The 57,671-nt window shown below is 36.0% G+C and carries 57 protein-coding genes (1 of these 57 running past the window's edge); 21 read left to right on the top strand and 36 right to left on the bottom strand.

Annotation, left to right across the window (positions count from 1 at the left end; translation table 11 throughout):
* The 5 genes from ACTND6_RS01400 to ACTND6_RS01380 form a co-directional block, all read right to left on the bottom strand.
* Positions 1-363 carry the start of a hypothetical protein gene (locus ACTND6_RS01400; RefSeq protein WP_441021246.1) on the bottom strand. The gene continues 1,227 nt to the left of window position 1, outside the view, so the window shows 363 of its 1,590 coding nt (coding positions 1-363); its start codon is at positions 361-363; the stop codon falls past the left edge of the window.
* Entirely contained in the window at positions 360-1,070 is a 711-nt protein-coding gene (locus ACTND6_RS01395; RefSeq protein ID WP_441021244.1) for an ABC transporter ATP-binding protein, read from the bottom strand. The genes ACTND6_RS01400 and ACTND6_RS01395 overlap by 4 nt, the downstream gene beginning before the upstream one ends.
* A gap of 11 nt (positions 1,071-1,081) precedes the next feature.
* The gene (locus tag ACTND6_RS01390; protein WP_441021243.1) at positions 1,082-1,291 is read right to left on the bottom strand and encodes a PTS ascorbate transporter subunit IIC; all 210 of its coding nucleotides are present in this window, start codon (positions 1,289-1,291) and stop codon (positions 1,082-1,084) included.
* Positions 1,291-2,295, bottom strand: coding sequence for an SPFH domain-containing protein (locus ACTND6_RS01385; protein WP_441021241.1), 1,005 nt, complete (start codon positions 2,293-2,295; stop codon positions 1,291-1,293). Before ACTND6_RS01385 ends, ACTND6_RS01390 begins: the two co-directional genes overlap by 1 nt.
* 84 nt (positions 2,296-2,379) lie before the next feature.
* On the bottom strand, positions 2,380-3,882 hold the full coding sequence (locus ACTND6_RS01380; protein WP_441021239.1) for a hypothetical protein: 1,503 nt from the start codon (positions 3,880-3,882) through the stop codon (positions 2,380-2,382).
* A 128-nt stretch (positions 3,883-4,010) separates the two neighbouring features.
* Between ACTND6_RS01380 and bilQ the strand changes: the two genes are divergently transcribed.
* Positions 4,011-4,427, top strand: coding sequence for a bilirubin utilization transcriptional regulator BilQ (gene bilQ / locus ACTND6_RS01375; protein WP_441021237.1), 417 nt, complete (start codon positions 4,011-4,013; stop codon positions 4,425-4,427).
* A gap of 2 nt (positions 4,428-4,429) precedes the next feature.
* Complete coding sequence (bilS, locus tag ACTND6_RS01370) at positions 4,430-4,918, top strand: flavodoxin family protein BilS (protein ID WP_441021235.1); 489 nt, start codon at positions 4,430-4,432, stop codon at positions 4,916-4,918.
* A 13-nt stretch (positions 4,919-4,931) separates the two neighbouring features.
* On the opposite strand, the gene ACTND6_RS01365 is transcribed toward bilS, so the two are convergent.
* Entirely contained in the window at positions 4,932-5,309 is a 378-nt protein-coding gene (locus ACTND6_RS01365; protein WP_441021277.1) for a divergent PAP2 family protein, read from the bottom strand.
* A gap of 105 nt (positions 5,310-5,414) precedes the next feature.
* Between ACTND6_RS01365 and ACTND6_RS01360 the strand changes: the two genes are divergently transcribed.
* The 3 genes from ACTND6_RS01360 to ACTND6_RS01350 all read left to right on the top strand — a co-directional run bounded on the left by ACTND6_RS01360 (position 5,415) and on the right by ACTND6_RS01350 (position 10,265).
* The gene (locus tag ACTND6_RS01360) at positions 5,415-6,803 is read left to right on the top strand and encodes a uracil-xanthine permease family protein (RefSeq protein ID WP_441021233.1); all 1,389 of its coding nucleotides are present in this window, start codon (positions 5,415-5,417) and stop codon (positions 6,801-6,803) included.
* A 423-nt stretch (positions 6,804-7,226) separates the two neighbouring features.
* The gene (gene lysS, locus ACTND6_RS01355; protein ID WP_441021275.1) at positions 7,227-8,705 is read left to right on the top strand and encodes a lysine--tRNA ligase; all 1,479 of its coding nucleotides are present in this window, start codon (positions 7,227-7,229) and stop codon (positions 8,703-8,705) included.
* Between the two features lie 96 nt (positions 8,706-8,801).
* Positions 8,802-10,265: an immunoglobulin-like domain-containing protein gene (locus ACTND6_RS01350; protein WP_441021231.1), complete on the top strand. Its 1,464-nt coding sequence runs from the start codon at positions 8,802-8,804 to the stop codon at positions 10,263-10,265.
* 23 nt (positions 10,266-10,288) lie between these two features.
* Here the strand turns inward: ACTND6_RS01350 and ACTND6_RS01345 are convergent, their stop codons facing one another.
* On the bottom strand, positions 10,289-10,936 hold the full coding sequence (locus tag ACTND6_RS01345; protein WP_441021229.1) for a vWA domain-containing protein: 648 nt from the start codon (positions 10,934-10,936) through the stop codon (positions 10,289-10,291).
* Between the two features lie 67 nt (positions 10,937-11,003).
* Positions 11,004-11,951, bottom strand: coding sequence for a macro domain-containing protein (locus ACTND6_RS01340; protein ID WP_441021227.1), 948 nt, complete (start codon positions 11,949-11,951; stop codon positions 11,004-11,006).
* A gap of 85 nt (positions 11,952-12,036) precedes the next feature.
* Between ACTND6_RS01340 and ACTND6_RS01335 the strand changes: the two genes are divergently transcribed.
* Positions 12,037-12,549, top strand: coding sequence for a hypothetical protein (locus ACTND6_RS01335; RefSeq protein WP_441021225.1), 513 nt, complete (start codon positions 12,037-12,039; stop codon positions 12,547-12,549).
* A gap of 93 nt (positions 12,550-12,642) precedes the next feature.
* Here the strand turns inward: ACTND6_RS01335 and pta are convergent, their stop codons facing one another.
* The 3 genes from pta to ACTND6_RS01320 form a co-directional block, all read right to left on the bottom strand.
* The gene (gene pta, locus ACTND6_RS01330; RefSeq protein ID WP_178176766.1) at positions 12,643-13,635 is read right to left on the bottom strand and encodes a phosphate acetyltransferase; all 993 of its coding nucleotides are present in this window, start codon (positions 13,633-13,635) and stop codon (positions 12,643-12,645) included.
* Positions 13,636-13,741: 106 nt separating this feature from the next.
* Positions 13,742-14,167 (bottom strand): flavodoxin, encoded by a 426-nt coding sequence (locus ACTND6_RS01325; protein ID WP_441021223.1) that lies wholly within the window; start codon positions 14,165-14,167, stop codon positions 13,742-13,744.
* A 15-nt stretch (positions 14,168-14,182) separates the two neighbouring features.
* The gene (locus tag ACTND6_RS01320; protein WP_441021221.1) at positions 14,183-14,728 is read right to left on the bottom strand and encodes a DUF3793 family protein; all 546 of its coding nucleotides are present in this window, start codon (positions 14,726-14,728) and stop codon (positions 14,183-14,185) included.
* A 119-nt stretch (positions 14,729-14,847) separates the two neighbouring features.
* Here ACTND6_RS01320 and ACTND6_RS01315 point away from each other — a divergent pair, with 119 nt between their 5' ends.
* The 5 genes from ACTND6_RS01315 to ACTND6_RS01295 all read left to right on the top strand — a co-directional run bounded on the left by ACTND6_RS01315 (position 14,848) and on the right by ACTND6_RS01295 (position 19,465).
* Positions 14,848-15,744 carry an MBL fold metallo-hydrolase gene (locus ACTND6_RS01315; protein ID WP_441021219.1) on the top strand — a complete coding sequence of 299 codons (897 nt, stop codon included), beginning with the start codon at positions 14,848-14,850 and terminating at the stop codon, positions 15,742-15,744.
* 8 nt (positions 15,745-15,752) lie between these two features.
* Positions 15,753-16,157 (top strand): hypothetical protein, encoded by a 405-nt coding sequence (locus ACTND6_RS01310; protein WP_441021217.1) that lies wholly within the window; start codon positions 15,753-15,755, stop codon positions 16,155-16,157.
* Between the two features lie 12 nt (positions 16,158-16,169).
* Positions 16,170-17,690 carry a cardiolipin synthase gene (gene cls, locus ACTND6_RS01305; RefSeq protein ID WP_441021215.1) on the top strand — a complete coding sequence of 507 codons (1,521 nt, stop codon included), beginning with the start codon at positions 16,170-16,172 and terminating at the stop codon, positions 17,688-17,690.
* A gap of 74 nt (positions 17,691-17,764) precedes the next feature.
* Complete coding sequence (locus ACTND6_RS01300) at positions 17,765-18,610, top strand: HAD family hydrolase (RefSeq protein WP_441021213.1); 846 nt, start codon at positions 17,765-17,767, stop codon at positions 18,608-18,610.
* Positions 18,611-18,619: 9 nt separating this feature from the next.
* Positions 18,620-19,465 (top strand): HAD family hydrolase, encoded by an 846-nt coding sequence (locus ACTND6_RS01295; RefSeq protein WP_441021211.1) that lies wholly within the window; start codon positions 18,620-18,622, stop codon positions 19,463-19,465.
* 26 nt (positions 19,466-19,491) lie between these two features.
* Here the strand turns inward: ACTND6_RS01295 and nrdG are convergent, their stop codons facing one another.
* Positions 19,492-20,013 carry an anaerobic ribonucleoside-triphosphate reductase activating protein gene (gene nrdG, locus ACTND6_RS01290; protein WP_178176774.1) on the bottom strand — a complete coding sequence of 174 codons (522 nt, stop codon included), beginning with the start codon at positions 20,011-20,013 and terminating at the stop codon, positions 19,492-19,494.
* A gap of 163 nt (positions 20,014-20,176) precedes the next feature.
* Between nrdG and ACTND6_RS01285 the strand changes: the two genes are divergently transcribed.
* From ACTND6_RS01285 to ACTND6_RS01275, 3 genes are all read left to right on the top strand, one after another.
* Positions 20,177-21,175: an ABC transporter substrate binding protein gene (locus ACTND6_RS01285; RefSeq protein WP_178176775.1), complete on the top strand. Its 999-nt coding sequence runs from the start codon at positions 20,177-20,179 to the stop codon at positions 21,173-21,175.
* Positions 21,176-21,240: 65 nt separating this feature from the next.
* On the top strand, positions 21,241-22,176 hold the full coding sequence (locus ACTND6_RS01280; RefSeq protein ID WP_441021208.1) for an ABC transporter permease: 936 nt from the start codon (positions 21,241-21,243) through the stop codon (positions 22,174-22,176).
* A gap of 1 nt (position 22,177) precedes the next feature.
* Positions 22,178-22,984, top strand: coding sequence for an ABC transporter ATP-binding protein (locus ACTND6_RS01275; protein WP_441021206.1), 807 nt, complete (start codon positions 22,178-22,180; stop codon positions 22,982-22,984).
* Positions 22,985-23,016: 32 nt separating this feature from the next.
* Here the strand turns inward: ACTND6_RS01275 and ACTND6_RS01270 are convergent, their stop codons facing one another.
* Positions 23,017-23,436, bottom strand: a complete 420-nt coding sequence (locus tag ACTND6_RS01270) for a PPC domain-containing DNA-binding protein (protein ID WP_441021204.1) — start codon at positions 23,434-23,436, stop codon at positions 23,017-23,019.
* Position 23,437: 1 nt separating this feature from the next.
* A complete protein-coding gene (locus ACTND6_RS01265) occupies positions 23,438-24,616 on the bottom strand; it encodes a MupG family TIM beta-alpha barrel fold protein (RefSeq protein ID WP_441021202.1) in 1,179 nt (392 codons plus the stop codon).
* Positions 24,617-24,711: 95 nt separating this feature from the next.
* On the opposite strand from ACTND6_RS01265, the gene ACTND6_RS01260 reads away from it, so the two are divergent.
* Both ACTND6_RS01260 and ACTND6_RS01255 read left to right on the top strand, forming a co-directional pair.
* Entirely contained in the window at positions 24,712-25,632 is a 921-nt protein-coding gene (locus ACTND6_RS01260) for a hypothetical protein (RefSeq protein WP_441021200.1), read from the top strand.
* Positions 25,629-26,306, top strand: a complete 678-nt coding sequence (locus tag ACTND6_RS01255) for an SDR family NAD(P)-dependent oxidoreductase (protein ID WP_441021199.1) — start codon at positions 25,629-25,631, stop codon at positions 26,304-26,306. Before ACTND6_RS01260 ends, ACTND6_RS01255 begins: the two co-directional genes overlap by 4 nt.
* A 113-nt stretch (positions 26,307-26,419) precedes the next feature.
* Here the strand turns inward: ACTND6_RS01255 and ACTND6_RS01250 are convergent, their stop codons facing one another.
* The 10 genes from ACTND6_RS01250 to ACTND6_RS01205 form a co-directional block, all read right to left on the bottom strand.
* Positions 26,420-26,611 carry a helix-turn-helix transcriptional regulator gene (locus tag ACTND6_RS01250; RefSeq protein ID WP_441021197.1) on the bottom strand — a complete coding sequence of 64 codons (192 nt, stop codon included), beginning with the start codon at positions 26,609-26,611 and terminating at the stop codon, positions 26,420-26,422.
* Position 26,612: 1 nt separating this feature from the next.
* Positions 26,613-27,110, bottom strand: coding sequence for a hypothetical protein (locus tag ACTND6_RS01245; RefSeq protein WP_441021195.1), 498 nt, complete (start codon positions 27,108-27,110; stop codon positions 26,613-26,615).
* A 143-nt stretch (positions 27,111-27,253) separates the two neighbouring features.
* Complete coding sequence (locus ACTND6_RS01240; RefSeq protein ID WP_441021193.1) at positions 27,254-28,624, bottom strand: PTS sugar transporter subunit IIC; 1,371 nt, start codon at positions 28,622-28,624, stop codon at positions 27,254-27,256.
* Positions 28,625-29,172: 548 nt separating this feature from the next.
* Positions 29,173-29,367 carry a hypothetical protein gene (locus tag ACTND6_RS01235; RefSeq protein ID WP_441021191.1) on the bottom strand — a complete coding sequence of 65 codons (195 nt, stop codon included), beginning with the start codon at positions 29,365-29,367 and terminating at the stop codon, positions 29,173-29,175.
* 208 nt (positions 29,368-29,575) lie between these two features.
* On the bottom strand, positions 29,576-29,758 hold the full coding sequence (locus ACTND6_RS01230) for a hypothetical protein (protein WP_441021189.1): 183 nt from the start codon (positions 29,756-29,758) through the stop codon (positions 29,576-29,578).
* A gap of 224 nt (positions 29,759-29,982) precedes the next feature.
* The gene (locus ACTND6_RS01225; RefSeq protein WP_441021187.1) at positions 29,983-31,677 is read right to left on the bottom strand and encodes an FAD-binding protein; all 1,695 of its coding nucleotides are present in this window, start codon (positions 31,675-31,677) and stop codon (positions 29,983-29,985) included.
* A gap of 1,304 nt (positions 31,678-32,981) precedes the next feature.
* Positions 32,982-33,779 (bottom strand): YhfC family intramembrane metalloprotease, encoded by a 798-nt coding sequence (locus tag ACTND6_RS01220; protein ID WP_441021185.1) that lies wholly within the window; start codon positions 33,777-33,779, stop codon positions 32,982-32,984.
* Between the two features lie 19 nt (positions 33,780-33,798).
* Positions 33,799-34,101, bottom strand: a complete 303-nt coding sequence (locus ACTND6_RS01215) for a hypothetical protein (protein WP_441021183.1) — start codon at positions 34,099-34,101, stop codon at positions 33,799-33,801.
* A 9-nt stretch (positions 34,102-34,110) separates the two neighbouring features.
* Positions 34,111-34,317 carry a helix-turn-helix transcriptional regulator gene (locus ACTND6_RS01210; RefSeq protein ID WP_441021181.1) on the bottom strand — a complete coding sequence of 69 codons (207 nt, stop codon included), beginning with the start codon at positions 34,315-34,317 and terminating at the stop codon, positions 34,111-34,113.
* Positions 34,314-34,643, bottom strand: coding sequence for a DUF6442 family protein (locus ACTND6_RS01205; RefSeq protein ID WP_441021179.1), 330 nt, complete (start codon positions 34,641-34,643; stop codon positions 34,314-34,316). Before ACTND6_RS01205 ends, ACTND6_RS01210 begins: the two co-directional genes overlap by 4 nt.
* 314 nt (positions 34,644-34,957) lie before the next feature.
* On the opposite strand from ACTND6_RS01205, the gene ACTND6_RS01200 reads away from it, so the two are divergent.
* Positions 34,958-35,917: a hypothetical protein gene (locus ACTND6_RS01200; protein ID WP_441021177.1), complete on the top strand. Its 960-nt coding sequence runs from the start codon at positions 34,958-34,960 to the stop codon at positions 35,915-35,917.
* A 290-nt stretch (positions 35,918-36,207) separates the two neighbouring features.
* Here the strand turns inward: ACTND6_RS01200 and nrdD are convergent, their stop codons facing one another.
* The 5 genes from nrdD to ACTND6_RS01175 all read right to left on the bottom strand — a co-directional run bounded on the left by nrdD (position 36,208) and on the right by ACTND6_RS01175 (position 42,817).
* Positions 36,208-38,406, bottom strand: coding sequence for an anaerobic ribonucleoside-triphosphate reductase (nrdD, locus tag ACTND6_RS01195; protein ID WP_441021175.1), 2,199 nt, complete (start codon positions 38,404-38,406; stop codon positions 36,208-36,210).
* 189 nt (positions 38,407-38,595) lie between these two features.
* Positions 38,596-38,769: a hypothetical protein gene (locus ACTND6_RS01190; protein ID WP_178176095.1), complete on the bottom strand. Its 174-nt coding sequence runs from the start codon at positions 38,767-38,769 to the stop codon at positions 38,596-38,598.
* Positions 38,770-38,819: 50 nt separating this feature from the next.
* Positions 38,820-39,674, bottom strand: a complete 855-nt coding sequence (locus ACTND6_RS01185) for a patatin-like phospholipase family protein (protein WP_441021173.1) — start codon at positions 39,672-39,674, stop codon at positions 38,820-38,822.
* A gap of 35 nt (positions 39,675-39,709) precedes the next feature.
* Complete coding sequence (locus ACTND6_RS01180; protein ID WP_441021172.1) at positions 39,710-40,390, bottom strand: transaldolase family protein; 681 nt, start codon at positions 40,388-40,390, stop codon at positions 39,710-39,712.
* A gap of 12 nt (positions 40,391-40,402) precedes the next feature.
* Positions 40,403-42,817, bottom strand: a complete 2,415-nt coding sequence (locus ACTND6_RS01175; RefSeq protein WP_441021171.1) for a glycyl radical protein — start codon at positions 42,815-42,817, stop codon at positions 40,403-40,405.
* Positions 42,818-42,985: 168 nt separating this feature from the next.
* Between ACTND6_RS01175 and ACTND6_RS01170 the strand changes: the two genes are divergently transcribed.
* From ACTND6_RS01170 to ACTND6_RS01160, 3 genes are read left to right on the top strand one after another with little or no spacing between them, the layout of a single operon-like run.
* Entirely contained in the window at positions 42,986-43,897 is a 912-nt protein-coding gene (locus ACTND6_RS01170) for a glycyl-radical enzyme activating protein (RefSeq protein ID WP_441021170.1), read from the top strand.
* A 9-nt stretch (positions 43,898-43,906) separates the two neighbouring features.
* Positions 43,907-44,668, top strand: coding sequence for a DeoR family transcriptional regulator (locus tag ACTND6_RS01165; protein ID WP_178176087.1), 762 nt, complete (start codon positions 43,907-43,909; stop codon positions 44,666-44,668).
* Positions 44,656-45,681, top strand: a complete 1,026-nt coding sequence (locus tag ACTND6_RS01160; RefSeq protein ID WP_441021168.1) for a Gfo/Idh/MocA family oxidoreductase — start codon at positions 44,656-44,658, stop codon at positions 45,679-45,681. Before ACTND6_RS01165 ends, ACTND6_RS01160 begins: the two co-directional genes overlap by 13 nt.
* 28 nt (positions 45,682-45,709) lie before the next feature.
* On the opposite strand, the gene ACTND6_RS01155 is transcribed toward ACTND6_RS01160, so the two are convergent.
* The 7 genes from ACTND6_RS01155 to ACTND6_RS01125 form a co-directional block, all read right to left on the bottom strand.
* Positions 45,710-47,125 carry a Gfo/Idh/MocA family oxidoreductase gene (locus ACTND6_RS01155; protein WP_441021166.1) on the bottom strand — a complete coding sequence of 472 codons (1,416 nt, stop codon included), beginning with the start codon at positions 47,123-47,125 and terminating at the stop codon, positions 45,710-45,712.
* A complete protein-coding gene (locus ACTND6_RS01150; RefSeq protein ID WP_441021164.1) occupies positions 47,122-47,823 on the bottom strand; it encodes a response regulator in 702 nt (233 codons plus the stop codon). Before ACTND6_RS01150 ends, ACTND6_RS01155 begins: the two co-directional genes overlap by 4 nt.
* Entirely contained in the window at positions 47,813-49,771 is a 1,959-nt protein-coding gene (locus ACTND6_RS01145; protein WP_441021162.1) for a DUF4118 domain-containing protein, read from the bottom strand. The genes ACTND6_RS01150 and ACTND6_RS01145 overlap by 11 nt, the downstream gene beginning before the upstream one ends.
* Positions 49,772-49,930: 159 nt before the next feature.
* A complete protein-coding gene (locus tag ACTND6_RS01140) occupies positions 49,931-50,587 on the bottom strand; it encodes a potassium channel family protein (RefSeq protein ID WP_441021160.1) in 657 nt (218 codons plus the stop codon).
* A gap of 11 nt (positions 50,588-50,598) precedes the next feature.
* Positions 50,599-51,939, bottom strand: a complete 1,341-nt coding sequence (locus ACTND6_RS01135; RefSeq protein WP_441021158.1) for a TrkH family potassium uptake protein — start codon at positions 51,937-51,939, stop codon at positions 50,599-50,601.
* Between the two features lie 137 nt (positions 51,940-52,076).
* Positions 52,077-53,441 carry a DUF349 domain-containing protein gene (locus ACTND6_RS01130; protein WP_320104363.1) on the bottom strand — a complete coding sequence of 455 codons (1,365 nt, stop codon included), beginning with the start codon at positions 53,439-53,441 and terminating at the stop codon, positions 52,077-52,079.
* A 196-nt stretch (positions 53,442-53,637) separates the two neighbouring features.
* Positions 53,638-56,991: an ABC transporter ATP-binding protein/permease gene (locus ACTND6_RS01125; protein WP_441021155.1), complete on the bottom strand. Its 3,354-nt coding sequence runs from the start codon at positions 56,989-56,991 to the stop codon at positions 53,638-53,640.
* Between the two features lie 194 nt (positions 56,992-57,185).
* Here ACTND6_RS01125 and ACTND6_RS01120 point away from each other — a divergent pair.
* A partial coding sequence (locus ACTND6_RS01120) for a transposase (protein WP_441045034.1) occupies positions 57,186-57,671 on the top strand: 486 nt, incomplete at its 3' end.

Genomic DNA, 57,671 nt, shown 5'->3' with positions numbered 1-57,671 from the left:
ACTGAAGATTCTAGAAATAATGATTGTAGATGCATCAACAGGCAATGAAAACAACAAATCATTATCTTTCGCTAAATACAGGATGGAATATGTAGAAAATACACTTCCAAATACACCCATAAAGATTGACAATAATCCCATCAACGCAAAGAACATCCATTCAATATGCAACTGTACAATAGATGGAAGAATGAGTGAACTCAATGCATAGAACATGCCTCCAAGAAATAAAAACATCAGCACAAAGAACAATACAAACATTCCAATCGTAGCACCCATAGAACGTTTTTCCTGCTTCTTTTCATTGTAGAAATATGCACGGAAGATCTCCATGAGCTGCTTTTTGATCAAAAGCCAGGTCATACAGATTCATTCTCCATTTCAAGAAATACAGTTTCTAAAGATGCATCTCCCTTTACTTCTTCCATCGTTCCTGTTTTTAACAGTTTTCCTTCTTTGATGATGGCAATATGATCACAAAGCTTTTCCGCAACTTCCAGTACATGTGTGGAAAAGAAAATAGCACCACCTTCTTCACATAACTCACGCATCATTTGTTTCAATAGGTGAGACGCTGTCGGATCCAGTCCAACAAATGGTTCATCCATGATCACCAGTTTTGGCTGATGTACCCATGCGGCAATCAATGCAACCTTTTGTTTCATGCCATGGGAAAAGGAAGCAATTGGCTGATCCAGATCTTTTTCAATGGAAAAGATCTTTGCATACTTTTCAATTCTTTCAAATCTCTCATTTCCAACTTCAAATACATCCTGAATAAAATTGATGTATTGTCTAGCTGTCATATATTCATATAGATCAGGGTTATCAGGAATATAGGCAATTTTCTTTTTACATGCTATTGGATCATCTTTGATAGAAATGCCATCAATATAGATTTCTCCATAATCAAATGCCTGAATTCCAGCAACAGATTTCAATGTCGTTGTTTTCCCTGCACCATTATGTCCGATAAAACCATAGATTTCTCCATCTTTAATTTCTAGAGAAAGATCATCTACCGCCTTTTTCAATCCATAATTCTTCGTTAAGTGTTCAATTTTCAACATACAAACCTCGATTATTCAAATTCTTCAATATCAACATCCAATGGTTCATCTAATTCTTCAGAAACATATTTTCCATTCTTTTTTCTCTGTTTCACACATTCTGTAAGAATATATTCAATCTGACCATTGATACTTCTAAAATCATCTTCTGCCCAGCGAGCAAGATCATGATACAGTTTGGAGGAAATGCGTAATGGTACCTGTTTTTTCTTATCCACCATTAATATAGACTTCCAGAATTCACAACTGGCTGTGCATCCTTATTGCCACATAAGACAACTAACAGATTGCTGACCATCTGTGCTTTTCTTTCCTCATCTAATTCCACTACGCCATTTTCCTGTAATCTTTCAAGAGCCATTTCAACCATACCGACAGCACCATCTACAATCATCTTTCTAGCATCAATGATTGCACTTGCCTGTTGTCTTTGCAGCATAACAGAAGCAATTTCTGGTGCATATGCAAGATATGTAATACGTGCTTCCATGATTTCAATCCCTGCGATATCAACTTTCTTCTGGATTTCTTCTTTAATACGATTGGCAACAATTTCACTGCTTCCTCTTAAAGAACCATCATCTGCCTGTCCATCCCCTGTTGTATCAACATTCTGTGCAACATCATATGGGTAGACTCTAACAACATTTCTAAGTGCCGAATCACACTGTAAAGAAAGATATTCTTTATAGTTATCTACATTGAATACAGCTTTATATGTATCGTTGACTTTCCAGATAACGGCAATACCAATTTCCACTGGATTTCCTAAACAGTCATTGATCTTCTGTACAGCATTATTTAAAGTCATCATTTTCAATGAAATCTTATTGCTTGCATATTCTGTTTCTTTTGTATTAGAAGTCTGTAAAAGAAATGGTGCATGTGATGTATTTCCAACATCTCCAGACTGCGAAAGTTTTGTTTTTGCAGCAGGATTGATTGCAGTACAGAATGGATTGACAAAGTAGAAACCATCTTCTTTCAATGTACCTACGTATTTACCAAATAAAGTCAATACCAAAGCCTCCTGTGGCTTTAATACTTTCAATCCCGCAAACAAGAAAGACGCAATGATAAATAATGCTACAGTAACAGTAATCAATAGAATATTCTCCTGATCACATCCGAAAATAAATCCAACGATACTGATTGTGAGTAAAACGATGATGCCAATTAAAGCAGCCATCCCATTCTTTCTTTTGTTTAATACAATTTCTTTCATAAAGAATTCTCCTTTGATATCAAAATGATATCATTTAGATACTAAAAGTCAATTAAGCAAAAAGAAAAGATATGTAAAATGTTATTACATATCTGCATGCTTATTTCTCTTACATATGATATAGGATACGAAAGAAATCACACCAACCGTAGCAATCGTTACAACTACATATTTCATACTGTTATCCTGTATAGCTTCATCATTTGTATCTTCTTCGATTTGAAGTGAAGCTGTATTTGTTGAAAAGGCTGTAGATACATGATATGTATGATCAAAATTTGTACGATCCATATAGTCTGTACATAATGCATTATCACTGTCTGTATCAAAGCTGGATCCAACCTTTCCTTCTACCGTAACAGTATATGGAGAGGTACCAGAAATGATTGGTTTTCCTTGTTGTGTGATTGTGACTAGATTTCCATCTGCATCGATAATTTCTCCACCACTTTCAATATTGAGGCAATTGACTTTACAGTCAGAAGAAACGATCCAGGAAGAGTCGGAAGAAATATTCATATTCAATGTACCTTGTTCTTCACAGGATGTACTTCCTGTATAACTGCTGCCATCTAACAGATACATATCTACTTTTGCATGACTTTCAACCGTAATATTTCCTACCATTGTTTCTTCACTGCCTGTCAGCTTTACATTCCCATTTGAAACATGTAAAAGATCTACATGGTCACAGTCAAAAGAAAGTAATGATTTATTTAAAACAATATTTGTATCCTGTCCATCCATATAAAACATGCTTCCTTCATCAATCATTGTAGATAGAATGGAGTTACAAACATCAATTCTTGCTTTTTCCTTTGTGGAAGAATCCTGCACACATTGGATTCTGATGCCATTTTTGATCAATTCATTCTGTAAAAGATGATTATTTGTAGAAGAGAGTTGAGAATTGTAGATGGATAGATGCTGTCCACCTTCTACTTCTGCAATTTTAGAATGACTTGCGTTACCACTGACATTATCTGCTTCTATCGTTCCATTTGCATGTAATAATGGTGCATCATTTCCATCTGTTGAAAGTATAGAATTTGTTAAAGAAATACTTCCATCATTTTGCTTTACATTGACTGCAGCACTTTGATTCCCTTGTGTTGTAATATCCATCTGGTTTGCAATGATTTGTCCACTAGAAACTGCTTCTAAACCATTTGAGGAATCATTACTTGTCATAATGGTACTGTCATTTGCATATACCATTGCTTTCTCATTTGCAACAATACCACTGCTTCCTTTTGATGTACTCTGTAGATCTGATTGATCAATCTTCGTAAAGGAAGAACCTGTTGTATATACAATTGAATTAGTACCATCTGTATTGATAGAATCTCCACTTTTTACAAGTGTATTTTGATCTAGTGTAACTGTTCCGCCATTCTGATTACAAATGACAGAATGATTGGGTTGCGTAGATTCTATCGTTTCATTCATCAATGACTCTTCACTTCCATCAATGATTTTATTTGTATGTGTTATTTGTTTATCGTCTGCATAGATTCTTGTCAATATTGAAATATTTGTTGATAACAAAACTGTTGAACATATCAGAAAAGCTGTTTTTCTATTCATCTTTTTTCCTCTTATTAATATCTTAGCAATTTTTCGTTTTGTTAATGTGAATCATAGATGAATGATATGTGAACTTTATACTTGACATAGTCAAGTAGTGAGAATATATTTTTTTGAAGGAGGAAGTCATGTACCAAAAAACATTATCTTTCTATATCGTAATGATGTATCGAAACTTTTCATTCTTCACATCAAAAAAGCTGCAAGAAGCCGGGTTGAATTTCGGACTGTTATTTTTCATAATCTATATTGGAAAACATCCTGGCTGCTCTCCTTCTCAATTAAGAGAATCACTTTCTCTAGATTGGGGACATAGTCAAAGAAGTATCAGTCAACTGGCTGATAAAGGATTTATCACAAAGGAAAAAGAAGGAAGACATTACGTATTGAATTTAACAGAACGAGGAAAGAACGCTTTTTCTATCGCATACCAGGTATTCTTTGACTGGGATGAAAGTGTATTACAGACATTTACAGAAGAAGAAAAAAATCAATTATTTTTATTGTTAGAAAAAGCAGCCAAAGAAATAACTAAGGAGAAATAAAAATGAACTACGCAATCGTATGTACAAGTAAAACAGGCAACACAAAACAATTGGCAGATGCCATTCAATCTTCTCTTCCAGAAGAAAAAGTCATCTATGCGGGAATTCCTCAAGCGGAAGCTTTACAGGCTGATCGTATCTATGTGGGATTCTGGACAGATAAAGGAACATGTTGTACAGAAATCAAAGACTTTCTAAAACTCGCAAAAGACAAAGAAATCTTCTTGTTTGGAACTTGTGGGTTTGGTGGAAGTGAAGCATATTTTCAGAAAGTATTAACTGCAGTCAAAAAGAATATTGATGCCAGTAATACAATCGTTGGGACATACATGTGCCAGGGAAAAATGCCACAATCTGTTAAAGATCGCTATCTGAAAATGAAAAAGAGTCCTGTGCCAATTCCAAATGTTGATCAAATGATTGCTAACTTTGATGCTGCTTTGACACATCCAGATGAAGAAAATCTAGAAAAGCTCAAAAAAATGCTCTAAAATGGAGCATTTTTTATATCCAGGCAATGATGATTTCAATCATACATCCCGCAATCACTTCACACATACGATGTCCTAAGGATTCATTTAATTGCACAGACCGATGTAATTCTGCATTGATTTCATTGATCTGTTTTGCATGCAAACCACATTGATAACGCAAATTCAAAGCATCATACACAACAATAAATGCAAAGATAAAAGCAATTGCAAATGTGGATGAAGAAAGCCCATCCTGCATTGCAACTGATGCAGCTAGACAAGCAACTGTACTAGAGTGTGAAGATAGCATTCCACCTGTTCCAACATACCTTTCCAGTTTAAAAGAATGATTCCAATAGCAAAGCAATACTTTCACTCCTTGTGCACATAGCCATGCGAAAAAAACAATGTAATAATATCAAATTCATTCCTGCCTCCTTGAAATACACTTATATTCTTTACAATGTTTGTAAATTCTATTATCATTTTTCGTTAGGAAAAGGAGAAATGAATCATGAAACTGATTTATAACATTCAAGATAAGCCTGCTTTTTCTAAGCTTATCCTATATGCATTCCAGCAGGTATTAGCAATCATGGCAGCTACAATTGCGGTACCTATGATCGTTGGCAATGGCATGTCTACAGCTGCAGCACTATTTGGTGCAGGCGTTGGAACACTCGTCTATGTAGCTTTTACAAAGAAGAAGTCCCCTGTTTTCTTAGGTTCTTCCTTTGCATTTATTGGCAGTATGTGTGCTGCATTTGCTTCTGCCGTATCTGTACAGGTAGGATACGCTGGATTATTGATTGGTGCACTTTGTGCTGGTCTAGTCTATGTAGTAATTTCATTGATTATTCGTAAGGTCGGTGTTCATTGGATCAATCAGTTGATGCCACCTGTTGTTATTGGACCTACAGTCGCTATTATTGGATTATCTTTAGCTACAAATGCTGTTGGTGATCTTCAAAAGTCAAGCTTAACAGGTGAAATGACACAATGGGCAGTTCTATGCGGTCTTGTTGCCCTTATCACAACAATGCTTGTATCTACATATGGCTCTAAAAACTTCAAGCTCATTCCATTTATCGTTGGTATCTTAGCAGGGTATGTATGTGCTGCAGTATTAACGTTTATTGGTAATGCAACAGGCACAGTATCTATGCAGATCATTAACTTTGCACCATTTGAAGAATTATTCAAAAATGGCATTACATTTTCAACATTCTTTTCCATTCCTGACTTTACATTTGTACATGCATTAGAAGGTCTCAAAGATGTTGATGCTGGATATATCTCAAGTGTACTTGTTGCCTATACTCCAGTAGCATTCGTTGTATTTGCTGAGCATATTGCTGACCATAAAAATATTTCATCTATTATTGAAAAAGATCTGTTAGAAGATCCAGGATTAAGCAATACCCTTCTTGGTGATGGTGTTGGTTCTTTCGCTGGTGCATTCTTCGGTGGATGTCCAAATACGACATATGGTGAATCTGTTGCATGTGTAGCAATCACAAGAAATGCTTCTGTTGCGACAATCATTGCTGCAGCAGTTGAATGTATCTTGATTTCATTTATCGCACCATTCATTGCATTTATTTCAACAATTCCTGCATGTGTTATGGGTGGTGTCTGTATGGCATTGTATGGATTTATCGCTGTATCTGGATTAAAGATGGTACAAAGATTAGATCTAGATGTAAATAAAAACCTCTATGTTGTATCCACAATCTTAATTTCAGGTATCGGTGGATTAAGCCTGACATTTGGAAATATTACTATTACTTCTGTAGCTTGTTCCTTGATTTTAGGTATTCTTGTAAATACATTACTCAAGAAAGATCCAAATCCAACACCTGAAGTTACAGAAATGATTGAAGATTCTAAAATTCAAGATTGAAAATGCGAAAAAAACTGATAAAATACGGTTGTCAGCGATGATAAGAGAAAGAATACAGGAAAGCTGTCAGCGAACTTTGGATGGTGGAAGCAAAGTCAGAAATACTATATTTGTAAGGCTCTTTAGCAATTGACCGTTAATCGCGTTAAAGATCAATGAAGGCAACAAGTATTTGTTGTGAATTAGGGTGGTACCACGAAGTAGCTCTCGTCCCTATGGAGATGAGAGCTTTTTATATGCAAGGAGGCAACTATGGCAGAAGAATTAACAAAAGAAGAAAAAGCAAGAATTAAAGAAGAGAGAAGAAAAGCATTTTTAGCTGCACATCCAGAACTCGCTGCTAAACAGATGGAAGCAGAAGCAAAGAAAAAAGATGCAAAGAAAAAAGTTGAAGATATCAAAGAAACAGTTGAATCAATTGCGATGAATGATCAGCAGCAGGCGCGTATTGATAAGATGAATACACTCAAAGAAATGGGCATTGATCCATTTGGACAAGGCTATGATCAGACACACCATGCATCTGAAATCTTTGAACAGTTTGGTGATAAGACAATTGAAGACTTAGATGGTGCAAATCACACAGTTTCTATCGCTGGTAGAATCATGTCTAAAAGAAGAATGGGTAAACTTGGTTTCATCCATTTACTAGATAGATCTGGTAGAATTCAGGTCGTTATCAACCAGAGAGTTGTTGGTGATGATATCTATAACCTGTTCAAGATGAGTGACTTAGGTGACATCATTGGTGTTAAGGGAAGAGTCATTAAGACAATGGCTGGCGAACTTTCTGTAGAAGTACATGAATATACACATTTATGCAAAGCATTACGACCACTCCCTGAAAAGTATCACGGTTTGACAGATAAGGAAGAAAGATATAGAAGAAGATATCTTGACCTTATCATGAATGACTCCAGTAGAGAAGTTGCTTTACTAAGACCAAGAATTGTTTCCGCAATCCGTCATTACATGGATTCTCATGGCTATGTAGAAGTTGAAACACCAATCCTTTCCCCTATTCTAGGTGGTGCAAGTGCAAGACCATTTATCACACATCACAATGCATTGAATAAGGATTTCTACTTACGTATTGCGACTGAATTATCTTTGAAGAGATTACTTGTTGGTGATATGGAAAGAGTATATGAAATTGGCAGAATCTTCAGAAATGAAGGTATGGATCTAAAGCACAATCCTGAATTCACAACAATGGAAGCATATTGTGCATATTCTGATCTTGAAGGCATGATGAAATTCAATGAAGAATTGTTTGAATCTGTTGCTGAAGAAGTATTCCACAAGACAGACTTTGAATTCATGGGGAAAACTATCTCATTGAAGGGACCATTCAAGAGATGGAATATGGTAGACGCTGTCAAGGAAGTTACAGGCGTAGACTTCTGGAAGGAAATGAGTGTTGAAGAAGCATTGAAGATTGCTGAAGAACACCATGTAGAAGTATTACCTCACCAGAGAACTGTTGGTAATATCATCTCCCTGTTCTTCGATGAATTCTGTGAAGATAAGATTGAACAGCCAACATTCGTATGGGGTCATCCAATTGAAATCTCTCCTCTTGCAAAGAAAAATCCAAGGGATCCTAGATTCACAGAACGTTTCGAACTTGAAATCATGGGAATTGAAATGGATAACGCATTCGGTGAATTAAATGATCCAATCGATCAAAGAAAGAGATTTGAAGATCAGTTAAAAGCCAAGGAACTTGGTGATGATGAAGCAAGTGATATGGATATTGACTATGTTGAAGCACTTGAATATGGTCTACCTCCAACAGGTGGTATCGGTATTGGTATCGACCGTCTTGTTATGTTATTAACTGGCATGGATAGTATTCGTGATGTATTACTCTATCCTACAATGAAACCAAGAGAAGACTAATGGATTAGAAGCAATTGTTAAATGCAGTTGCTTCTTTATTTTTCTTAATAAGTATTTCATATTCTTTATGCTATACTAGGGCCATAGAGGTTCGACATGAATAAACATAAACAAACAAACACATTGACCATTGTACTGATTAGCTTTTTAGCAGTTATCCTAGTAGTATTTGCCGGATTATTTTTATTTAACAGATGGGAAGTTGTTATTGACTTGCATGAAATTAATGAAGTACATGCACAATATGGCTTGCCATATGAAGATCCTGGCGTAGAAGCAAAATACACAGGTTCCATTTTTAAATTCTATAAAAAGAAAGCAGATGTAACGATTGACTCTTCTCAAGTAGATCTTAAAAAAATGGGAGAATATACCGTTACCTATACCGCAAAATACAAAGATAAAACAGCAAAAGCAACTAGAAAAGTCATCGTAGAAGATACAATTGGCCCAGACATTCAATTAAACAGCACTTCAGACGCCTATACTGTATACAATCATCCATATGAAGAAGAAGGCTTTCAGGCAATTGATAATTATGATGGAGATGTGACAGATAAAGTACAATCGAAAGAATCCAATGGATATGTATATTATACGGTGACAGATTCCAATGGAAATACATCTACAGCAAAGCGAAAGATTACTTATGATGATCGTAAAGGTCCTCTGCTTTCATTAAGTGGTGGTGAAGAAGTCAATGCATTCTATGGTGAAGAATACAAAGATGAATATACCGCAATTGATGACTGTGATGGAGATATTACTTCTCAAGTAACGGTAGAGGGAAGTGTAGATACAAATACAAAGGGTGACTATGAATTGAAATATACCGTTACCGATGCACATGGCAATACTTCCACTGCCGTTAGAAAAGTACATGTCATCGACAAGCCTGCATACAATGATGGATCAATGGAAGGTCCAAAAGTCATCTATTTAACATTTGATGATGGTCCATACAAGTATACAGATCAATTACTTGATATCTTAGACAAGTACAATGTCAAAGCAACATTCTTCACAACAAGTGCATATCCAGACTATGCTTACTGCATTAAAGAAGAAGCACAAAGAGGTCATACAGTAGCAGTACATACCGCAACACACAACTACTCTAAACTGTATGCTTCTACAGATGCATACTGGGCTGACTTTGATCAGCAGAATGCAGTCATTGAACAACAGACTGGGTCTAAATCCAAACTATTCAGATTCCCTGGCGGATCCAGTAATACTGTCAGCAGAAACTACTGCAGAGGTGTTGTTTCTCAAATTGCACAACAGTCTAGAGAAAAAGGCTATGTATATTTTGACTGGAATGTATCCAGTGGAGATGCTGGTGAAACAAGCAGTTCAGATGTTGTATTTAACAATGTCACTTCTCAAGTTGCCGCAAATTCTCAACATGGAAAACCAAGTGTTGTTCTGCAGCATGACATCAAAGATTTCTCTGTCAATGCGGTAGAAAGAATCATTCAATGGGGTCTAGAAAATGGATACTCTTTCAAGCCATTAACAGAATACAGCTTTACAGCTCACCACGGTATTGCAAACTAAAAAGGATCAATGGATCCTTTTTTTCATTTTCTTTTATGATAATCTTCTCTAATTTTATGTGGCCAGTCATTTGGCAGTGATTCTTTTGCATTGCCAACTGTTGTTCGCATTTTAATAATATTTTCTGAAAGAACAGAATAATTCAGTTCTGTCCCCTCTTCATCACACGCATAGCGAACTGCCTGATCAATCCCAAACTTATTTGCTTCCTGAATGACATCCATATTTGCACCAATAAATATAAACTCCCATCCATACTTTTCTTTCTGCCTTTCAACCATTTGTTTAATGGTTACATAAGTATATCTTTTTGAACTGTTTTCTAGTCCATCAGTAATGATTATAAACAATGTTTTTCCAATTTCTTCTTTACTGTACTTATGTACATTACCAATATGATGAATGGCACCACCCATGGCATCCAGCAAAGCAGTACAGCCTCGAGCATAATATTGCTTTTGTGTCATTTTTTTCACTTCATTTAATGGCACACGATCATAGATTACTTCCTGTACATCATCAAACAGCACACACGATACATAACACTTCCCTTTTTCTTTGCTTTGCTTTTGAATCAATGAGTTAAATCCTCCAATCGTATCCTTTTCAAGTCCACTCATCGAGCCACTGCGATCTAAAATAAATACCAATTCACTTGTTTCATATTTCATATGAATACCTCCTGATGTATGCATACTTTATCATCTACATCTAAAAAAACAGTCGCTTCAAAAGCGACTATTTGATGATATATGGCAAGCCATGTTCCTCTAATTGAATGTCTATTTCAATCATATCGTAGATTTCATTTTCAATGAAATATTGAAAAATGATGTCTGTTTTATCACTTGGTGAAAAAGCATAGCCTGCTCTAGATAAAAGGTCTTTCGCTTCATCCAGATTCAAATGTGCACCGACACATAAACATTGTGCAACAATCTTGCCTGGATGAGAGCCATTCTTGATCTTAGAAAACAATTTCTTATCCACCAATGCATTTTTATACACTTCTGGATATGACAATCCTTTTAGAGAAATCAAATATAATAAATATTCACTGAATGTATCAGATGTATGCATTAAACGTTCTTCTAAAGAATCAGGAATACTGCCTTTAACACTTGCAGGCATTGCATAACAATATTCCTCTAATAATGCATCTTCAACATAATAGTCTGTAATGTATTCTTCTAGATGCGCAGCTATCTGCTTACTGATGTTTGTGGATTCCTGATCAAATACAACTAGATATACCATCACATCATGTTGAGAAGTAAACGTTTGTATTTCTTCTAATGCAATACGAAATCCAATTTCTTTTGGACAACGATAGCTGCCGGTTGAAATCAGAGGAAAAGCAACACTTTTGATATTGTTTTCTTCAATGACTTGAAATGCATTCTGATAACATTGATGAATCAAAGCATTTGTTTGTTCTCCTTCATAATAAGGAGATACAACATGTAGAATATATTGACAGTCTAATGCAAATCCTGGCGTCAAAAATACATCGCATTCTTCAAATTTACCAAGCGCATTTCGATACGCTAACAGTTCACTAGATTCCGCTGCATGGTAGATTGCACTATCACATCCATCTCCAATTGCAGGATATGGATTTGCGGTATTTACAATGCATTCAACATGCATTTTCGTAATATCATTTCGAATGATTTTATATGGCATAGATATTCCTTTTTTATTTAACAGAATTTTATCACATTTGTTAAAATATAACCAAAATATCACTTTCTTTTCCTATACTGTAGACATGAAAAAGAAGATCATAAAGAAACCAAATCCTATTGGTTACGCAATGCTTGAAAAACATGGTGAATCCAATTATGTTTGTCTCTATGACGAAACAGCTTTTGATGTTGTTTTTGAGCATGCACAAAAATACATACAAAAGCATTCCACGCAGGATTATTTAGATTATGACTGGCAGATTGTTGCCTATTCTAATGAAGATGCATGGAAGGAAGATGGTTTATATGATTCCATTGTATTGCGTATTAAAGGGAATACGATTAAACAGTACGATGTTGTTACGGAGTATCTTAACGCGTTTCATACACGCGAGCGTGATGGTGTACTTCTATCAACATTGGAATCACAAATTACGCAGATCTGTGAAAAGTATTGTGCAACACCAACATGGAATACGATCCTGGAAATCGATACATTAAAAAATATGTATCGTTCCATTAAGACAAATGATTTCTCATCGTATCAAGAAATCTATATGAATATTGATACAAATGCTAAGCAAGCTTATAGTTGAAATACTAAAGGAAAAAGTGATGTATGTTAAAGTACATCACTTTTCTTATGTTCATATTAAAAGGAATAGACTTCTATCTATTCCTGATTCGTTTTACTTTTGAACTGCTAAAGAAGCTGTAATGATTGCCATGGAATAAACTTCAATTGCATTACATCCACGAGACAAGTCATTGATAGGCGCATTCAATCCTAACAGGATTGGACCATAAGCTTCAAAGTTACCAAGTCTTTGAGCAATCTTATAACCAATATTACCAGCATTGATATCTGGGAAAATAAATGTATTTGCGTGACCCGCAACTTCAGAATTAGGACACTTTGTTCTAGCAACTCTTGGTGCTACTGCAGCGTCAAACTGAAGTTCACCTTCAATAGGAAGTCCAGGATAAGCAGCCTTTGCCTTTGTAGCTGCATTTCTCATCTTATCAACATCTTCACCCTTGCCAGAACCTAATGTTGAGTAAGAAAGGAATGCTACCTTTGGATCAATTCCGAAAATCTTAGCACATTCAGCAGTTTCACCACAGATTTCAACAAGATCATCTTCTGTTGGCTTAATGTTGATTGCACAGTCACCCATAGCTAATACTTCATTTTCACCTGTTGCTGATGGTCTAACTAAGATAAAGCATGAAGATACGATCTTATTTCCTGGCTTTGTCTTAATGAGCTGTAAAGCAGGACGAACTGTATCTGCTGTGGAATACGTTGCACCGCCAAGCAATGCATCTGCAATACCCATCTTAACAAGCATTGTACCAAAGTAGTTTGCACCCTTTAATACTTTACGTGCCTGTTCTTCACTCACACCCTTGCTCTTTCTGAGTTCACAGAATAAAGCAACCATTTCATCAATACGATCAAAATTTTCAGGATCAATGATTTCAGCTCCACGAATGTTATATCCACTTTTTTCTGCAGCTGCTAATACCTTTTCTTCATTACCAACTAAAATTGGGCTCAAAAAGTTACTAGCAAGAAGTCTTGAAGAAGCTTCCAAGATTCTAGGATCTTCACCTTCTGTGAAAACGATTTTCTTAGGATCTTTTCTAAGCTCATCAATCATCTGACCAAAACCATACATAATATATAATACCTCCAATAAACTAACGTTTTTATATGTTTCGCTTATTCATTCTATACTTATAAATGCATAGAATCAATTTTGTGAAAACGCTGTCAATCTTTTGCTAAGATGCCAGTTCTGCGCCTAGTTTATTGCATGCTTCATTCGCTTCTGCATCAGGTGCATAGTTCGCAATAACACCCTGATTTATAAGGTTTGCACCATCATTTATAACTCTTTCACTCCATAGTTCCATCCATTCACCAACACCCCATCCATAACTGCCGAATAGACCAACTTTCTTGCCATTCAACAATGTTTCTACACTGGAAAACATTGGTTCAAAACTACCTTCTTCTAACTGTTCTTCTCCCATTGCCGGACAGCCAAATGCAAATGCATCATAGTTACTGATATCACTTGCTGAAAAGGATGTACAGTCAATTACATCTGCACTTCCTCCTGCATTTCTTACCCCATCTGCAACAGCATTTGCCATCATTTCTGTATTTCCTGTTGCAGAATAATACACGATTGCTACTTTATTCATTTTTTTCATCTCCTTTTAAGCTAACGCAATTTCTTCTAAAGGAATACCAGCTTGAAATAAATTCATGCATCTTTGTGCTGCATGCTCATATAAAGCAAATTTCTTTTTTGCTTCTTCTACATTTCCATATACCTTCCACATGCCGTGATACACACATTTCTCATTTTTCATAAATCCAATCACATCTTCACTTGGATATCCTAAAAAACAGCCAATTTCATGTGGAAACTGATGAGAAGAAACAAACTTGTTTCTAAGTACATTCAAACAACATCCAATCCTATGATCACTATATCCCATTTCTTTCATCAGTTCTCTTGTATCTGGTACATCTAATGCTTCTTGTAACAATTTTGGACGAAACATATAAATCAATGCATGATTCTTGCCTGGATAGGATAAAACCATCATGTGAATCCCTTTTTTTGACAATCTTTTATTCATATGCAGAATATCATCATTCAGTTTTTGTTTTGTCTCATATTCACAATTGATCAAACTTGCACATTTTACTGCAGTTAATGTTGGCGAGCATAACTCCGCAATCAAATTTTCTGGCATAGTATCTCCTTTAGTTAGTGGTAACTAACTAAATATATTATATTCTAATTGAAGTTAGTTTCAACTAACATGCATTGCGTTATGAAGAATTTTTCTAATCATTACGCTATAATATCCGTATGACAAAAACAAAACTTGTATTATTAGGTACAGGAACACCAAATGCGTGTCCTGAAAACAGTGGCCCTGCTAGTGCCATTATTGTAAATGATCAGGCATATCTGATTGATTTTGGACCAGGCGTTGTACGTCAGGCATCGAAAGCATACTTCAAAGGAATTGATGCTTTACGTCCAGATCGATTAAATATTGCTTTCTGTACACATCTTCATACTGACCATACCGTTGGGCTGGCAGATCTTATTTTTACACCATGGGTATTAGAACGTGAAAAACCTCTGCAGCTATATGGTCCGCAAGGCTTAAAAGATATGGCAGAAGATATAACACATGCCTATGTGAGAGATCTAGATATGCGCTTACGTGGAGATGAGCCAGCAAATCCAACCGGCTACAAAACAGAGGTACATGAACTTGATGCAGGAATCAAAGATTATGGCATCATCTATAAAGACAACAATGTTCAAGTGAATGCATTTACAGTCAATCATGGTCGCTTACAGTCTCTTGCATATAAATTCATCACAGAAGATAAGACAATTGTTGTATCCGGTGATACGTGTCCTGTTGAAATCATGAAAGAAAAAGCAAGAGATGCAGATATCCTTCTGCATGAATGTGAATACACAAAAGGATTAGAAACAAGAAGTGAACAATGGCAGATCTATCATAGAAATGTACATACATTAAGTGTAGATCTTGCAAAGCTTGCTATTGTGGCAAAACCTAAATTATTGGTTACATATCATCGCATCTATCATATGAATGTTTTTGATCGTTCTTTTGATTTAAAACAAGAAATGGAAATTAGAAAGCAAGCCATTTTAGAAGAAATCAAAGATGCGGGATACAATGGGAAAGTTATCAATGGAGAAGATCTTGATATCTTCGAATAAGAGGTAGTATGTCAAAATTTACAGATTTACATTTAGAATTAGAAATCAAAGCAAAGGATTTCAGAGAAAATCCTACAGATGAAAATGGAGATAAAATCATTGCGGAAATTGTACATCTAATAGAAAACAACGCTTCTATCCTTGTTGATGGCATTCCAAGTGATGTAAATCCAAATGTGATTGTCCCATCTGGATACTATGCAAATGATGGCAGATTCTATATTCATATCTTCTCATCTAAAGTTTCATTTGATGCTTCCACTGCGACAAATCCATTACTGACACATATGCATGGATTAATGGAATTCATGAATAAAAATCAACAGATTGGTGGTTTTTCATTAAACCATACACAAAAAAATGGATCTATTTTAATCACAAGAGAAGATATTGATGCTTTCACAAAGAAATAAGTGAGGTGAATAATGAAACTAAGAATATGGTTTGGCAGAATTATTCCAATGGCAATCATTGTTATTGGTGAAATTGGATTATATTATCTGCTTTTCAAATGGTTGACATCAGCATTTGTATACATTGAATTTATATTACATTTATCTGCGTTTTTCATCATTTTAAATATTGTTCGTACAAGCAGACATTTATCATCTGATTTAATGTGGATCATCATGATTATGTTATTTCCTATATTTGGTACATTAGTTTATATCATTATGTTTATAACGCTTATATTCGGTAAAACATTCCGTAATATTATTACCGAACAAAAAAAGGCTGCACCATATTACAAACAAGATGAAACTGTCATTCAGGAAATACAAAAAGAAAATGCAGACTATGTTTCTCAATTAGCATTCCTTCACCAGGAAGGATTTCCATTCTATCGAAATACAGACTTTTCGTTCTATTCTCCTTGTGAAGAAGGATTTGAACGTATGATAAAAGAATTAAAAAAAGCAGAAAAGTATATCTTCATGGAATATTTCATTATTGAAGAAGGCATCATGTGGAATTCCATTCTTTCCATCCTGGAAGAAAAAGTCAAACAAGGTGTTGAAGTACGTGTCATGTATGATGATATGGGATCTTTAAATACACTTCCTGCTTCTTATACAAGACAATTAGAGAAAAAAGGAATCAAAGCTGTATCTTTCAATCGCATTTCCCCTGTGATTAATACCATCATGAACCACAGAGATCATAGAAAAATTCTTGTTATTGATGGAAAAGTTGCATTTTCTGGCGGTGCTAATCTTGCAGATGAGTACATCAATGAAAAAGTGATCCATGGTCATTGGATGGATAATATCATCTGTGTCAAGGGAAATGCTGTATGGTCTTATTTGGTAACATTCTTAACAAACTGGAATGCCCTGCGTCATGAAGATGAAGATTATACAGTATTTAAAAACAAGGAAACGATTGATGAATCAAACTTTGATGGGTATATTGCTCCATACGCAGAAACACCACTCGATGAAGAACTCACAGGACAGTCTGTCTATGAAGATATCTTAAACAGTGCAAATCGTTATGTCTATATCATGACACCATATCTCATCATTGATTCAGAAATGATCAATACACTCATTCATACTGCGAAAAAAGGTGTTGATGTCAGAATTATCATGCCTGGTATTGCAGATAAACAGATTGTTCATGATATTGGAACATCCTATTATGCACAACTCATTCAAGGTGGTGTCAAAATCTATGAATATGAGCCAGGATTTGTTCATTCCAAAGTATTTGTATCCGATGATGTCTATGCTACAGTAGGTACGATCAATCTTGATTATCGTTCATTATATCTCCACTTTGAAAATGGAACTCTTCTCTATCATTCAAAACATGTGATGGATATCAAACAGAATTTTGAAGACACTTTAAAACATTGTAAACAGATGAATTTAAAAGATACACATGTCAATATCGTTAAAGGACTGTTCTTGAGTATCATTCGAATCTTTTCTCCATTATTATGAAACAATGTTCCACCCTTTTTCATGGTAAGATACTATGTGAAAGGGTTTTTTAGTTACCCACTAAAGGAGAAAAAATGAGTAACCGTAAAGTAATTTTTTTAGATGTTGATGGTACATTGATCGACTATCGTGCTATTATGCCTGAAAGTGCAGGCAGAGCAGTTGATGAAGCTAGAAAAAATGGCCACCTTGTATATATTTGTACAGGCTGTTCAAAATATGAAATCTTACAGAGAAATCTCTGTGAGCTCGATGGCATGATTGGTGCAAACGGTGGATATGTTGAAGATCATGGTGAAGTATTGATGCATCAGTCTTTGTCTGTTGAAGAAGTTAAGCACATCGTTGAATGGTGCAATGAAAGAAAAATGGGAATCAACCTGGAAGCAAATGGTGGTATCTTTTCAAATGAATATATGAAAGATCAGGCTGCTGAAGTATTCAAAAAGTATGCATTAGGTAAAGGCAGTGACCTTGCAAAAGCAGAAGCAGTTGGACAGTCTTCCGCAGAACATCTGAATATCCTTTATGGAGATGATCTCTATAGAGATGACATCAATAAAATTGACTTCGTATTACGTTCCTACCAGGATCATTTAGATTCTAAGAAGGAATTCCCAGAACTGATGGCAAATACATGGGGTGGTCAGGATGAAATGGCTTTATTTGGTGACTTATCCCCTGCTGGCATTACAAAGAAGAATGCAATTGATTTACTGCTCAAACATTTAAATGTTGATCCAAAAGATACAATTGCATTTGGTGATGCTAAAATTGATATTCCAATGTTTGAAATCTGTGGATATGGTGTTGCGATGGGAAATGCCGGTAAAGAAACAAAAGAAGCTGCTGACTATATCACAACGGATGTCAATGATGATGGTATGTATAATGCATTCAAGCATTTAGGTTTAATTTAAGGGGAAACTATGTCTGATAAAAAAATTGTATTTTTAGATGTTGATGGTACACTCATTGACTATAACGCAATCATGCCATCTTCTGCTGGTAAAGCAGTAGATGAAGCTAGAAAGAACGGACATCTTGTATATATCTGTACAGGCTGCTCCAAAGCTGAAATCCTGCAACGTGATCTTTGTGAACTCGATGGCATGATTGGCGGCAATGGTGCATATGTAGAAGATCATGGTGAAGTTGTCATGCATCAGGGCTTAACAGTAGAAGAAGTCAAACACATTGTTGACTGGTGTAATGAAAGACATCTTGGCTTCTATTTAGAGGCAAACAGTGGAATGTACTGTAATGACTACATGCTAGAACAAGGTCCAGAAACAATGAAAAAGTATGCACTTGGAAAAGGTGCAGATGAAACAAAGGCAAAGACTTCAGCTGAATCCTTCGTCAATGCATTCATTCATTTACCAACAGAACAGTTATACAGAGATGATATCAATAAGATTTCATTCATTCTTTCTTCCTACCAGGATCATTTAGATTCTAAAGAAGAATTCCCAGAACTCATTGCGAATACATGGGGTGGAAAAGATGAACAGGCATTATATGGTGACTTGTCTCCTAAGGGAATCACAAAAAAGCATGCCATTGATGTATTGTTGAAGCATCTTGGTAGAGATGCAGAAGATACAATTGCATTTGGCGATGCTAAAATTGATATTTCCATGTTTGAATTATGTGGATATTCAGTAGCAATGGGAAATGCAGGAAAAGAAACAAAAGAAGCTGCTGACTACATCACAACAGATGTCAATGATGACGGCATCTACAATGCATTTAAACACTTAAATCTCATATAAAAAATGATCCTCACGGATCATTTTTTTCATTCATGATAAATCACTACGTTGCCACTCTTTAATGTCTTTGGCATATCAATCACTCTTTGATTTGTACTGCCTCTAAAATACAATGAGATGTCTTTTTCATCAATGACGAATGGACCATCTACAAGTACATCAATATATGAGAGCATTTCATCTGTAACTTCTGTATGTTTTCTTTGTCCTTCTAAAAGATCCTGTTCATAAACAAATCCTGTATACGCCCATACATCTTTTGTTGGGAGTTCTTGTTTTACCCTTCTTAATAAAGTAATCAATGTTCTTTGATTAGAAGGTTCAAATGGATCTCCCCCAAGCAATGTCAATCCCTGGATATTAGGATTTGTTAACATTTGAATCAATTGATCTTCCGTTTCCTTTGTATATTCTTTTCCATAGCAGAAATCCCATGTTTCAGGTTGAAAACAACCTTCACAACGATTTGTACATCCACTGCAGAACAGTGTAACTCTTACACCTTCTCCATCTGCGATATCATAATTTTTAATATTTCCATAATGCATATTGAATCACCTGAACTTATTTTAGCACCAAATAATATGTTTTCATATTATTTTCACAATGATTCGAAAATAGTCCATTTTAAAGGGTTTTTATTATTGACGGGCACCTTTGACTGTAATAGACTTTCATTACATTAAAAACATTTCAAAGGGGAAGAAAGATATGAAAAAAATGATTAAAGGAATCGGCAGTCTTGCTTTAGCAATTGCCTTGGCAGGTTGTACTGTCGGTGGATCAACAGCCACAGCTACAACAGGAAAGGATTCATCAGATTCTGAAAGCTACAAAGTAGGTATTTTACAGCTGGTACAGCATCCAGCACTTGATTTAGCAACAAAAGGATTCAAAGATGTTCTAGAAGAAGAATTTGGAGACAAAGTTACATTCAATGAACAGAACGCTGCAGGTGATACTGCAACAGCAAATACAATTGCATCCACTCTTGTTGGTGAAAAATGTGATCTCATTCTAGCAAATGCAACTGCAGCTTTACAGGCAGTTTCTTCTGCAACAAGTGATATTCCAGTACTTGGTACATCTGTTACAGATTACGCAGCTGCTTTGTCATTAAAAGATTATGATGCTTCCAAGCCAATTGGAACAAACGTTTCCGGTACATCCGATGGTATTTCCTACTCCGCACAGGTAGAACTGTTTACAGATCTTGTTCCTGATGCAAAGAAAGTCGGTATCATCTACTGTTCTGCAGAACCTAACTCTGTTGTACAGGCAACGGAAATGAACAAAGAATTATCCAAGGCAGGATTCGAAGTCAAAGAATATTCCTTCTCTGATACAAATGATATTTCTTCTGTAACACAGACAGCTTGTCAGGATTCTGATGTCATCTATATTCCTACAGATAACACGGCAGCATCCTGTACAGAAGCAATTAACAACGTTGCTGAACCTGCAGGTGTTCCAATCATTGCGGCAGAAGAAGGTATCGCAAGTGGATGTGGTATTGCTACACTTTCTATCAGCTACTATGAACTTGGCAGACAGACAGGTGAAATGGCAGTGAAGATTCTTAAAGGTGAAGAAAAAGTATCAAATATGCCTGTAGAATCACAGACAAATCTTACAAAAGAATATGTACAGTCTCGTTGTGACAAGTTAGGAATCAAAGTTCCTGATACTTATACAGCAATCGAGGAATAATCCCTCAACTTTCAGGGATGCCACTCTGGTATCCCTGTTTATTTATGTAATAAGGAGAATTCAAAATGAGTTTAGATATTAATACATTATTTGCTTCCTTCCCTTCTGGTTTAGCACAAGGGTTACTATGGGGCATTATGGCACTTGGCCTTTACATTACATTCCGTATGTTAAACTTTGCTGATATGACAGTAGATGGTACATTTACAACAGGTGGTGCAGTCGCTGTAATGTTGATTATTGGCGGATGGAATCCATGGCTGGCTGTTATTGTCTCTTTCTTAGCAGGATTACTTGCAGGCCTTGTTACAGGCTTCCTGCATACAAAACTTGGCATTCCTGCTATTCTTTCAGGAATATTAACGCAGTTTGCATTATGGTCAATTAATCTTGCAATCATGGGGTTTGCAGCTAACAAAGCAATCTCTGTCAATTCGTATGCACTGGCAATCTCTTCTAGATTTGTACCAAATGCAATTGTTACAGGGCTTGTATGTGCTGTTATCGTTGTAGCGATCATGTACTGGTACTTCGGAACAGAACATGGTTCTGCAATGCGTGCAACGGGTAACAACCCAGAAATGTCCAAGGCACAAGGTATCAATATCAACCATATGAAAGTCATTGGACTCGCTTTAAGTAATGGTCTTGTTGCATTGAGTGGTGGACTTATGGCACAATACCAGGGCTTTGCGGATATTAATATGGGTAGAGGTGCAATCGTTATCGGTTTGGCAGCAATCATTATTGGTGAAGTCGTATCTGATATCATTGCAGGAAAACATTCCAACTTTGCAATTCGTTTAGGATTTATCGTAATTGGTGGAATTCTATACTACCTTGTCATTCAGATTGTATTATGGCTCAGATTGAATTCCAATTTATTAAAACTCTTTACTGCAATCGTTGTCGCTATTTTCTTAGCAGTACCTTATTTGATTTCAGTATCCAAAGTATCTTTTGCAAAGGCACACAAAAATTCTTTAAAGGAGATCAAGTAATATGTCAGCAACGTTAGAAATTAAAAATCTATCTAAAACGTTCAACAAAGGAACTATCAATGAAAAGATTGCATTAGATCATATCAACCTGACACTCAATGAAGGAGATTTTGTGACTGTCATTGGTGGCAATGGTGCTGGTAAATCTACAATGCTGAATGCTGTGGCTGGTGTTTGGCCAGTCGATGAAGGTGCCATTATTGTTGATGGCAATAACATTACTGGATTGCCTGATTTCAAACGTGCAACGCTCATTGGCAGAGTTTTTCAGGATCCAATGCTTGGATCTGCACCTGATATGCAGATTATTGAAAATCTTGCTTTAGCTGCCAGACGTGGAAAAAGAAGAACACTTAAATGGGGTGTTACAAAGAAAGAAAAAGAAGATTATAAAGAGCAGTTGAAGATTCTTGATCTAGGACTGGAAGATCGACTGACACAAAAAGTTGGTTTGTTATCTGGCGGTCAAAGACAGGCACTTACATTATTAATGGCTTCTATCCAGAAACCAAAGCTATTACTATTGGATGAACACACTGCTGCTCTTGATCCAAAGACTGCTAAAAAAGTACTGGATATTACAAAAATGATCGTTGAAAGAGACCATCTGACTGCTTTAATGGTTACACATAACATGAAAGATGCGATTCAGACTGGCAATCGTCTTATCATGATGTATAACGGACATATCATGTTTGAAGTCAGCGGTGAAGAAAAGAAAAATCTGACAGTGGATCAGTTAATGAAAATGTTCTCTCAGGCTGCTGGTGAAGAATTTGCAGATGATCAATCCTTATTAAACAAGTAAACAAAAAAGCACATCAATGTGCTTTTTTTGTTCTAAAACTGAAATAGATTTAAACCTGTAATTTCATCATGATAGCGATCTACATTGCCATCAATGATTTGAATGATCATTTCACATGTTGCAGATACTCTTGCTTCATTTAAATGTCCACCGAATACTTCCCCTTTTGCGTTACCTGCACTCATATGCAGATGAGAATAGTATTCTCCATGCATTGTATTGATCGTACCTGTCAATGATACAATTTCAAAGCTTCCATCAAATGTATTGGCGTGATACTGTTTTTCATCTACATCATATACACCAACGACAAAATGATCTATTGCGCCTAATGCCTGAACACTTGCTAATGTGATTTTTTCTTTGAGAGCAACTTCCTTTAGCTGTGTAAGAATTTCTTCACCGCGATCCATTCTTACAACGATCGTATCATGAAATCTCTTATATTCCATCTTACTTTGCCTTCAAGAAAGTAACTTCATCAAAGTTCTTTAAGAGATCAAGAATCAATTCTTCCCCTTCAGCTAAATGACCAAGATAGTTTCTTTGTCCATCATTCTTGAACGGAATACGAACAATCTGGATTTCACCTGCATAATGCTGATAGTTGTTATTGACAATCAATACATCACCAACTTCAAACATATCCTTTTCACATTTTCTAAAAGGAACATCTGGCTGAACCATTCTGCCTGTTCTGCTTCTCCAGATCCATTCACTAGAATCACCCATATCTAACTGTGGGAACATTTCAAACAGCTGATACTGTTCTGTATCTGTAATACCTTCATCTAGTACAACACGGATCTTGCAATCTTCTTTTCTTTCTCTTCTTAATAAGCCAAAGGATTTAAACATTTCATATACAGGAGAATCTTCAATTGGACGTACATCTTTCTGCACTTCAATCAAGGATTCCATTTCTTCTTCTGTAGCGAATGCATTACCAATCCACACCATATCTACGTCACCCGTAGCTTCAATGATTCTTGCCTGTGTATCAATTGGAAGATTTCTTAATCTTTCTACTGTTGGCAAACCATAGTTCGCATCCCATACACCGGTTGCTTCAGGATTTCTAGAAGAAATAAATGCCTGTACTGGATAACCATACTGCTTCAGGATACGGTTTGTTTCCAAGAAGTTCTTCCACTTCAAACCTGTATATGGCTGTGGATAGAAGTTATGTCCAAGCAGTACTTTTTCCTTTGGTACACCATGTTCTTCAAAGTATGCCAGTTCATCCGCAAATGAGCCAGATGCATTAAACATAATAGAAATATTGTATGGATTGTTTACAAGAACAAGATCCTTTTCAGCACCAAACGGCATGTCCATTCTCATCACATCACACCCAATATCATGCATCAAGGATACATCATCATAATCTACACCCATTTTCTTCAAGAATGGTGGATTCAAATCTAATACAACTTTGATATTGAAGCTATGTGCAACTTTGATAAATTCTTTAAAGTAGTCTAATACTTCTTCCTTCGTTCCTTCTACAGAGAACATGCTTGAAAAAACATATTCACATCCAAATTTACTAGCTCTTTCTAGATATTTTGTAATATCCTCCAGGCTTTCGATATCCGGATAAACGGATACACCAAATGATTTTAATTTCATAGTTTTAAACTCCTTCTACCATTCATTGTAAACGGTTTAAAAAAATATACAATATCAAAGAAAAAAGGGTATGATATATTCAGACAGGAGATGATATGGAATACAGAATCATAGATATTACTTGGAATTATGCACCAGAGCGTCTGAAAAGAACTATTGCGGTCAGACAAGATATTGATCTTGTTACATTTGCATACATCATTGTGAATGCCTTTCTTGAAAGCCCTGCAAATGGTTTTGCTTTTATACAAGGAAAGAAAGCATATGGACTTGGATGGGACGCACAAGATTCGCATTTCAATGAAGTACTTTTACATAATTCTGACAACATTGATACATTAGGTTTTGCTGATTTAGAAGATATTTTTACATTTGTCTATAGTGATGATTATGACTGCAGCAACTGGGAATTTACATGCAGGAAAGGAAAAACAGTCAATCGAAAAGGAAAGCGATATGCTTCTATGCTTGATGGAGAAGGACTTGGCATATTTGCCTATGCAATTGATACATTAAAACTCTACATTGATGGAAAACTGAAACCAGAAATGACATATAAACAGTTAGATAACAGAGGACTAGATACACCTTTTAATGTTCGTATCAATCAGTTAAAGGATTTTGAAAACTTCGACTTGTCTTATGCAAAAAAAGAATTTTCAGAATGCATGGATGATACACTTCCATACTACGTTGAAGACTATAATAATTCTTTAGACTATTTCAGCAATGATGCATATGATGAAGAACTAGATGAAGACTGGATGGAAGAAGAATGCAGCAATACAGAAAATCTGGCAGATAGCCTGATTCATCTCAGTTTAATTGGAGCATTTTCTCAAAAAGAATCTTTAGGTTACGTATCAGAAACATTTGATCGACTTGCATCAAAATATGATGAAGAAACTGCCTTTATGATGATTGCACAGACACTGGCAAAAAATATTCTAGAGCTCATGCAAGGAACATCTTCTTTAGCAGAAGAATATAAGGAGCAATTAAAGAAATTAAAATGAAAACAGTATTAATTACAGGAGCAACAGATGGTATTGGAAAAGCCATTGCACAATTACTTGATGAAAAAGGATATGAACTTTACTTATTCGGCAGATCTCAAGTAAAGATGGATGCCTTAAATATCAATCACTGCAAAGGAAAATATACATTTGATTTAAAAGATCGCACTGCTTTACAACAGGCGCTAGATGACATTGTTCAACAAGGCGGTGTTGATGTATTGATCAACAATGCAGGATTCAATGCAAAGAAAGCCGCTGTCAAAGATATTGCTATTGAAGACTTGGAAGACATGTATTCTGTGAATACAATTGCACCATTGATTTGTATTCAAAAATGTATTCCAGCAATGCTTGAAAAGAAAGATGGAATGATTATCAATATTCTATCTTCCTGCTGCTTATTCTCTAATCCTGACAATGGTGGATATACTTCAAGTAAGGATGCATTTGAAGCATTGAGCAAAATTCTTGTCAAAGAAGTAAAAGATGCTGGTGTAAAGGTATTAGATGTCTATCCTGGAGGCGTTGATACAAACTTTAGAACAAATGATCGTCCAGATTATTTAAAGCCAGAAACAGTCGCAAAACACGTCATTTATGCATTAGAAAATAATGAAGATGGCATGCTTCAGGAAATTGTTGTACGTCCAGTGGTAGAAAGCAATTATTAAGCAGACACATTTTTTGATTTCTTGTGTTCTAGCTTGATTCCAGAATTGTGTACCAGTATAGCCACATGTTAAAAGACAACTGAAAATGAACAGTTGTCTTTTTGTTATGCAGATTATTCCCAGAATAATTCATCCAGTGTCTTGTTTAAAACCTTGCAAACTTCAATGCATAAGCGAATCGTTGGATTATAGTCCCCCTTCTCTATTGCATTGATTGTCTGTCTAGATACGCCTACTTTATCTGCTACTTCCTGTTGAGATAAACCAAGTGCAGTTCTTGCTTCCTTCATTTTCAGATTTTTCATGTTACTGATCTTTTTTCTTATCGATATACATCTTGATGATAACATTGATTAGAATGATTGAAAAGAAAACAGCCATGAATACTGGATTACTACCCTCCCACGTAACAATTCCATTTTCAACAATTGTTTTTCCTTTTGCAATAAACATGTTAGATAGCGCAACTGCCCCAAGCATACAAACAAATGGCATTGGTTTTTGCTTCAATTGCCAGTATGCATCGTTCCAGATACAATACAGCACCACAACAAGTACACCAATCAGAATACCAGCCATCATAAGAACGTTGCATTCAATTGAGATTCCATCTGTCTGTTCTTTCAATAACATAATCCCTTCAACAGAAACCATTGTCAGAAATCCATATTTGAAAGCTTTTCCTCTGACAATTTCCTGTCGTTCATCATAGCCTCCATAGTCCTCTTTTTCCTTATATAAGATAATATTGAATAGCGGAATCGCAAGTAAAATAATCATAGATATTAAGAATGTATAATCCATAAGATCCTCCTTTATAATGTCAAATATACTTGACATCTTTCAATTACAGTATAGTACGATCTCTGTATTTGTCAAATATATTTGACATACATAAGTAAGAAAAAGAACCAGAGATAAACTCTGATTCTTTGCAAAGATCAATCTTATGCTTCTTCTGTCTGGCGGTTAGAAGCAATGACGAATGGTGTGTAGATCAATGTAGATACACCTAAGATAATGACTACCTGCCAGATAGCACCCATGATATTTCCTGAAGATGCTAAGAATCCGAATAAGCCAATTGGCGTTGTCCATGGAACGTCGATAACGAACAATGGACAGAGTCCTAAATACTGTACTAAATAACCACAGCATACACAAGCAACTGGAGTCAAGAAGAATGGTACTGCGAACAATGCGTTCATAACCATTGGAATACCGAAGATAATTGGTTCATTGATATTAAAGATTCCACAAGGAATAGATAACTTAGCGATTGCCTTGAAGTCATCTCTCTTAGAGAAGAGCATAATAGCAATGATCAAGCCCATTGTGATACCAGAACCTGTTGGGCCAAACCATCCAGAAGCGAATGGGTTAGCGATAATTGAATACTTAGAACCAGCTGTATAGAATACACCAGAAGCAGTGATTCCTTCACCAGCCTGGTAGAGTTCAAGGTTCTGAGCCATCATCTTAGTCATGAATGGCCCTGTAACAGCACCCATTACGTTTGGTCCATGAATACCGAACCACCATAACAGCTGCATAATTAATACAACAGTAACATAGCCAGGCAGACCAGTCATGATCTTTTCAATTGGCTTCATGATTGTTGAAATAACATCAAACATTGTTAAGCCAAACATAGAGCAGATATATCCAACGATAGATACACAAAGAATTGTGATGATTGTTGGGAACAGTACTGCAAATGACTGTGATACGTTTGGTGGAACTGAATCAGGAAGAGAAATCTTTAACTTTCCTGAATCAACAAGTTTAACATAGAGTAATGTAGTTAGAACACCAACAAGCAAGCCTACAAATAATCCATCAGCTTTTGTGTAAGAAGAAGCAACAACATTAGAAATTGTTACTGTTTCTCCACTTTCTGTTGTTGTAGATGCTGTTGTGTTGATTAATGTAACGAATGAAGCAAGTGCTACCGCTGGAACAGTTCTGTCATTTGGATGTCCAATGTTTTCAGCAAAGTGCATGGAAACAAGAATACAGATAGAAACTGCCATGAAGTTCATACAGCCATAGTTAGCTGTTGTGAAAATTGGTGTTAATGTTTCGAGCCAAGCAAAACCTGGAACGTTTGCGAGAGAAACATAGTAAATCAGTTCTCCTGTCTTTGGATCTGGTACACCACCAGTCTGGCAAATGACGAATTGGAACAGAGTACAGAAAGCCCCCCAAATGACGACTGGCATGTTGTCAATAAACGCATCCTTGATTGCTGAGAGGACTGTGTTTGACTGCATCTTACCTGCAAGAGTAAGAAGGCCATTCATAAATTTTTCTTTCATAAAACTTTACGTTTCCTTTCTGATGAAACTATTTTAGTTCCATTTTGTAAGCGCATACAATGCTGCGCTGCCATTTTGGTACTAATTTCCGTAAAATTATGTGATAAATCTTTATATGTGACAATTTTTTTTGATTGTTTTCAAATTTTATTGATTTATTTTTGTCTTTTTTTGTTTTTTATTGTTTTATGAATCTTTTGGCTCTACTTTTTGGAATAATTATGTGATACTTAAAAGTGGCAGACTTTATCCGATATTGCAGTTAAAGCTTATTTATGCCTGAATTCCATTTTGTTTGTTTTTCCCAGCTGTGAATATTATGTACCAGCCTTGTTCAGAATAATGTTTTCTCATTCGAGAAATCTTGAGTTATCCCTTTATATATAATAATGTTTGTTTTTTTATTTCTATGATCTATCTGTCAACAAGTTATTTGGTCGCAATCTTTGGTTGAACAGATTATAATAGGCTTTGATTTTCCAGTTAATGGCTAAATAAAAAAAGGACTGAGTTTCTACATAGTGTAGTTACTCAGTCTTTTTTGATATTTAATTGTTTGTGTCTGTACTCTCTTCGTCCTCTGAGTTGTCAGCAGATGGTGTCTGATCAGCAACTGATTCAGCAGCTTTATCCTTGATATCTGTGAAGTATCCAGGATTCTCTGATCCTCCGTCAATACGTGCTGCTGTAGCGTCAATGAATGTTGGATCATATGTTGTGCCTGCTCCGCCTATAAGAGACACACAGCCATAAAACATATTTTGCGAACTAGAAATACTATTTAACGGGAAACTTTTTGATACGTATATTTTTTTATTACATGCTCCAAACATATCTCTTGTTTCTGCTAAATAAGATGTATTCCACTTTGATATATCTATACTTTCCCAATTGGTATCTTCAAAAGTACATAAAGTACATATTGTATATGTAAGATGTTTCACATTCCATTTATTGAAATTGATTGGTTTGCCATCCAGATATATCAATAGTTTTTTTCTGCTCGCCTATTTTCTGTCCTTCTTCCTTTAATGTTTCACCATATTCTTTAAGATTGAACTCTGTTTCCAGCATCGTTTCCACCTCTGCTCTTCTTAACTGTATTTTAGTATAAATACTTTCACTTGGTTCCATGGTGTTCAGCATTTGTACGATGCCTTCTCAAGTACTTCTTTCTTTTCTCTTCTCTGGCTGCCTCTATACACTCTGAATATTCTCTTAGCGAAATGCAGACTTTCATCAATTCTTCGTTCTTCTCTTTATTTCTTCTTACAGACAACCTTATTCAATACATATACGCAGTCAAAAAAAGGAACAAGTTCTTAGAACTCATTCCTTTCATACAGCTTTATAAATGGTTATTTGCTTAATTCACCAGCAATGTAAGCACCGGCAATACGGCCCCAGCTTACAGATTCACTATAACCGCCACCCTGAGCAGTAACTTCACCTGTAGCAAATAAGCCTTCTACTAAAGAATCATCAGCATATAATGCCTGTCCGTTTTCATCACAGACAATACCACCCTTTGTCATATGGTTAGCAGCTTCAACTCTTACACCATAATATGGACCTTCAGCATCGAATGTACGAGAAGCAGCTTCTTCCAGAACAGGATCTGTTTCGCCTTTTGCTGCACGTGCATTGAAATCTTCTACTGTCTTCTTTAATGCGTCTGCATCAATTCCGAGTTTTTCAGCTAATTCTTCAATTGTTGCGCCTTCCTGATAGTATCCTAAACCAACATGTTTGCGAATACGGTAGAAGGAATCATATCCTGTAGAATCAGTAATGTAGAATGCTGCATGATCAGGCTGTTCCTGTTCCATTGTCCAACGATCAAGACCAGATAAGTTATTATTTAATAATTCACCGTTCTTGTTAACAAGAAGATTCATATCAGCACCGCCTGTTAAGTCACGACGTGGAACGATGATATTATCAAATACACTCATCTTGTCCATACGATCAAGTTTCATGCCATAGTTTTCAAATACGCTTACAAAGTCACCTGTTGTACCAAGCTGGTTACTTGTGTTCAAATTTTCATTACCTGGTGCATATTTAGCTAATAATTCAGGGTTAGAGCAGAAACCACCTGTAGCTACAACTGTATATGGAGCTAAGATGTTATATGTTTCACCCTTTGTATTGGATACTGTAACACCAGTTACTTTCTTACCATCCATAACAAAGTCAACACCCTTTGTTCCTGTAAGAATTGTTACACCTAATTCATTAGCTGTTTTTTCAAGACCTGCCTGAACAACTTCACCGGCATACTGATCTTCTTCAGCCATGTGGTTAGTTCCACCATAGTTGTAGTTCAGTTCAACGCCCATGTCTCTTAACCATGCGTCCATTGTACCTTCGCAATCAGCCCAGGCTCTGACACGTGCTTCACCTTCGCCATTTTCTTTCTTTTCTTCAAATAAATCATCAGCAGTAACAACGTTACCTGCAGCTTCCTCAGCTTTGGAATTTACCATGTCGAAGTAGTTCATGTCGAACTTACCGTTACCACTCAGAATATCTAATTTTTCGCATACAACAACATTTGCATCAGCATTTTCCTGTTTGATTGTAATAGCAGCAGCAAGTCCACTAGGACCACCACCAACGATAACTGCATCAGCATTTACATCTTCAACTTTTTTTGGATTTTCGCTGAAAGAACTTGCATCCTTTGTTACTTCACCTTCATAAGTAACACCAGCTTCTTTCAATGCATCAGCTACAGCCTGCTTAACAGCATGGCTTGAGAATGTAGCAGCACTGACAGAGTCAACAGCTGGAGAATTTGCCTTAATAATACGGTCACGAATAACCGGGAATGCACGGTCGATGATAACATTAGTTTCATGATTGTCGCCTAAAGCGATATCTGTAATCTTTCCATCTTCTACTGTAACATCAACGTTCAGTTTTCCCCCGTAACCAGTTGCACTCTTACTGATTGTTTTACTACCTGTAGTATTTGCAGAAGAACCAGTAGAGCAACCTGTTGCAACGCCTAAGGCAATTGCAGCTAATAAAGTTTTAATCTTTTTCATTTTCTTCCCTCTTGAATGTATGACACATCACGGTTCCAAAGAGTACGTACACAACAAATATTCACAGTTTCCGGACACTGGAATATTCCTATGAAAACATCTTTCATTCCACTTCTGTGCAATACACATTTCTAAATGTAAACCCAAGGTACATTTAGCTCATATATAATATAGCATGCGATTTTTTTGTCAATCGTTTCACAGCTTCACAAATGAAATCGCATTCAAAATATAGGCCACTAAAGTGGCATAAAATCTAAATAAATAGCCATAATGTTATTTTTCAACTTAATCAAGAACGTATTCCTATGTTTCAGACCTCTTTTTTCCAACTTAATCACGAACATAAACAACATTTATATATTTACAGGACAACATAAGCAACCAAGTTTTCCAACTTAATCTCGAACAAGAAATGTGTGTTCTATGATATTATATTTATATCCTGTGTACATCAAGTACTTGAAGAAGAGGCGTTGGCGATTCGTCTCTTTTTCTTTTCCCTTATTGTGCACCAGTGACTGGCTAAAAACAGCTTAACCAAGCCTACCAGGATGCGAATCTCTGATTTTGTCACCTGTTCGGATTTATAAAAAAGCAACCATAATTGAACGGTTGCTTAAATCGATATTCTAAGTAATAGAAGCTTAACGGATTCGCACCGTTCTCTCCATCATATTGATGGTGTTTTCCTTCGTAAACTAATCATGACTTCTATTACTGAGATAATAGTTCCATGTTTTCATGATCCTGTCAATCATTTTCTAATTGAGAAAAAGTCGAAAGTCTTGCTGTTGTTAAGAAAACAGTTGGAAACACTGATTCATGCATTATTCTGTTGTTAAGGAAACAGTTGGAAACAAATACTTGAAAGTGGCAAACATTATCCAATATCGCAGTTTAAGCTTATTTATGCCTGAATTACATTTTGTTTGTTTTCTCAGCTGTGAACATTATGTATTAGCCCTGTTGCAGAATAATGTTTCCTTTTTCGAGAAGGCTTGTGTCATTCCTGAAATATAATAATGTTTGTTTTTTATTTTTATGACTTATCTGTCAACAAGATATTTAGTCGCAATCTTTGGACGAATGCAGATTATGAAAGACTTTGATCTTTCAATTAATGACTAAATGAAAAAGGACTGAGTTTCTACATGATGATACCTTTAAAAAAAGCACATAAGGTATTTGTACTAACCTGTGGTTATGTATTGAATTATGGGTTTGGGGTAACAAAAAACACCGTATTTCTACGGTGCGTTCTGTCAGATATATTCTGTTTTATGATAGCAGAAAACTGGAATTCACAGTTCTTCCATCCTTCCCATCTTCAGCGCCATAACAAGAGTTCCGGTTGCCATCACAAAGACACCAATTTCAATCACATAGATGGGAAGAAGCGTCGGACCTGCCACGGCAAAGAAGTCCACGATAAAATGAATCCCATATGCAAGAACCGCTGTAAAAGTTGCTGTCCTGCATTTGCCTGCCTTTACCGCCCGGTAGATCAACAGTGACAACCCGATATGCAGAATGATGGCACTGATTCTTTCGATTCCGCTTACAAAAAAGAGTGGTGCCGGTGTTGTCCATAGGGCCGACAGCTGTGACACGGTCTGGTTTGCAGACTCAGCAGGAAGTGCCGCCAGCGTATTCTGCATGGCTCCGCTGTTGATCATCAGCATGGACACAAGATTGCTGATTTCGGAAAGTCCTCCGATCAGAATTGCCTCCACACCGCCATGCCCGATTCCATACATCAGTGCATTTGGAAAATCCAGCCATTTCTTCATCCAGAATTTCATGGCAATCAGTCTTCCGGTCTCTTCAAAAACCGCTGCAGCCAAAGCCCCGTACACATAGTAAAGCCATGGCCTGCTCTGTGCGTTCAGTCCGCAGAACCGAATGACAAGAACATGCAGCTGCTGCTCCAACAGCATGGCAAACAGCAGATAGGTTCCTGCTCCGATAAAGAACGAGGAAATCCTTGCCTTAAGCTTCACCCTTCCTGCAATGAACAAAGCAATCGGTACCCCAATCGAGAGGACAACGGAGCAGATAACTCCAGCTATCGCCAGACCTGATATTGTGTTCAATTCCATCTTTATACCTCCCTGATTCTCAAAAAATTCCTTTATTGTATCTGAACTGTCCATACAATATAAAGCCTAATCCGACAATAACTGATGGAAGAATGATATATCCCATAATTTCTTCGCTCCAAAACGAAACAACAAAGCCTAATACAATAGATATTCCTATAATCAGTGTTCCTGTTCCAACAACTTTTCCATACTTCGGTACATCTTCTTCTTTTACTCTTCGTCTATTGTAAGAATGAATTGTGCTGACATTGCCGTTGATATTTACAATTCCCACAACAGATATGAACACTCCCAAAATCAACATTATAATATTTTCCATAATGACCTCCTAAAAATAGAATAGTTCCTCAAATTTTTTGTCCAATGCAATACAAAGAATTAAAGCCAATTTTGCAGTTGGATTAAACTGTCCTGTTTCAATAGAACTAATCGTGTTTCTTGATACTCCTACCATTTCTGCAAGCTGAGCTTGAGAAAGATTTGCTTCTGTGCGAACTTCCTTTAAGCGATTTTTCAGTTGTAACTGTTCTTTCATATTCTCACCTCTAAAAGGTGGCTAAAAAATTCAACAAATGCCAAAATGGAAAGCACAAAAAACAGAACGGTCAAGACCAGATCACTCTTTCGCTTCATTTTGATAAAACGAACTAACCATTGTGTTGCAATAATGCTGAAGTATATAACCCACGGACTGTAAATCTTAGTATGAGCAAGCACAGAAGATAACAGTGAAAGCAAACAACACACTAAAGCACCAACTCTGCTTGCATGACTTCCGGCTTGATATACCACTTCCATTTCAGCCAAGTCCTTATTGCGATGTTCTTTTCTGCTTGCATTTAAGATTTCTTCCTTTTTCATAAAAACACCTCCATGCCAAGTTTTCTTTGCATATTTCAATCATACGCATACCAAGTTTTCTTGTCAATAGAGTTCATAAAAAAGTTACAACCGATATCCTATAATCTGTTCCAGATCCGTTTTATTTCCCTCAAAGACAAATAATAGCGGAAATGGCAGGGACATTATCTTGAATAAAACAGTAAAGAATAGTAAAATAATTTCAGAATAGTAAAGAACAGTAAAAGGAGAAATGTATGTCAAACCCGTTTACATTGGTTTTTGGAAAAAGTCCTCTTGAATCCGTAGACAGACCAAAACAGATTTTTGAAATCATGGATGCTTTTACATCTGAAAACATTAATCAACAAATGTTTGTTATCACAGGTTTCAGAGGCACAGGAAAGACAGTGATGATGTCGGAAATAGCTCAAAAACTTAGAGAAAACATTAACTGGATTGTTCTGGAGTTGAATCCGGCAACTGATTTGTTGCAGTCTATGCTGTCAAAACTGTATAGCAATAACATCATTTCTTCTTTTATCAAATCAGCAAAAATTGACCTGTCATTCTTTGGATTTGGTGTTTCTGTTGAGGGTACTCCCCAGATTACTGACCCTGAGACTGCCATTATCAAAATCCTTGAAAAAATCCAAAGTGAAAATAAACGTTTGCTGATCTGCATTGATGAGATGTCAAACACTGAATACATGAAGATATTTGCTGGATCTTTCCAGATTTTTGTAAGACTAGGCTTACCTGTATTTTTACTTGGGACTGGATTGTATGAAAATATTGATGAACTTCAAAATGAAAAAAATCTTACTTTTCTGTACCGTGCTCCGAAAATTCAGTTGAAACCACTAAACACCGTAGCAATTGCCAACAAATACAAATCAATTTTTAAATTGAATGAAGAACAGGCTTCTGAAATGGCCAATCTTACAAAAGGGTATCCATTTGCATTTCAGGTTCTTGGATATCTGACATGGAACAGCAATGGTGACTACAAAAATGTATTAGATGATTACAAGCAGTATTTAAGCGATTTAGTATATGACAAAGTCTGGTCTGAACTTTCAGAAAAGGATCGTCTTGTGGCAAAAGGAATTTCCGATTCGAGCAGTCGTAAGATTTCAGATATACGCGAGCATTTACATATGACCTCAAATGAATTCAATCCTTATCGTCAGCGACTGATAAAAAAGGGAGTCATAGATGGCAGTCATCGAGGGTTTGTGCGCTTTACTTTACCTCTTTTTGAAGAGTATATACATGACAATTTTGAATACTGACCGACGCATTCCCCATCTGTAATCTATTGATTCAAGCGGGGTCAGTCGGTCTTTTTCTTTCTCCTGTTCGCGATTAAATTGGAATATTCGTGATTAAATTGGAAAATAACAGACATGTCATCATTCCACAAAAAAGAAGAGACTTTTACGTCTCTCCCAGAAAATAATGTTCGTTTTTTTGTCACTTTTTAAAACTGAGTTTTCAAGGGTTAATGCCAATAATGTTCGCTCCAGTGGTTTTCCGAAAAAAATTTTTTCCAGTTCTTTTTCCCAGTTTCCATTCAAAAATTTCACAAGTGTAAAACACGCTCTTTGATCTCTTGCGTTCTTCCCTGGTTCCAGAACTGTGTACCAATGTACCCGCACGTTCTTCTAGCAACGTTCATCTTATTCTGATCAGTATTACCACAATTTGGACACTTCCAGATCAGCTTCTTATTTTCATCTTCCATGATCTGAATTTCACCTGTATATCCACATACCTGGCAATAGTCACTCTTTGTATTCAATTCAGCATACATAATTGTATTGTAGATATGCTTCATTAACTGTAATACAGCCTGTACGTTATTCTGCATGTTAGGAACTTCAACATAGGAAATTGCCCCACCTGGAGATAATTCCTGGAATTTGCTTTCCTCTGTCAATTTATCAAATGCATTGATTTCTTCCGTTACGTGGATGTGATAAGAGTTTGTAATATAGTTCTTATCTGTAACGCCTTTAATGATGCCAAATCTTTCCTGCAGGCACTTTGCAAACTTGTATGTTGTAGATTCCATTGGTGTTCCATATACTGAGAAATCAATGTTTGTCTGCTGCTTCCACTTTGCACAGGCATCATTCAAATGCTTCATTACAGCCAGTCCAAACTTTTCACCTTCTGGTGTTGTATGAGATAAACCTGTCATATAGCGAACACATTCAGCCAGTCCACCATAGCCAAGAGAAATTGTAGAATATCCATTAAACAAAAGCTTATCAATTGTTTCACCCTTTTCAAGTCTAGCAATTGCACCATACTGCCATAGAATAGGCGCAACATCACTAGGTGTACCCTTCAAACGGTCATGGCGGATCATCAATGCCTTGTAACAAAGATCAAGTCTTTCATCAAAGATCTTCCAGAATGCGTTCATATCCTTCTTAGAAGAGCAGGCAACATCAACAAGGTTAATTGTTACAACACCCTGATTAAATCTGCCGTAATACTTATGCTTAGAAGATGAATTCATCGCATGTTCATTGTTTTCCCATCCATTTTCAGTAAAACGGTCAGGTGTAAGGAATGAACGGCATCCCATGCATGGATATACATCGCCCTTCAATTCTTTCATGATCTTAGCAGAAATATAGTCAGGAACCATTCTCTTTGCTGTACATTCAGCAGCGAGCTTTGTCAGGTAGTAATACTTAGAATCGTTATAAATATTATCTTCATCTAAGCAATAAATGAGTTTAGGGAATGCTGGAGTAATATAAACACCTTTTTCATTCTTAACACCCTGCATTCTCTGCTTGAGCATTTCTTCGATAATCAAAGCAAGATCGTCTCTTGTCTGACCTTCAGCAACTTCATCCAGATACATGAATACAGTAACGAAAGGAGCCTGTCCATTTGTTGTCATCAATGTAATGATCTGATACTGAATTGTCTGTACACCAGTTGTGACTTCACGCTTCACTCTTTCTTCAGCAATTGTATTGATCTTGTCTTCACTGATTTCTACACCAGCTGCTTCCATTTCTGCCTTTACAGACTTTCTATATTTCTGTCTGGAAATATCTACGAATGGTGCAAGATGAGAAAGTGTGATTGTCTGACCGCCATACTGGTTAGATGCTACCTGTGCAATGATCTGTGTTGCGATATTGCAGGCAGTCGCAAAGCTATGTGGCTTATCAATATGTGTGCCTGAAATCACTGTTCCGTTCTGCAGCATATCTTCCAGATTCACTAAACAACAGTTATACATCGGCTGTGCAAAATAGTCAGAATCATGGAAATGAATGATTCCCTTTTCATGTGCATCCCAGATTTCCTTAGGCAGCAGGAATCTTCTTGTAATATCCTTAGAAACTTCACCAGCCATATAGTCACGCTGTGTTGAGTTTACAGTTGGATTCTTATTAGAATTTTCCTGCATAGCTTCTTCGTTATTACGTCCCAGCAAAGAAAGAATCTTCTTGTCGGTTGTGTTGGCTTTACGAACAAGTGCTCTTTCATAACGATATGTAATATAGTTATGTGCCACTGTATATGCACCTTCTGCCATTAATTCATTTTCAACAAGATCCTGAATTTCTTCCACAGAAATACTACGTGCAATTTCATTACACTTCTGAATGACGCGATTTGTGATTTCAGTAATCTTATCTTCTGAAATCTGTCTGTTTTCCTGCGTAGCCTGATTTGCTTTTTCTATTGCTAAAAGTATCTTATCCGCATCAAAAGATACTTCTTCTCCACTTCTTTTAATTACATTCATAATTGCCCTCTTCCAAGAATTCTAAATAGTTGGATTTCCAACTATTTATGTTATCCTTCAAAAGGATACTGTTTTTTAGATATGATTTCAACCAAAACACTCAAGATTTCTGTCGTTTTCATTAGTTATTTTGTTCACAATTCAATTTGTTTCATACAAATTGAAGAAAGTCCCTAGAATTAGGGACTTTCAGATTTTCATATTTTCACAAATTTCCATTTGACAAAAATCAAAGTATAGTTGCTGAGGATGATACTTCACATCTTTTTTCAACAAAGCATTCAACTTTTCTTCAAAATCTACTTTTTCTTTCACTTCTGTCTTTAAACTAGAAAAATATTCTTCAATTTCTTCATTACTCATAAAAAATCCTCCTATATTACTATTCACAGAAAACAAGAGGATTCCCTGAATTATTTATTCAAAAATTGTTCCAGTGCATGCAGTTGTGATAATGCCTGTCTTCTTCCTAAATCATATACACGTTTATATTCTTTCGGATCTCTACATACACTTGGAATATTCAAAGCTTCTGGAGGTCGAATCACAAAGATTTCCCCTTTTGCTTCTTTTTCAAGTATTTCATCAATACACGCATTGTATTCTTCATAACGATGAAGAAGCTTTTCCAATAACAATGGATATTTTGCTAAAGCTACTTTCATCAACTTCTGCATATTAGAAGAATATGGCTGTTTACGGTAGCCAAATGGCTGTGTCAGTACCACAACATTCTTTGTATAGCCAATGGATTCAAAATATCGTAATGGTATGGAATCACTGATTCCACCATCCAATAGTTCATATCCATCAACTTTTACGCATCTCGATACCATTGGCATAGACGCAGAACCCTGGATCCAAAGAAGATCATTTTTTGTTCCATCCGTACATTTATGATATACAGGACGAGCAGTCTTCACATCCGTTGCAACACAATAGAACGCCATTGGATTCTTTTCAAACGTTTCACTATCCCATAAATCCAGATGATATGGAAGCATATTATAGTTAAACTTTGTTGAAAATAAGTTTCCTGTTAACAATAGAGAAAAAATCGATGCATGTCGTTTATCTCTACAATATGCCATGTTATAACGCAAAACTCTTCCAATCTGTTTTGATTTGATATTACATCCAAAAGCAGCACCAGCACTCACACCGATTGCACCATCAAAACAGATATCATTGACCATAAAAACGTCTAGAACACCTGCCGTGAATAAACCACGCATTGCTCCACCTTCTAATATTAATCCTGTTTTCATGGTAACTATTTTATCACTTTTTATAACAGTGTGAACTATTCAAAGTAATCTTTCATTGTTTTATCTTGACCAAGCTTGTTAAAGTCACTGATAAAATCATTTACTGCACCATCAATCGCGAGATTCTTCACAAATCCATCAATAACATCTGGAGCACATGTGGATGAATAAACACCATATTCACATAACTCAAGAACCTGCTGGCTGTTTTTAAAGGAAGCTGCAAGTACACCACAGTCCATATGATTATTCACTAAAATATCATGAATCTGCTTCGTCACATAAATTCCATCATATCCCATATTATCAATACGATTCACATATGGTGCAACATAGCTTGCACCAGCCTTTGCGGCTAGATACGCCTGCATTGGTGTATACACAACTGTTCCACATGTTGGAATCCCCTTTTGCTTCAATATACGGATTGCTTTAAATCCTTCCGGAATACAAGGAATCTTAACAACTGTATTCTTTCCTAATACACGTACAATTGCTTCAGCATCTTTTACCATGCCTTCAGCATCTGTTGGAATTGCCTGTGCAAATAAGATACCGTCTTCTCCGATGATTTCTCTAATTTCTTTTAGAACTTCTTCTGGATTTCTGTTCTGTTTGCTTAAAATAGAAGGATTTGTGGTAACACCATCAATTGGGTATAGATCACACAATCTTTTAATTGCTTCAATATTTGCATCATCAATAAATAATTTCATTTTCCTTATCTCCTATAATGTCTGTTCACTTCTACCGATAATATCATCCTGTGTCTTTTTACTCAGCACATTAAAGAATGCTGAATATCCCGCAACACGGACAATGAGATCCGTATGCTTTTCAGGATGCTTCTGTGCATCAAGCAACGTTTCTTTGGAAACGATATTGTACTGTACATGATATCCATGCAGACGATTAAAGAATGCACGAATCAACATTTCAAGCTTCTGTTTATTTTCTTCTGACTGCAGCATTGTCGGTGTCATTTTCTGATTCAGCAGTACACCACCTGTAATCTTTTCTGTAGGCAATTTAGAAACAGTCTTAAATACAGCTGTTGGACCATTCTTATCACAGTTATGTGCTGGTGAACATCCTTCTGCAAGTGGCTCCCATGCCTTTCTGCCATCTGGTGTAGCAAACGTTGACATGCCTTGACCAACATTTGCGGAAATGGAAGATGTACCGCCATAGCGAATACCACCAATCGGACCTCTATGGAATCTTGTATTTGGATACTTCTTGATTTCATCAAGGTAGGAATCATACGCTTCTACAACAAGCATATCTACATCATCATTATCATTTCCATACTTTGGTGCATCATGGATCAGCATCTTTTGGATCTTTTGACTTTCTTCTGATTTGAAATCATCTATAATTGCATCCCAAAGCTGCTTTTGTGTTATTTTCTTTTCATCATAGACAAGGGTTTTGATTGCACTTAAAGAATCCGCCATATTGGCAATTCCCACCTGCAATCCAGAGATGAAATCATAGACCGCACCACCTTCTTTAATAGTCTTTCCTCTAGCAATACAGTCATCCGTCAAGCAGGAACATAAGATATCAGGTACATCTCTTTCACTAGCCTTATCAATTGCATTTTCAACAATAACAGAATATCTCGTCATTTCACGTACTGTCTTATCCCATGCATCAAGCAATTCATCATATGTCTTGAAATCTTCAAATTTTCCATATCCTTTTGTAAATCTCTTTCCACTTGTCAAGTCAACGCCATCATTCATCGCGCATAACAATACACGTGGGAAATTGATATAAGACATTCCAGTACAGCGATAACCCCACTTGCCAGGCACTGCCGTTTCAACACATCCAATCGCACTGTAGTTGTAGGCATCCTCTTCTTTGACACCCCAGTGAATAAAAGATGGAATAATAACTTCATCATTATTGAATGCAGGCATGCCAAATCCAAGCTTTACAACTTCAATACATTCATCAAAGAAATGATGATTTAAGTTTGCATGATAGCGCACAGTTAAGTTTGGCTGTGTCAGTCTTGTCTGTGCGACAGATCTTAACACAAGGAAAGACAAATCATTGACCGCATCTTTATGATCTGTTGTCTGACCGCCAATTGTTACATTCTGATACATTGGAGATCCTGCAGAAGATAATGTATGTGCCTGAGAACGTACTTTATTGATTGTCAATGTCTTAATCCACAGACAGTCTAACAGCTCAAGCACTTCTTCATCTGTAATCTTTCCTTCACGATGATCCTTTTCATAGTATGGATACATGTATTGATCAAATCTACCATAAGATAAAGAATGACCATTACTTTCAATCTGTAAAATCAATTGAATGAACCAGACAGATTGAATTGCTTCATAGAAGGAATGTGCTGGCTGGTAAGGAACGTTTGTACAGATTTCTGCTATCTTTAATAACTCTTCTTTTCTACATTCATCTACTGTCATAGAAGCAAGTTCTTTTGCCTTTGTGGCATAGCGTAATGCAAATGTATGTACCGCATCAATCACAATAAGAACTGCTTTATAGAATACATACTTATCTATCGCATCAATATCTGTTAAATCCAGTTCTTCCAGTTGTTTCTTTACTCTTGCTTCATACCCTGCAAGACCTTCTTTCAACACTCTTTGATAGTTAACTGCCAAGTGTGCATCACCCGCATTCAGCTTTCCTTCCATGCCAAATACACCAGTTTCCATAAATACAGATACTTCTTCAGGAAGCAGTGCTTCGCCTCTAGCACGAAGATTATTATTTTCCCAGAATGGTGCAATTTCTCTTAGCTGTTGTTTTGTTTCTTCTGTAATATAGAAAACATCACCATCTCTTTTTTCAAACAGATCTAATTCATCCATGATGAATTTCATTGTATATTCAGGAAACACAGGTGCATTTCGATTCTTTGTTGCCTGATTACCAGCAATCAATGTATTGTTTTCAATATAGATTGTCTGATTTTCCAGGATTTCTTTTAACATCAAGGCACGCAGCATGACACGTGGCTGATTTTGATGTTTTTTGTATACGTCTGTTACCAGTACTGCTCTTTCTGCATCAACATAAGGCTTTTCATTTAAAACTTCATTTCGAAAGCATTGCATTCTTTCACTTAATTTTCCAAAGTGTTCTACGTTTTCCATCATTACCTCTTTCATTCGTAAGTTTCATTACGTATTTCTATAACAAATATACCAATATATTCAGTGATAATCAATGTATTTCTACGTTTTAAATAAAACATGGTTTCATTCGTAAGTTTTATATTTCATTTTCAGTATTTTAATGTTACGATATTGTTGAGGTTAATTATGAAAGCAAATAGAGAACAGACAGGTGTTGTATTCAACATCCAGAAATTCAGTGTCAATGACGGTCCAGGGATTCGAACCGTTGTATTTTTTAAGGGATGCCCTCTAAGATGCCAATGGTGTTCCAATCCGGAAAGTCAATCAACTAAAGTACAGATATTATGGGATACAAAAAAATGCGTACATTGTCTGCATTGTATTGATACATGTAAACAAAACGCAGTCAGAGAAGTAAACAATGAAATTCACATCGATCACAAAGCATGCATTGGGCGTCTAGAATGTGAACAAGAATGTCCACAAAATGCACTCAAACATGAAGGTGATACAAAAACTGTCCAGCAAGTCTTAAATATTGTAAAGCAAGATGAAGTATTCTATGAAGAGAGTGGCGGCGGCATTACTTTGAGTGGCGGTGAATTACTTATGCAGAGTGAATTTGCCTGCGAACTATTAAAAGCATGCAAAGAAGAAAATATTCATACAGCGTGCGAAACAACTGGATTTGCATCACCTGATGTATTTTTAAAAGTCATTGAGAATATTGATTATGTATTGTTTGATATGAAGCATTGGGATACACAAAAACACAAAGAATATACAGGTGTAGAAAATACACTGATCAAAGAAAATATCAAACAGGCAATCGCTTCAGGAAAAACAGTACTTCCTAGAATTCCTGTCATTCCAGGATTCAATGATTCTTTACATGATGCAGAAATGTTTTCTCAGCAGTTCAAAGAACTCGGCATTCAAAGAGTACAATTACTGCCATTCCATCAGTTCGGAGAAAACAAGTATTCACTTCTCAATAAAGAATATGCATATCGCAATACAACAGCTCTGCATAAAGAAGATCTCATCCCATATCAGAACATATTCTTAGCACATGGAATTGAAGCGTTCTTTTAAGGAGAACTTATGAAAAACAATCGTACAAACAAAATCCTTGAAATCTTATCAACACAGGAAAAAGCAGATGTTGTTTCCTTGGCAGAAATCTGTCATGTATCACAGGTAACAATGCGAAAAGATCTGGATGGATTGGAAGATCTTGGTCTTGTGAAAAGAATGCATGGATACGCAATGATCAATAATACAGATGATCTTAGAGGCAGACTATCCTATCATTATGAAGAAAAAAGACAGATTGCCTATGAAGCAAGTAAACTTGTCAATGATAATGATACGATCATGATTGAAAATGGAAGCTGTTGTGCACTATTAGCATCCATCATCGCAAAAGAGAAAAAAAACGTTACAATCATTACAAACAGTGCTTATATTGCTGACTTTATCAGAGAAGAAGATGTAAATATTATTCTTTTAGGTGGTATCTATCAAAAAGATTCACAATGTACCGTAGGAGCAATGATTGAAACAAATGCGTCCTTCTTCCATGTACACTACTTCTTTATTGGTACTGATGGCTATTCCTCAAAAACAGGATTCACAAATAAAGATACAATGCGTGCAGAAGCAGTGAAAAGCATGGCAAAGGCCGCAGATGAAATCATTGTTGTCAGTGAAAGTGAGAAATTCAATCATGTTGGTACCGTATCTATGAATCTCAACAATAAAATCACTGTTGTTTCTGATAACAAACTCACACAGGAAATGAAAAATACATTTATAAAAGATGGCATTCAAATTATTCAGGGAGAAATATTATGCAGAAACTAGTTATCGCATTTATCGCAAACGGAAAAAGTACAAACCGTTACCACCTGCCATTCGTTCTACAAAGAAAAGATAAAATCAAAGTCAAAAAAATCTATGCAAGAAATCTAGATAAACATGAATGGCAAAGAATTGATGGAATTACATACACAGATAATATTCATGATTTATATGATGATCCTGAAATCAATACCATTGTTATTTCTACACCGGCATCTTCTCATTACAGTTATGTCAAAGAAGTTTTAAATGCCGGAAAAAACTGCATTTGTGAAAAACCATTCATGGAAACAGTGCAGGAAGCAAAAGAATGTTTTGCCCTTGCAAGACAAAAAGGTTTGATTCTAGAGTGCTATCAGAATCGTAGATTTGATTCCGATTTCTTGACAGTACAGAAAGTCATAGAATCCAATAAATTAGGCGAACTGTTAGAAATTGAAATGGGATTTGACTATTACCGGCCAGAAACACCTGAAGCTGTACATACATTTTCAAGATTGAATTCTTACTGGTATGGTCATGCCTGTCATACGCTGGATCAGATTATTTCATATTTTGGTAAACCAGATCATGTGCATTATGATGTCAGACAACTCTTAGGCACAGGCAGAATGAACGACTATTTTGATGTAGATCTGTATTATGGAAATCTCAAGATTTCTGATCGTTCTTCTTATTTCCGTGTGAAAGAAAGACCTGGCTTTACTGTCTATGGAAAGAAAGGATGCTTCATCAAATACACAAAAGATCTCCAGGAAAGAGATCTCAAACATTTCTATATGCCAGCCAACAAAGACTTTGGTCTAGATACCCCTGAAGAATACGGAACATTGATGTACTACGATGAAAACAATGTCTATCACGAAGAAAAAGTCATCTCAGAACGAGGTGACTATGGGAGATATTATGATGCATTCTATGATACGATCATGCACCAGGCACCGCCACTTGTTACGGAAGAACAGACACTCTTACAATTAGAGATGCTAGAAGAAGGTATCAAAAACTTAAAGTAATCCTAGAAGCAACCACATTGCTTCTTTTTCATACGATACGATATGGAAAATCACTTTGTGGTATATCATTTAACTGTGACAAACACTGCACAATCAACGCATGATCCCTTCCTTCATGCATACCACTTGTTACAATTGAATAACGCAAAACACCATTTTCAAAGATCGGAAAAGCACCTGCAGATAAGCAATATTCTGGAAAGGATAAATCAGAATATGTTCCATGCAGTTCATGTTCAACATATGCATAAAAACTGGAATGCATTGTTTTCAACATCACATTTCTTTTTCCTGTAATATATAAAACATTCTTTTCCTTTCCTTCTGGAATATATTCATACACAACTGCATTCTTTACTTCATCATAAATTCGAACATATGCTGTACGATCATACGCTTTCTGATTTTCCTTTAAAAGATTTCCTAAGCGTTCAACATTTTTTTCTTGCAAGTGATATTGCTTCTCTTCTTTTTCTAATAGAAGCAATGTTTTTTCGTCATACGATAAACTCTTCTGGATCATTTCCATAATTTCTGTACAACGTAAAGATGCCGCATGTGATATATGATCATTTTCTATATTTCCCTTTTTACAGCAATCAACAAATGCTTTGATTTCGCCATAGAAATCATCCACAACATACGGAATATCTATTTCATCTACAACATCTGTTGTGACTGTCATCTGGAATGCGCGATGCAGTGGTCGTACAACAATTGTTCCTTTTGTCCCTTTGATTGTAACGATCTTATCCTTTTCACGATCCATTCCACATTCCATCACACATGCAATATCACCACTTTGCATATATGCACATGTATACAGATTCACACGATTCTTAACATTTGCATATACATGTTTCAATATCATATCTTCTTTAGTAAAATCTTCAATCCAGGAAATACAATAGATTCCTAAATCACTCAGGCACCCTAAAGAAGCAGGATCACCTAAATAAGAGTTCTCTATTGCATCTATACTTGCTGCATTACAGAACGAGGTATTGATTTGTGTAATCTTGCCTATTCTATCTTCATTAATAACTTCTTTCACTTTTTCATAGAGTGGTGTAAAACGACATTTCATTGCTTCCATAAACAGGCAATGATTTTCTTTTGTACAGTGAATCACAGACTGCATTTCTTCTGCACTTAAGCATGCTGGTTTTTCAACAAGCACTGCTTTATGTGCCTGCAGACATTTCATGATCCATGCATAATGAAACTGATGCGGGGTAGAAATATACACAGCTTCTACATGAGGATCATTCACAATCGCATCGAAACTACCATATGCTTTAAGCGCATGGTGTTCCTTTTGAAATATTTCTGCTTTTTGCAGTGTGCGACAGCTGACTGCCTGCAATGTACATCCTTCTACATGTTTTAAGCTGGATGCAAAACGATGTGCAATTCTTCCTGCACCAATAATTCCCCACTTCATATCTTGATCATACGATATCCAACACCTATATGTGTCTGAATATACTGCACTCCATTTGTATTCTTTTCAATTTTCTTACGCAGCGTAGCCATAAACACACGTAAAGAAGCAATATCATTTTCATTTGCACTGCCCCAGATACTTTGTGTGATATATGTATGCGTCAATACTTTTCCTATATTTTTAGAAAGCAATGTTAATAATTTGAATTCAATCGGTGTCAGATGCAGTTCTTCTCCATTCAGATAGCAGCATCCACTCACATAATCAATCTTCAATTGTCCATTTTCAAAGACAGAATCCTGATTCATCTTTTCATTCTGGATAAATGACAGTCTTCTTTGTGTCACTCTTAATCTTGCAAGCAATTCTGCAACAGAAAAAGGCTTTGTCAAATAATCATCTGCCCCTGCATCTAATGCCTGAATCTTATCATCATCTTCACTTCTAGCAGAAATAACAATGATTGGCACCAAAGAAAAACTGCGTACCTTCTGTATGACTTCAATTCCATCCATATCCGGTAAACCAAGATCCAGTAAAATAACATCTGGATTATGTGTAGATGCTTCAAGCAAAGCACTGTTGCCGTTATATGCAGATAAATACTTATACTCATGTGCTTTTAAAGTTGTCGTAATGAGATTTCGAATGGAAGCATCATCTTCTACAACTAAAACATTCAATTTATTCGCCATTGATCTTCACCTCACTTAAAGGTAATGTAAATCTAAAATCACATCCATGTGGTTCAGCATCGTAAATACCAATTTCTCCATGATGTGCTTCAATGATTGATTTACATAAAGCTAAACCAAGTCCAAGAGACCTGCCCGTAGAATCATTCTGTTTTTCTCCTGTATAGAACATTTCAAAGATATGTTCTTTATTCACATCTTTGATTCCTGGTCCATTATCTATAATATCTACTTGTGCAACATGTTCAAGCTTTTTCACACGGATTAATATCGTAGATCCTGCTTCTGTATATTTAATTGCATTATTGATAATATTCACAATGACCTGAATGATCAATCTAGCATCAATATAGACAAGCATAAATTCATCATACATCTGCTTTTCAATATGATGTTCATGGCTCTTTCGATCAATATGCTTCAAAGCTTCACTCATTACATCATCTAACAGCTGATCCGAAAAATTCAATTGAATTCTTCCTTCATCAAACCTTGTAATCGACAATAGATTCTCAACAACCTGCTTCAGCCACTCACTATCATCATAGATATCAGAAAAAATCTGCTTTCTGGCCGCATCATCCAATTCCTGATAACTATCCATCAAGATACTTGCACCACCAGAAATAGAAGTTAATGGTGTTCTAAGATCATGAGAAATCGTTCTCAATAAATTTGAACGCAGCTGTTCATTTTTCGCAACAAGGGCAGCTTGTTCTTTTTCTCTTTTGATTCTTTCATTATCTAAAGCAAGTGCACATTCCCCTAAAATAGATAATGCAATGGAACTTTCATGTGGATTGATTGGTGCATCTTCCTGAATGATACCAATGACCCCATAGACAATTTCATTCATACGAATGGATAAATACAGCGTATCACGATTCGTTTTCTGTTTATGGTTTTCAAATACCCACTGTACTGCTTCTTCGTCTTCTTTGCTTAACTGTTCATATGCAAATGTACGATCTGGATAATACATGTGGATATGTTTATGATCATCATCTTTAGAAATTGCTAAAACTTTACGATTCAAAAGACGTGATAGCTGCTGGGCACATAATAGAATGATCTGTTTTGGATCATCTGTATTTTCAAGCAGCTTATCGGTATCAAACAGCACTTTTGTACGATAGGCATCACTTGCCAGCAATCTAGCATCCTGTTTCAGTTTAGAAGCAGATGAACCAGTAATAATACCAGCAATCAACATGATTAAAAACGTTACAGGATATCCCGGAGCATATGCATGTAACGTCATAACAGGTTCAGTAAAGAAATAATTAAATGCGATAACACTTAAAACAGATGAAATAATACAGCTTGTATAGTTTGTACAAATCAAAGCTGTTAAAAGAACACCTAGAATATACAGTGTAATGATATTAGAATCTGTAAATCCAAGATGTTGAAAACAAATACCAATTCCCGTCACAAGAAGCAGTATCAGTCCCATCGGAAGAATATCTGAGGATTTCGGCATGATATCCTGATGCATGATATAATTTCCTTTCCGATACATATCTAGATTGCTTTGATCAGGGATAATATAAATATCAATATTTTTAGACAGTTCAATCAAACGATCTGTCACGGTCTGTTTGGGAAAAAACATCCGTTTGTGATTGTCACTTCTGCCAATGACGATTTTTGTTACACGGGAAGCTCTTGCATATTCACTGATCAATACAGGTACATCATCTCCCTGAATCTGTACAATTTCTGCGCCAAGACTTTTTGCAAGTGCAGTATGAGCAGATAATCGTTTTACATCATCTTCTTTCATATGAGATGCAGATGATGTTTGAATATATAAAGCTGTAAGAGGACAATGAAAAGCCTTGGCTAAAGCACTTGAGCTATAGATTAGTTTTTCATTTGTGAAGGATGATGATAAACATACGAGAATATGTTCTTGTGATGTTGTTTTGTATCTATTTTCCTGCATTCTTCTTCCTCTGCATTATCATAGCATGTTTTTTTTTTGTGCTGAATTCATATTTTTCTGGATGTCTTATTTCATCTAAAAATCTAGAAAAGTAATGATTTACCACAAAGCTAAGCAATGCAATATAAACAATCAACAAAATAACCCAGATCATATTAATTACGCTTTCTGTTTTTTAAAGCATTTTTCAAGATTTCTGTATTCTCCTAGAACAAGAATTGTGGAATTTTTTTCAAATGTTGTATCTGGTGTTAAATTGACAGTCAATTTACCATTACTCTTGATACCAAGAATATTTAAATGGAACTTTTTACGAATATCCAATTCTGAAATTGTTTTTCCAAGCCATTCCTCTGGTACTTCTGTTTCAAATACACCATGTTCTGCATCCAATTCCATATAGTCAAAGATATGATCAGCAGCGTATCTGATTGCTGTCCATTTTGCCATCTGTCTTTCAGGATATACAACATGATCTGCACCATTTCTTTCCAGAAACTTTGCCTGTACATCTCTTTCTGCTCTAGAGATTACACACTTTGCGCCAAGTTCTTTTAACTGATATGTTGTTTCAAGAGAATTCTGGAAGTTTCCACCAATTGTCACAAAACATACATCATAGTTTGCGATACCTAAAGATTTCAGGAAATCTCTATTTGTACTATCTCCAATCACAGCACTTGTAACATAGTCAATACATTCATTGACTTTATCTTCTGCTTTATCTACTGCCATGATCTGATATCCCATTTCATTTAAATGAATTGCAACGTGTCTGCCAAATCTTCCTAAACCAATCAATAAAATATTCTTCATATTGTTTTCTCCTATCCTACCGTAACCATTTCTTCCAGCATTTTCTTATATACATGCTTGGATACACGCTTTGTTGCATAGATCAAAGTAAGTGTTCCAACTCTTCCTAAAAACATCAGCATCATTAACAATGTCTGTGATATATGTGAAAGCTTCGTAGTTAAAGATAATGTCAATCCAACTGTACCTGCAGCAGATGCTGTCTCAAACAAACAATCTGACAATATAAATCCATCATGGATGGAAATAAACATTGCTACAACAAAGAACATCGTTAGATACATAACAAAGATCGTCATTGCCTGTCGTAATGCAGCAATCGTAAATCTTCGATCAAACAGATCCGTTTCATCTTTCTGATTGAATACAGAGAAAGCTGTTGTAACAATGATGACAAATGTTGTAATCTTCATACCACCTGCAGTTGAACTAGGTGAAGCACCAATCAGCATCAATATTGTCATAACACCTTTTGATGCTGATGACATCTTCGTCAGATCTACTGTATTAAATCCAGCAGTACGCGTTGTTACCGACTGAAACAAAGAAGCAAGAATTCTTTCTTTCAAAGGCAGCGTTTGAAAATCCACAAAGAAGAATAAGACCGCAGGTAATACAACCAGGAAGAATGTTGTGGTTAAAACAATCTTTGACTGTAAACGATATTTCTTGAAATGATATGTATGATGATAAATATCATCCCATGTTAGAAAACCAATACCGCCAATCATGATAAGAAGCATGATAACAACATTCACAACAGTATCATTTTGAAATCCAACCAGAGAAGGAAACATGTTATTCTTTGTTCCTAAGATATCAAATCCTGCATTACAGAACGCACTGATAGAATGGAACACAGACATCCATATCCCCTCTAGACCATAAAGTGGAATAAAGCGTGGCATTAATAGAAGTGCACCAATTCCTTCAATCGCAAATGTTCCTAATACAATAAATCGTGTTAAACGAACAATACCTCCTACGTATGGCGCAGAAATTGAACTTTGCATCGTACTTCTAGACATCAGATTGATCCTTCTTCCAGAAAGGATTGCAAATGCAACCGCAATCGTAATAACACCAAGACCACCAATCTGAATCAGAAGAATAATGATCATCTGACCAAACGTAGACCAGTAACTGCCTGTATCCTTTACCACAAGTCCCGTTACACATACTGCAGATACTGCAGTAAATGCAGCATCATGGAAACTAGTAACGATTCTCTGCTTTGTAGAGATTGGCAGCATTAATAACAATGTACCCATCAATATGACACCAATGAATCCCATAATGATCCACTGGAATGTTGTAATATGAATTCTTCTATGACGTAAACCCTTTGGCATAGACACTCCTTTCATGCTTCTATATTAGGTTTCATTATTTAAAGAATGTATTAAAGAATGTTAAAACGTATAAAGATTGTATAAAGATTTCTTTTATACACAAAAAAGACAAGACCTAAGCCTTATCTTTCATTTGATTATTCACTGATTTTCTTTTCGTCTTCTGCAATAGAAGCTTCCAGCTTATCCATTTCGTTTTCTTTCAAGTGAAGTTCTCTTTCGAAATCTTCCTTCATATTAGGATTTGGAGCGATTTCAATTCTGAACTGAAGATCTTCAATCTTCTTCTTGAGACTTTCAAGTTCATTCTTCTTACGATCAATGATGTTCTGGATCTTCTTTAAAGATTCGCTCTTTTTAGCAGACCAGAATACTTCCTTAGCTTCATTGAATGCATCCCAAAGAGCATCGTTCTTTTCTTTTCCAGAATATCCAGCAGCTCTCCATTCCTTATCCAATTCCTTCATACGGTTTGTTGTATCAAAACCATAATCCTTCTTGTCAGAAATTTCCTTAGCTTCTGCAATGAGCTTTTCCTTTGTCTGAATAGATTCTTCCCACTTTGCACTTCTTTCAGCGAAGAATGCATTACGAGCAGCATTGAATTCCTTACGGATACTAGAGAATTGTGCCCACAATTCATCATCTACATCCTTGCCAGAATTACCAGCAGCCTTCCATTCATCAAATAACTTAGCAAGTTCATCACCAGCATTCTTCCAGTTCTTAACATTTGCTGTGAGCTTCTTAGCTTCTGCAATAATTGCTTCCTTCTTTTCCTTAGCCTGTGCCATTCTTTCATCACGTGTGGCATTGTATTCTCTCTGCTTGTCACGTAATTCACGTTCAATTTTGTTTAATGCAGAACGCATTGCACGGTCAGCTTCTTCACCAGCAGAACCAATTGCATAAAGTTCATCCTTCAGATCATTCAATACATTTCTAGCATCTTTGAAGTTTTCAGCATTCTTTAATTCTCCTGCCTTAGCAACGATTGCTTCTTTTTCTTCCTTGTTCTTCTTGATTTCTTCCATTCTTGGAGCGAATTCAGCATTAGCCTTGTCAAAACGAACCTGGTATTCCTTTTCAACTGGTGTATCCCATGTTGGTAAAGCATTCCATTCGTTCTTTAAAGCTTCCATCTTTTCACTTGCATCTTCGCTGGAATATTCTCTTGAAAGAATTTCTGCGTTTCTAGCAAGTTCTCTCTTCTTGAGCATGTCATTTTCCATATCTTCTAATGCGTGATCTTCATGGTCAGTTCCATACTCTGTATTTCCACCTTCATCTTTAGAATGTGTCCAGGAATACATTCTATAATCACCATTTACTTCAATACCAAACCAACGGCCATGTCCGTCTTCTACACCCTCTTTAGGTGCACATGGATTTCCTTCAGCGTCTTTTGCGCCATAAAGAATTTCCACTACTTTGCCACCGAAAGTCTTATGTGGCTTTAGTTTTGTTTTCGCAAATGCATCATTAAATTCAGGTCTGTTCATAATTTCTCTTTTCCTCGTGTCCTTCACAATACTCATTATTCTACAACATTTTTTTCTACTTTGAAAACCGATAACATTTAAAAAGTGCTGATTTCATCGTATTTTTTTCGATTTTTTCATCTTTTTGAAAATTTATTCAGAATGATAACGGTTACATCACTTTTTTAAAAAACAAGAATGTTTTTTTCCATTCTTGTTAATCTGTTCTGAGTGCTTTCACTGGATCTAATTTTGCGGCTTTTCTAGAAGGAATAATTCCACCAGTCAAAGTTAATACAATACTTAATACAATCAGAATGATTGCTGCAGATATCGGTAATGATGCATTAACTAAAGTACTTCCAGTCAAGGAATGAATCAATGCATTGCCTGGAACAAGTAATATAAGTGTTATGCCAATTCCAAAGATTCCTGCCAAAGCTCCTGTAATAAATGTCTCGGCATTGAATACATTTGAAATATTGTGTTTTGAAGCTCCAATTGCGCGTAGAATTCCAATTTCCTTCTGTCTTTCCAGTACTGAAATATATGTAATGACACCAATCATAATGGAAGATACCACAAGTGAAATCGCTACAAAGGCAATCAATACATATGAAATGACATTCACAATATCCGTAACAGATGTCATCAACGTTCCAACAAGATCCGTGTATGTAATGACTTTGTCTTCATCTGCATTTTTCATTTCTTCATTATATGCATCTAGTATGTTGATGATTTCACTCTTGCTTTCAAAATCCTTTGGATAGATCACAATTGCATTTGGATCCTTTACATCTGCGTATCCTAATGTAGATAAATTAGATTCTTTCGAAGAAGATGATGAAGACATCATACTCGCAAGTGCTGCCTGTAATTGTGATGCATCCATATTCATCTGGAATGCATTCGTAAATGCACTTGCATCAATGCTTAACGCATTTGGCAGCTGTCGAACCATCGCATTCATTGCCTGTGTAATAGAAGATGACATTGCCTGAATCAATGTAGATGTTTGTGTATTGATCATTTTAGACGCACTGGAATATAAAGCATCTGTATCTACAAATACAGAAACAACACCATTCAATGCATCCTGACCTTCTTTTGTATTCAGATATGCAAAGAAAGTATTTGTAAAGGCGTCTTGATCAAACGAACCACCATTCGCCATATATCCCGCAAGTAAATTCTTAACGATGCCATTCAGATCATCATCTGTAATCACAAGCTGCACACTTTGATATGTGGAATATACCGTATCATAGATTCTTTGCTTTGCTTCTTCAGTATTCAGATAATCCGTAAGAGAATCATGATTTTCATTCACAATTGTTGTATAAAGATCTTTTAAAGAAGATGTAATTGCTTCAGAAATCAATGCACTGTTTGTTTCATTCTTACTGATTCTACTCATCGATTGCATCAGTATCTTTTTTGCTTCGCCACTTGTAAGATACTCTTCTAAAGGTTTCAAAGGATCACTGGTATCATTGTTTTCCATATATGTGCGATATGACTGTAAAAGATTCATGAATGCCTGTTGTGCTTCTTCTTGAGAAACCTGCTTCAAGCTTGAAGAAATCAATTCCTGAATCATTTGATCTGATACATTCACACTGCTAGATAAGCTGGAAACATCTAAATACTTTGATAGATCAATGTTAATTTTAGAAGAATCCATTTTAAATGCGTTTGCGAGTGCTGCTTCATCAACAGTAAATAAATGCTCTGTATCAAGTTCACTTGTTTCTTCTCCAAATGCTTTCCCCGTAAAGATGTTTTTATCTGGCTGTTCCAATTGCTTCTTCACGATTTCTGAATTTGATGCATATTGAATGATATGTTCTACAAGATCACTTGAATAATAGACGCCAGAAGACAACATCTGAATATTGGCATCTCCTTTTGGTTTTACAACACCAACAATATTGATATCTTCAGCTTGGTCAATCAGTTTTTTCATATACGCTTCATCATTACTCTTCGATGCATAAACACCTAATGCATCATCATATGCATATGCATCACACGCATTGACAAGCTTTAAATGAATACCAATAAAATCCTGATACTGATAGTCTTTACTTGTTGTTTTTACATCACTGCTCTCTTCATTCTGAAAGCTTTTAACAATCTTTTCTAATTCACTATAATCTTTCAGACCTAATGAATAGAGTGTCATATCTGTTAATGATCCATCTTTTGACAGCACAACAACAGCTTCATTATAATTTTGCGGCCATCTGCCTTCACTGACTTCATAGCTATCTCTATACAAAGAATCATTCTTTGGAAGAGCACTAAAATCATTCATTGAAAACTGTGAAGAATACATGGAAGATGTTGGCGCAATACCACTGTTTGCCATTAAATTGTTTGGATTGACCTGCTTGATTCCATTTGTTGTATCAGGTAAATACAATTGTGGTTCAACATTGTACTGATATTCAATGCTTCTTGCATATGTATCAATATCACTCTTTCCAGAATCAAAATATGTCTTTAAAGACGCAAGATCATTTTGACTCATTCCAGAAAACATATTATTCACAACATCGATTTCATTCACTTCACCAGATTTTTCTTTCGTATGTGCTTCTGCCATATTCCCCATCATACTCGTCATAGAGAAAGCAGATTTATCAATTTCTAAAGGATATTCTGATAAAGTTTCCTGTTCTGTATTTTGAATATACGCATTGACACCATTGGATAATGACATAATCAAGGCAATTCCAATGATACCAATGGATCCCGCAAACGAAACAAGAACTGTTCTAGCTTTTTTCGTCATCAGATTATTTAAAGAAAGAGACAGCGCAGTCAAAAATGACATCGATGATTTCCCAAGATTTTTATGTACAGCAGGCAACGACTTCTCTTCTATCACATATGGATTTGTATCAGATAAGATATGGCCGTCTTTTACATTTACAATACGATTTGCATAGCGATGTGCAAGTTCAGGATTGTGCGTTACCATGACCACAAGGCGATCTTTCGCAACTTCTTTCAACAGATCCATGACCTGTATAGATGTTTCTGAATCAAGTGCACCTGTAGGTTCATCCGCAAGAAGAATATCTGGATCATTGACCAAAGCTCTTGCCAAGGCAACTCTTTGCATCTGTCCGCCAGACATCTGATTCGGCTTTTTATGTATCTGTTCTTTTAGACCAACTTTTCCTAAAGCTTCAATTGCACGCTGCTTTCTTTCTTTTCTTGAAATACCAGAAATGGTTAAAGCAAGTTCCACATTTGCAAGAACCGTCTGATGTGGAATCAGGTTGTATGACTGGAATACAAAACCAATCGTATGATTACGATAGGAATCCCAGTCACGGTCTTTATATTTTTTTGTAGAAATACCATTGATGACTAGATCACCACTGTCATAGCGATCTAATCCACCAATAATATTCAATAACGTTGTTTTGCCAGATCCACTTGGTCCTAAAATTGCGACAAATTCATTGTCTCTTAAATTTAAAGATACATGATCCAAGGCCTTCTGGATCAAATCTCCTGTCTTATACTGTTTTGATATATCTTTGATTTCTAACATATGTCATATATTATATTGAAATTTTCCAATTTATATTTATACAATCAGAACTGATTGACAATTTTTCTCATGTTTTTAAAATTACATAACTGACCACCTGATTCAAAAAAGTTCAGAAATCTCTTTAGTATCCGCTTTTTAGTACAATAAAATCATATTGCTGGATATACACTTTAACTGCGAGGTAAAAGTATATGTCTAAATATAAAGATAAAAAACCATCTATGATTGAATTTACTAGAAAGTATGCAAACAATGATCAGGCCTGTGAAGATTTCTTCTTTCATGCCAAGTATCCTAACGGTTACTACTGCGAAAAATGTGGCTGCACTCACTATAAGAAGATTTCTACACGCAATCATGTATATACCTGCTCAAAATGTGGTCATCAGTCATGTCTGTTTGCAGGAACAATCTTTCAGGACTGTAAACTGGATCTGTATAAGCTGCTGCTTGGCTTGTTTATCTTCTTCACTTCCAACAAAGGTGTCAGCGCAATGGAGATGCGTTCTCAGCTGGATGTAAACTACAAGACTGCATTACTGCTGTGCAGAAAATGCAGAGTATTAATGACAGAATGCAACTCAGAGAAGATACTTGATAACATGTTCTATGAAGCAGATGTTGCATATATCGGATCAAAATCAAAAGAACCAGGACATCAGGGCTGTGGTACGGAA

Origin of the sequence: Bulleidia sp. HCP3S3_C9 (genome assembly GCF_052064035.1) — a bacterium.
GTDB lineage: Bacteria > Bacillota_I > Bacilli_A > Erysipelotrichales > Erysipelotrichaceae > Bulleidia.
The sequence above is the reverse complement of the archived record's forward strand: the minus strand, read 5'-3'. Positions and strand labels throughout refer to the sequence as shown.

Excerpts from the sequence above, each read along its gene's own strand:
- ACTND6_RS01395 (WP_441021244.1), bottom strand. The coding sequence starts at position 1,070 with ATGTTGAAAATTGAACACTTAACGAAGAATTATGGATTGAAAAAGGCG.
- ACTND6_RS01390 (WP_441021243.1), bottom strand. The coding sequence starts at position 1,291 with ATGGTGGATAAGAAAAAACAGGTACCATTACGCATTTCCTCCAAACTG.
- ACTND6_RS01385 (WP_441021241.1), bottom strand. The coding sequence starts at position 2,295 with ATGAAAGAAATTGTATTAAACAAAAGAAAGAATGGGATGGCTGCTTTA.
- ACTND6_RS01380 (WP_441021239.1), bottom strand. The coding sequence starts at position 3,882 with ATGAATAGAAAAACAGCTTTTCTGATATGTTCAACAGTTTTGTTATCA.
- bilQ (WP_441021237.1), top strand. The coding sequence starts at position 4,011 with ATGTACCAAAAAACATTATCTTTCTATATCGTAATGATGTATCGAAAC.
- bilS (WP_441021235.1), top strand. The coding sequence starts at position 4,430 with ATGAACTACGCAATCGTATGTACAAGTAAAACAGGCAACACAAAACAA.
- ACTND6_RS01360 (WP_441021233.1), top strand. The coding sequence starts at position 5,415 with ATGAAACTGATTTATAACATTCAAGATAAGCCTGCTTTTTCTAAGCTT.
- lysS (WP_441021275.1), top strand. The coding sequence starts at position 7,227 with ATGAATGATCAGCAGCAGGCGCGTATTGATAAGATGAATACACTCAAA.
- ACTND6_RS01350 (WP_441021231.1), top strand. The coding sequence starts at position 8,802 with ATGAATAAACATAAACAAACAAACACATTGACCATTGTACTGATTAGC.
- ACTND6_RS01345 (WP_441021229.1), bottom strand. The coding sequence starts at position 10,936 with ATGAAATATGAAACAAGTGAATTGGTATTTATTTTAGATCGCAGTGGC.
- ACTND6_RS01340 (WP_441021227.1), bottom strand. The coding sequence starts at position 11,951 with ATGCCATATAAAATCATTCGAAATGATATTACGAAAATGCATGTTGAA.
- ACTND6_RS01335 (WP_441021225.1), top strand. The coding sequence starts at position 12,037 with ATGAAAAAGAAGATCATAAAGAAACCAAATCCTATTGGTTACGCAATG.
- pta (WP_178176766.1), bottom strand. The coding sequence starts at position 13,635 with ATGTATGGTTTTGGTCAGATGATTGATGAGCTTAGAAAAGATCCTAAG.
- ACTND6_RS01325 (WP_441021223.1), bottom strand. The coding sequence starts at position 14,167 with ATGAATAAAGTAGCAATCGTGTATTATTCTGCAACAGGAAATACAGAA.
- ACTND6_RS01320 (WP_441021221.1), bottom strand. The coding sequence starts at position 14,728 with ATGCCAGAAAATTTGATTGCGGAGTTATGCTCGCCAACATTAACTGCA.
- ACTND6_RS01315 (WP_441021219.1), top strand. The coding sequence starts at position 14,848 with ATGACAAAAACAAAACTTGTATTATTAGGTACAGGAACACCAAATGCG.
- ACTND6_RS01310 (WP_441021217.1), top strand. The coding sequence starts at position 15,753 with ATGTCAAAATTTACAGATTTACATTTAGAATTAGAAATCAAAGCAAAG.
- cls (WP_441021215.1), top strand. The coding sequence starts at position 16,170 with ATGAAACTAAGAATATGGTTTGGCAGAATTATTCCAATGGCAATCATT.
- ACTND6_RS01300 (WP_441021213.1), top strand. The coding sequence starts at position 17,765 with ATGAGTAACCGTAAAGTAATTTTTTTAGATGTTGATGGTACATTGATC.
- ACTND6_RS01295 (WP_441021211.1), top strand. The coding sequence starts at position 18,620 with ATGTCTGATAAAAAAATTGTATTTTTAGATGTTGATGGTACACTCATT.
- nrdG (WP_178176774.1), bottom strand. The coding sequence starts at position 20,013 with ATGCATTATGGAAATATTAAAAATTATGATATCGCAGATGGAGAAGGT.
- ACTND6_RS01285 (WP_178176775.1), top strand. The coding sequence starts at position 20,177 with ATGAAAAAAATGATTAAAGGAATCGGCAGTCTTGCTTTAGCAATTGCC.
- ACTND6_RS01280 (WP_441021208.1), top strand. The coding sequence starts at position 21,241 with ATGAGTTTAGATATTAATACATTATTTGCTTCCTTCCCTTCTGGTTTA.
- ACTND6_RS01275 (WP_441021206.1), top strand. The coding sequence starts at position 22,178 with ATGTCAGCAACGTTAGAAATTAAAAATCTATCTAAAACGTTCAACAAA.
- ACTND6_RS01270 (WP_441021204.1), bottom strand. The coding sequence starts at position 23,436 with ATGGAATATAAGAGATTTCATGATACGATCGTTGTAAGAATGGATCGC.
- ACTND6_RS01265 (WP_441021202.1), bottom strand. The coding sequence starts at position 24,616 with ATGAAATTAAAATCATTTGGTGTATCCGTTTATCCGGATATCGAAAGC.
- ACTND6_RS01260 (WP_441021200.1), top strand. The coding sequence starts at position 24,712 with ATGGAATACAGAATCATAGATATTACTTGGAATTATGCACCAGAGCGT.
- ACTND6_RS01255 (WP_441021199.1), top strand. The coding sequence starts at position 25,629 with ATGAAAACAGTATTAATTACAGGAGCAACAGATGGTATTGGAAAAGCC.
- ACTND6_RS01250 (WP_441021197.1), bottom strand. The coding sequence starts at position 26,611 with ATGAAAAATCTGAAAATGAAGGAAGCAAGAACTGCACTTGGTTTATCT.
- ACTND6_RS01245 (WP_441021195.1), bottom strand. The coding sequence starts at position 27,110 with ATGGATTATACATTCTTAATATCTATGATTATTTTACTTGCGATTCCG.
- ACTND6_RS01240 (WP_441021193.1), bottom strand. The coding sequence starts at position 28,624 with ATGAAAGAAAAATTTATGAATGGCCTTCTTACTCTTGCAGGTAAGATG.
- ACTND6_RS01230 (WP_441021189.1), bottom strand. The coding sequence starts at position 29,758 with ATGGAACCAAGTGAAAGTATTTATACTAAAATACAGTTAAGAAGAGCA.
- ACTND6_RS01225 (WP_441021187.1), bottom strand. The coding sequence starts at position 31,677 with ATGAAAAAGATTAAAACTTTATTAGCTGCAATTGCCTTAGGCGTTGCA.
- ACTND6_RS01220 (WP_441021185.1), bottom strand. The coding sequence starts at position 33,779 with ATGGAATTGAACACAATATCAGGTCTGGCGATAGCTGGAGTTATCTGC.
- ACTND6_RS01215 (WP_441021183.1), bottom strand. The coding sequence starts at position 34,101 with ATGGAAAATATTATAATGTTGATTTTGGGAGTGTTCATATCTGTTGTG.
- ACTND6_RS01210 (WP_441021181.1), bottom strand. The coding sequence starts at position 34,317 with ATGAAAGAACAGTTACAACTGAAAAATCGCTTAAAGGAAGTTCGCACA.
- ACTND6_RS01205 (WP_441021179.1), bottom strand. The coding sequence starts at position 34,643 with ATGAAAAAGGAAGAAATCTTAAATGCAAGCAGAAAAGAACATCGCAAT.
- ACTND6_RS01200 (WP_441021177.1), top strand. The coding sequence starts at position 34,958 with ATGGATGCTTTTACATCTGAAAACATTAATCAACAAATGTTTGTTATC.
- nrdD (WP_441021175.1), bottom strand. The coding sequence starts at position 38,406 with ATGAATGTAATTAAAAGAAGTGGAGAAGAAGTATCTTTTGATGCGGAT.
- ACTND6_RS01190 (WP_178176095.1), bottom strand. The coding sequence starts at position 38,769 with ATGAGTAATGAAGAAATTGAAGAATATTTTTCTAGTTTAAAGACAGAA.
- ACTND6_RS01185 (WP_441021173.1), bottom strand. The coding sequence starts at position 39,674 with ATGAAAACAGGATTAATATTAGAAGGTGGAGCAATGCGTGGTTTATTC.
- ACTND6_RS01180 (WP_441021172.1), bottom strand. The coding sequence starts at position 40,390 with ATGAAATTATTTATTGATGATGCAAATATTGAAGCAATTAAAAGATTG.
- ACTND6_RS01175 (WP_441021171.1), bottom strand. The coding sequence starts at position 42,817 with ATGGAAAACGTAGAACACTTTGGAAAATTAAGTGAAAGAATGCAATGC.
- ACTND6_RS01170 (WP_441021170.1), top strand. The coding sequence starts at position 42,986 with ATGAAAGCAAATAGAGAACAGACAGGTGTTGTATTCAACATCCAGAAA.
- ACTND6_RS01165 (WP_178176087.1), top strand. The coding sequence starts at position 43,907 with ATGAAAAACAATCGTACAAACAAAATCCTTGAAATCTTATCAACACAG.
- ACTND6_RS01160 (WP_441021168.1), top strand. The coding sequence starts at position 44,656 with ATGCAGAAACTAGTTATCGCATTTATCGCAAACGGAAAAAGTACAAAC.
- ACTND6_RS01155 (WP_441021166.1), bottom strand. The coding sequence starts at position 47,125 with ATGAAGTGGGGAATTATTGGTGCAGGAAGAATTGCACATCGTTTTGCA.
- ACTND6_RS01150 (WP_441021164.1), bottom strand. The coding sequence starts at position 47,823 with ATGGCGAATAAATTGAATGTTTTAGTTGTAGAAGATGATGCTTCCATT.
- ACTND6_RS01145 (WP_441021162.1), bottom strand. The coding sequence starts at position 49,771 with ATGCAGGAAAATAGATACAAAACAACATCACAAGAACATATTCTCGTA.
- ACTND6_RS01140 (WP_441021160.1), bottom strand. The coding sequence starts at position 50,587 with ATGAAGAATATTTTATTGATTGGTTTAGGAAGATTTGGCAGACACGTT.
- ACTND6_RS01135 (WP_441021158.1), bottom strand. The coding sequence starts at position 51,939 with ATGCCAAAGGGTTTACGTCATAGAAGAATTCATATTACAACATTCCAG.
- ACTND6_RS01130 (WP_320104363.1), bottom strand. The coding sequence starts at position 53,441 with ATGAACAGACCTGAATTTAATGATGCATTTGCGAAAACAAAACTAAAG.
- ACTND6_RS01125 (WP_441021155.1), bottom strand. The coding sequence starts at position 56,991 with ATGTTAGAAATCAAAGATATATCAAAACAGTATAAGACAGGAGATTTG.